Annotated in this window: 47 protein-coding genes and 2 pseudogenes (2 of these 49 cut by a window edge); 24 read left to right on the plus strand and 25 right to left on the minus strand. The window is 64.9% G+C overall.

All coding sequences use genetic code 11. From position 1 onward, the window contains the following. Positions 1-352: the start of a universal stress protein gene (locus LQ144_RS01105; protein ID WP_354962092.1), read on the minus strand. 725 nt of this gene lie to the left of the window's left edge; the window shows 352 of its 1,077 coding nt (coding positions 1-352); the start codon lies at positions 350-352; its stop codon lies beyond the left edge, outside the window. Positions 353-852: 500 nt separating this feature from the next. Between LQ144_RS01105 and LQ144_RS01110 the strand changes: the two genes are divergently transcribed. Next, positions 853-1,596 (plus strand): hypothetical protein, encoded by a 744-nt coding sequence (locus tag LQ144_RS01110; protein ID WP_230116720.1) that lies wholly within the window; start codon positions 853-855, stop codon positions 1,594-1,596. Positions 1,597-1,880: 284 nt separating this feature from the next. On the opposite strand, the gene LQ144_RS01115 is transcribed toward LQ144_RS01110, so the two are convergent. From LQ144_RS01115 to LQ144_RS01125, 3 genes are all read right to left on the minus strand, one after another. Beyond that, on the minus strand, positions 1,881-2,846 hold the full coding sequence (locus tag LQ144_RS01115) for a 1-phosphofructokinase family hexose kinase (protein ID WP_230116721.1): 966 nt from the start codon (positions 2,844-2,846) through the stop codon (positions 1,881-1,883). Positions 2,847-3,049: 203 nt separating this feature from the next. After that, a complete protein-coding gene (locus LQ144_RS01120) occupies positions 3,050-4,435 on the minus strand; it encodes an MBL fold metallo-hydrolase (RefSeq protein WP_230116722.1) in 1,386 nt (461 codons plus the stop codon). 12 nt (positions 4,436-4,447) lie between these two features. Then, positions 4,448-4,930, minus strand: coding sequence for a universal stress protein (locus tag LQ144_RS01125; protein WP_230116723.1), 483 nt, complete (start codon positions 4,928-4,930; stop codon positions 4,448-4,450). Positions 4,931-5,143: 213 nt separating this feature from the next. On the opposite strand from LQ144_RS01125, the gene LQ144_RS01130 reads away from it, so the two are divergent. Further along, positions 5,144-5,830 carry a response regulator transcription factor gene (locus LQ144_RS01130; RefSeq protein ID WP_230116724.1) on the plus strand — a complete coding sequence of 229 codons (687 nt, stop codon included), beginning with the start codon at positions 5,144-5,146 and terminating at the stop codon, positions 5,828-5,830. Between the two features lie 17 nt (positions 5,831-5,847). Here LQ144_RS01130 and LQ144_RS01135 read toward each other — a convergent pair whose 3' ends face one another. After that, entirely contained in the window at positions 5,848-7,506 is a 1,659-nt protein-coding gene (locus tag LQ144_RS01135) for a GAF domain-containing sensor histidine kinase (RefSeq protein WP_230116725.1), read from the minus strand. Between the two features lie 234 nt (positions 7,507-7,740). Between LQ144_RS01135 and LQ144_RS01140 the strand changes: the two genes are divergently transcribed. The 4 genes from LQ144_RS01140 (at position 7,741) to LQ144_RS01155 (ending at position 14,335) form a co-directional block, all read left to right on the plus strand. Next, positions 7,741-8,211 (plus strand): pyridoxamine 5'-phosphate oxidase family protein, encoded by a 471-nt coding sequence (locus LQ144_RS01140; RefSeq protein ID WP_230116726.1) that lies wholly within the window; start codon positions 7,741-7,743, stop codon positions 8,209-8,211. Between the two features lie 201 nt (positions 8,212-8,412). Then, complete coding sequence (locus LQ144_RS01145; protein ID WP_230116786.1) at positions 8,413-10,251, plus strand: heavy metal translocating P-type ATPase; 1,839 nt, start codon at positions 8,413-8,415, stop codon at positions 10,249-10,251. A gap of 455 nt (positions 10,252-10,706) precedes the next feature. After that, positions 10,707-11,723 (plus strand): zinc-dependent alcohol dehydrogenase family protein, encoded by a 1,017-nt coding sequence (locus LQ144_RS01150; protein ID WP_230116727.1) that lies wholly within the window; start codon positions 10,707-10,709, stop codon positions 11,721-11,723. Between the two features lie 2 nt (positions 11,724-11,725). Then, complete coding sequence (locus LQ144_RS01155; RefSeq protein WP_230116728.1) at positions 11,726-14,335, plus strand: cation-transporting P-type ATPase; 2,610 nt, start codon at positions 11,726-11,728, stop codon at positions 14,333-14,335. Here LQ144_RS01155 and LQ144_RS01160 read toward each other — a convergent pair. Next, the gene (locus LQ144_RS01160; protein ID WP_230116729.1) at positions 14,327-17,509 is read right to left on the minus strand and encodes a beta-phosphoglucomutase family hydrolase; all 3,183 of its coding nucleotides are present in this window, start codon (positions 17,507-17,509) and stop codon (positions 14,327-14,329) included. The two genes, LQ144_RS01155 and LQ144_RS01160, sit on opposite strands and share 9 nt — an antisense overlap. 171 nt (positions 17,510-17,680) lie before the next feature. Between LQ144_RS01160 and LQ144_RS01165 the strand changes: the two genes are divergently transcribed. From LQ144_RS01165 to LQ144_RS01190, 6 genes are all read left to right on the plus strand, one after another. After that, the gene (locus LQ144_RS01165) at positions 17,681-18,163 is read left to right on the plus strand and encodes a universal stress protein (protein ID WP_230116730.1); all 483 of its coding nucleotides are present in this window, start codon (positions 17,681-17,683) and stop codon (positions 18,161-18,163) included. Between the two features lie 368 nt (positions 18,164-18,531). Further along, entirely contained in the window at positions 18,532-19,047 is a 516-nt protein-coding gene (locus LQ144_RS01170; protein ID WP_230116731.1) for a universal stress protein, read from the plus strand. Further along, complete coding sequence (locus tag LQ144_RS01175; protein WP_230116732.1) at positions 19,019-19,912, plus strand: universal stress protein; 894 nt, start codon at positions 19,019-19,021, stop codon at positions 19,910-19,912. Before LQ144_RS01170 ends, LQ144_RS01175 begins: the two co-directional genes overlap by 29 nt. A gap of 578 nt (positions 19,913-20,490) precedes the next feature. Continuing rightward, a complete protein-coding gene (locus LQ144_RS01180; RefSeq protein WP_230116733.1) occupies positions 20,491-21,546 on the plus strand; it encodes a zinc-dependent alcohol dehydrogenase family protein in 1,056 nt (351 codons plus the stop codon). 215 nt (positions 21,547-21,761) lie between these two features. After that, on the plus strand, positions 21,762-22,295 hold the full coding sequence (locus LQ144_RS01185; RefSeq protein ID WP_230116734.1) for a flavodoxin domain-containing protein: 534 nt from the start codon (positions 21,762-21,764) through the stop codon (positions 22,293-22,295). Between the two features lie 165 nt (positions 22,296-22,460). Further along, on the plus strand, positions 22,461-24,755 hold the full coding sequence (locus LQ144_RS01190; protein WP_230116735.1) for an HAD-IC family P-type ATPase: 2,295 nt from the start codon (positions 22,461-22,463) through the stop codon (positions 24,753-24,755). Between the two features lie 11 nt (positions 24,756-24,766). Here LQ144_RS01190 and LQ144_RS01195 read toward each other — a convergent pair whose 3' ends face one another. Beyond that, positions 24,767-25,231: a pyridoxamine 5'-phosphate oxidase family protein gene (locus LQ144_RS01195; protein ID WP_230116736.1), complete on the minus strand. Its 465-nt coding sequence runs from the start codon at positions 25,229-25,231 to the stop codon at positions 24,767-24,769. A 157-nt stretch (positions 25,232-25,388) separates the two neighbouring features. On the opposite strand from LQ144_RS01195, the gene LQ144_RS01200 reads away from it, so the two are divergent. Then, the gene (locus LQ144_RS01200) at positions 25,389-25,811 is read left to right on the plus strand and encodes an Hsp20/alpha crystallin family protein (protein WP_230116737.1); all 423 of its coding nucleotides are present in this window, start codon (positions 25,389-25,391) and stop codon (positions 25,809-25,811) included. A 480-nt stretch (positions 25,812-26,291) separates the two neighbouring features. Here LQ144_RS01200 and ppsA read toward each other — a convergent pair whose 3' ends face one another. The 4 genes from ppsA to LQ144_RS01220 form a co-directional block, all read right to left on the minus strand. Beyond that, on the minus strand, positions 26,292-28,694 hold the full coding sequence (gene ppsA / locus LQ144_RS01205) for a phosphoenolpyruvate synthase (RefSeq protein ID WP_230116738.1): 2,403 nt from the start codon (positions 28,692-28,694) through the stop codon (positions 26,292-26,294). Positions 28,695-29,177: 483 nt separating this feature from the next. Beyond that, entirely contained in the window at positions 29,178-30,044 is an 867-nt protein-coding gene (locus LQ144_RS01210; RefSeq protein ID WP_230116739.1) for a hypothetical protein, read from the minus strand. A 121-nt stretch (positions 30,045-30,165) separates the two neighbouring features. Beyond that, positions 30,166-30,663: a hypothetical protein gene (locus LQ144_RS01215; protein ID WP_230116740.1), complete on the minus strand. Its 498-nt coding sequence runs from the start codon at positions 30,661-30,663 to the stop codon at positions 30,166-30,168. Positions 30,664-30,759: 96 nt separating this feature from the next. Then, positions 30,760-31,203, minus strand: coding sequence for a hypothetical protein (locus LQ144_RS01220; protein ID WP_230116741.1), 444 nt, complete (start codon positions 31,201-31,203; stop codon positions 30,760-30,762). Between the two features lie 408 nt (positions 31,204-31,611). Between LQ144_RS01220 and LQ144_RS01225 the strand changes: the two genes are divergently transcribed. From LQ144_RS01225 to LQ144_RS01240, 5 genes and pseudogenes are all read left to right on the plus strand, one after another. After that, positions 31,612-32,073 (plus strand): pyridoxamine 5'-phosphate oxidase family protein, encoded by a 462-nt coding sequence (locus LQ144_RS01225; RefSeq protein ID WP_230116742.1) that lies wholly within the window; start codon positions 31,612-31,614, stop codon positions 32,071-32,073. 74 nt (positions 32,074-32,147) lie between these two features. Next, a pseudogene (locus LQ144_RS01230) lies at positions 32,148-32,598 on the plus strand (pyridoxamine 5'-phosphate oxidase family protein); the annotation flags it as partial. A gap of 266 nt (positions 32,599-32,864) precedes the next feature. Next, positions 32,865-33,176 carry a universal stress protein gene (locus LQ144_RS01235; protein WP_354962101.1) on the plus strand — a complete coding sequence of 104 codons (312 nt, stop codon included), beginning with the start codon at positions 32,865-32,867 and terminating at the stop codon, positions 33,174-33,176. Then, a pseudogene (locus tag LQ144_RS23060) lies at positions 33,176-33,229 on the plus strand (hypothetical protein); the annotation flags it as partial. The gene LQ144_RS01235 and the pseudogene LQ144_RS23060, both read left to right, overlap by 1 nt. A 287-nt stretch (positions 33,230-33,516) precedes the next feature. Then, positions 33,517-33,657 (plus strand): hypothetical protein, encoded by a 141-nt coding sequence (locus tag LQ144_RS01240; protein ID WP_230116790.1) that lies wholly within the window; start codon positions 33,517-33,519, stop codon positions 33,655-33,657. A gap of 728 nt (positions 33,658-34,385) precedes the next feature. On the opposite strand, the gene acnA is transcribed toward LQ144_RS01240, so the two are convergent. The 3 genes from acnA to LQ144_RS01255 form a co-directional block, all read right to left on the minus strand. Further along, a complete protein-coding gene (gene acnA, locus LQ144_RS01245; RefSeq protein WP_230116743.1) occupies positions 34,386-37,196 on the minus strand; it encodes an aconitate hydratase AcnA in 2,811 nt (936 codons plus the stop codon). Between the two features lie 154 nt (positions 37,197-37,350). Further along, positions 37,351-38,718 carry a TRAM domain-containing protein gene (locus LQ144_RS01250; protein ID WP_230116744.1) on the minus strand — a complete coding sequence of 456 codons (1,368 nt, stop codon included), beginning with the start codon at positions 38,716-38,718 and terminating at the stop codon, positions 37,351-37,353. Further along, complete coding sequence (locus tag LQ144_RS01255; protein ID WP_230116787.1) at positions 38,715-40,691, minus strand: APC family permease; 1,977 nt, start codon at positions 40,689-40,691, stop codon at positions 38,715-38,717. Before LQ144_RS01255 ends, LQ144_RS01250 begins: the two co-directional genes overlap by 4 nt. 94 nt (positions 40,692-40,785) lie before the next feature. On the opposite strand from LQ144_RS01255, the gene LQ144_RS01260 reads away from it, so the two are divergent. Both LQ144_RS01260 and LQ144_RS01265 read left to right on the plus strand, forming a co-directional pair. Continuing rightward, a complete protein-coding gene (locus LQ144_RS01260) occupies positions 40,786-41,457 on the plus strand; it encodes a TrkA family potassium uptake protein (protein WP_230116745.1) in 672 nt (223 codons plus the stop codon). Beyond that, complete coding sequence (locus LQ144_RS01265; protein WP_230116746.1) at positions 41,458-42,240, plus strand: TrkA family potassium uptake protein; 783 nt, start codon at positions 41,458-41,460, stop codon at positions 42,238-42,240. It begins immediately after the preceding gene. On the opposite strand, the gene LQ144_RS01270 is transcribed toward LQ144_RS01265, so the two are convergent. The 4 genes from LQ144_RS01270 to dut all read right to left on the minus strand — a co-directional run bounded on the left by LQ144_RS01270 (position 42,207) and on the right by dut (position 44,788). Next, complete coding sequence (locus LQ144_RS01270) at positions 42,207-42,965, minus strand: DUF3159 domain-containing protein (protein WP_230116747.1); 759 nt, start codon at positions 42,963-42,965, stop codon at positions 42,207-42,209. The two genes, LQ144_RS01265 and LQ144_RS01270, sit on opposite strands and share 34 nt — an antisense overlap. Beyond that, the gene (locus tag LQ144_RS01275; RefSeq protein ID WP_230116748.1) at positions 42,962-43,402 is read right to left on the minus strand and encodes a hypothetical protein; all 441 of its coding nucleotides are present in this window, start codon (positions 43,400-43,402) and stop codon (positions 42,962-42,964) included. Before LQ144_RS01275 ends, LQ144_RS01270 begins: the two co-directional genes overlap by 4 nt. Next, positions 43,395-44,114 carry a DUF3710 domain-containing protein gene (locus LQ144_RS01280; RefSeq protein WP_230116749.1) on the minus strand — a complete coding sequence of 240 codons (720 nt, stop codon included), beginning with the start codon at positions 44,112-44,114 and terminating at the stop codon, positions 43,395-43,397. Before LQ144_RS01280 ends, LQ144_RS01275 begins: the two co-directional genes overlap by 8 nt. Positions 44,115-44,260: 146 nt before the next feature. Beyond that, positions 44,261-44,788 (minus strand): dUTP diphosphatase, encoded by a 528-nt coding sequence (gene dut / locus LQ144_RS01285; protein WP_230116788.1) that lies wholly within the window; start codon positions 44,786-44,788, stop codon positions 44,261-44,263. Between the two features lie 142 nt (positions 44,789-44,930). On the opposite strand from dut, the gene LQ144_RS01290 reads away from it, so the two are divergent. After that, complete coding sequence (locus LQ144_RS01290) at positions 44,931-45,419, plus strand: DUF3093 domain-containing protein (protein WP_230116750.1); 489 nt, start codon at positions 44,931-44,933, stop codon at positions 45,417-45,419. An 11-nt stretch (positions 45,420-45,430) separates the two neighbouring features. Here LQ144_RS01290 and LQ144_RS01295 read toward each other — a convergent pair whose 3' ends face one another. Continuing rightward, complete coding sequence (locus LQ144_RS01295; protein ID WP_230116751.1) at positions 45,431-45,730, minus strand: DUF4193 domain-containing protein; 300 nt, start codon at positions 45,728-45,730, stop codon at positions 45,431-45,433. Between the two features lie 280 nt (positions 45,731-46,010). On the opposite strand from LQ144_RS01295, the gene sepH reads away from it, so the two are divergent. Next, positions 46,011-47,399 carry a septation protein SepH gene (gene sepH / locus LQ144_RS01300; RefSeq protein ID WP_230116752.1) on the plus strand — a complete coding sequence of 463 codons (1,389 nt, stop codon included), beginning with the start codon at positions 46,011-46,013 and terminating at the stop codon, positions 47,397-47,399. 7 nt (positions 47,400-47,406) lie between these two features. Here sepH and LQ144_RS01305 read toward each other — a convergent pair whose 3' ends face one another. From LQ144_RS01305 to LQ144_RS01320, 4 genes are read right to left on the minus strand one after another with little or no spacing between them, the layout of a single operon-like run. Next, positions 47,407-48,162 carry a thymidine kinase gene (locus tag LQ144_RS01305; protein ID WP_230116753.1) on the minus strand — a complete coding sequence of 252 codons (756 nt, stop codon included), beginning with the start codon at positions 48,160-48,162 and terminating at the stop codon, positions 47,407-47,409. After that, entirely contained in the window at positions 48,155-49,411 is a 1,257-nt protein-coding gene (locus LQ144_RS01310) for a nucleotide pyrophosphatase/phosphodiesterase family protein (RefSeq protein WP_230116754.1), read from the minus strand. The genes LQ144_RS01305 and LQ144_RS01310 overlap by 8 nt, the downstream gene beginning before the upstream one ends. A gap of 1 nt (position 49,412) precedes the next feature. Next, positions 49,413-50,156, minus strand: a complete 744-nt coding sequence (locus LQ144_RS01315) for a DUF5998 family protein (RefSeq protein WP_230116755.1) — start codon at positions 50,154-50,156, stop codon at positions 49,413-49,415. Between the two features lie 43 nt (positions 50,157-50,199). Then, positions 50,200-52,890, minus strand: coding sequence for a bifunctional GNAT family N-acetyltransferase/acetate--CoA ligase family protein (locus tag LQ144_RS01320; RefSeq protein WP_230116756.1), 2,691 nt, complete (start codon positions 52,888-52,890; stop codon positions 50,200-50,202). 55 nt (positions 52,891-52,945) lie between these two features. On the opposite strand from LQ144_RS01320, the gene LQ144_RS01325 reads away from it, so the two are divergent. Together LQ144_RS01325 and LQ144_RS01330 are read left to right on the plus strand one after the other, a co-directional pair. Beyond that, entirely contained in the window at positions 52,946-55,459 is a 2,514-nt protein-coding gene (locus LQ144_RS01325; RefSeq protein WP_230116757.1) for a DNA topoisomerase IV subunit A, read from the plus strand. A 30-nt stretch (positions 55,460-55,489) separates the two neighbouring features. Next, complete coding sequence (locus LQ144_RS01330) at positions 55,490-56,008, plus strand: DinB family protein (protein WP_230116758.1); 519 nt, start codon at positions 55,490-55,492, stop codon at positions 56,006-56,008. Between the two features lie 47 nt (positions 56,009-56,055). Here the strand turns inward: LQ144_RS01330 and LQ144_RS01335 are convergent, their stop codons facing one another. Then, positions 56,056-57,069 carry an alpha/beta hydrolase gene (locus LQ144_RS01335; RefSeq protein ID WP_230116759.1) on the minus strand — a complete coding sequence of 338 codons (1,014 nt, stop codon included), beginning with the start codon at positions 57,067-57,069 and terminating at the stop codon, positions 56,056-56,058. Positions 57,070-57,076: 7 nt separating this feature from the next. After that, on the minus strand, positions 57,077-57,671 hold the 3' portion of the coding sequence (locus tag LQ144_RS01340) for a GNAT family N-acetyltransferase (RefSeq protein WP_230116760.1). It continues 377 nt past the right edge of the window; the window shows 595 of its 972 coding nt (coding positions 378-972); the start codon falls outside the window, past its right edge — the gene reads right to left on this strand; the stop codon is at positions 57,077-57,079.

The raw sequence follows: 57,671 nt of genomic DNA on the forward strand, positions 1-57,671 counted from the left end.
AAACCCAGGGACCTGGAACAACGCGGACAAGGTTCAGCCGCAGCGCCCGCTCACTGGCGCGCTGCGCGGCCCAGTCCACCGCATTTCGCCCCGCAATTGAGTCATCGACCCCTGCCAGTACCTCCCTGACACGCATCCTTGCGCTCCATCCCCTGCCCGCCCCTAATGTGGTTAAATTTCGCAGGCCCCGGCGCTGGATGCCAGTGCCGTAAGTCCCCGTCAAGCGGACTGCGGCTTGGTACCTGCCGTGCTGAGCTTGCATGAGGCGGGAGCGGCGGACGTGGATGGCTCGCCGGGAAGGGGCGAAATGTCCGGGGCGAACAACCGCACCAGCTGCTTCCGCAAGATTCATTCGTGCGTGCCGCACTTCTCTTGGGGCCGCGGGCGGTGTGCATGGCTGACAGGCTGAGGACAATACGGGACGGCAGTCCCGGAACGCGCGACGGCGGCTTGGCTGGACGCGTGCGGTGTCGGCGTGGGCATCCTTTTGAACAATGTCAGGTACAGGCCCAGGGCTCGGCGATTAGCGCTCCTGTGCCGGCTTCGCCGTCGGCCAGAGTGGGCCGGAACTGACAACGCTGGTGATTTTCTGTTCCGGCAGGCGTCCAGGGGCGCAAGGATGCTGGCCAATGCTGGCCTCCAGTGCGGCGGCTTTTAGCCGAACAGAGCAGCCGCTTCCTGATGGCGCTGTTCGGGCACTGTCTTGAGGCGGCCTAAGGCCAGCTCAAGGTCGACAGGGATAACGGTCCCGCGAAGGGAGACCATGGTTCCCCAGTACTTCGCTGCTGCCGCGTCGACGGGAGACAGCCGAGATGCCGGCCGGTATCGCCGCCCGGGTATTAGACTGCCATGATGCCCATCACAAGCAATGTCGCCTGGGACGGCCGCCTGGAAGCCTTCAAGGGCCGCGACGCCAGCCATTTCGTCACCACGACCGCGGCTACGGCCCGGACCTGCGCTTCCTGCGGGCTGCCCTTGCAGCCCGGCGAAGCGCTCTCACTGAGCGTGGACGTCACTGAAGGCACGGCCCCGGACGGGACCGAGCACGTCACGTTCGATCCCTGGATCTGCCACCGTGACTGTCAGGAACCCGGTCTGACGGTCCGCGAGTCAGCCGGCCCGATCGAGGAGCTCACGCCTCTGGGGGCCCGGCTTACCCTCGACCATCGGGATGAGACCGGGACCAGAACGGTCCCCGCGTTGGCCTTTACCCTGTTCCCGAACATGGCTCTGCGCGGATTCGGCGGAGAACTGATCTCCGCTCTGGTCTCGGTCCTGCTCACCCACGGCTTCCAGCTATCCCTGAGCGCGGACTACGGCGACATCGTCGAGCACACCACTGGTGTGAAGGACAGCTGCAGCTGCACCGTGACCGAGCAGGGTTTTGTGAGTTTTGACATCGACGGGGAGTCGATATTTTCCCGGCAACTTGACCTTACGGATCCCGGCGATGCCTGCTGGATGGCAGCGGCCCGCGAAGGCACCGTCCTGGTCATCAGCGGGGACAACCTGAACTTCACCGAAGACGGGATTGACCTGGACCCGGCCGCCCGCCTCGGCACGCTCGTCTCGGGCAACGTGAACGTCCGGACCTGACCGGGCAACACCACCGGCCGTTTCGCCAGGCTGGCTCCCAGCGGCGCATAAAACCGTCAGGTAAACCCAGGAGAAGGAAACAAAGGGGGCGGGCATGACGGAATATCAGAAGCGAACACTGGTCCGCGGACAGGACGACGAAACTGCGTGACCGCCGGCGCGCTTCCCTTCGATAGCCCTGTCACGGCACTGGGAAAGGAGCGTGCTTAGGCCAGACAAGTCGTCACCAGCATCGAACACTTGGCGTGCAACCCCAGGCTCGGGCGCTTTGACTCTCCAGGCGATTAAAGCAGCGCCGCCGCGAGTTCCGCCTCGAGCCGTTCGACGTCGTCACGGTGGCAGAGTTCGGTCGCAGGCGTCATCGCTGTTGCGCTTCCAGCGGCAACGGCAGCCCGGAAGGCCGTCTCCACAGGGTGACCCTGCGCGAGTCGGAGTACAAACGCGCCGAGAAAACTGTCACCAGCCCCGACGGTGCTGATCACGCGCACCGCTGGCACAGGAATTCTGATAATGCCGGACTTCGAGGCAAGTACCGCGCCCGCTTCACCGAGGGTCAATGCGACGTATTCGGCGGAGCGCTCCGCGACCAGTCTCGAGATCGCCCCGATCTGGCTCGGCTCGGTGTCGAGCGCCGCGCCGCCTAGCTCCTCGCCCAGCTCGCGCAGGCTGGGTTTGATCAGAAAGACGCCTTCGGCAAGCGCTGCGGAGAGGGCCGGGCCGGAGGCATCCACTACGCAGCGGGCACCGCCCTCGCGTGATAGGCGGGCGACCCGGGCATAGAAATCTTCCGGTACTCCCGGCGGCAGACTGCCGCTGGCAACTACGAACCCTCCCGCGGGAATCGAGGCCGCAACAACGGCCAGAAAGGCCCGCCACTCCTCTTCGCTGAGTTCGGGACCTTGGAGCACGAAACGGAACTGCTTTCCGGTATCAGTCTCATCAACAGTGAAGTCCTGGCGGGTACTACCCTGAATCGGTACGGCCAGGGTTGGGATGCGCTCGGCTTCAATGAGCCGCCGATAGGCATCTCCTGTGGGACCGCCTGCGGTGTACACCGCGAGGGTTTGACCCCCGAGTCTCTGAACCACCCTTGCCACGTTCACGCCTCCGCCGCCCGGATCGAGACGGCTCGTGCCGCACCGGAGTTTATGACCGCTGGTGACCCGTTCAGTAGAGGTGCTGACGTCCAGAGCAGGGTTCACCGTGAGAGTAAGAATCGGTTTCGCGCTCGTTGCCGGTGAGGCTTCCATGCGCACCAGCATAGGGAAGCGACCCCTCCGATCCTAGACGGCTCGTCGAAATCCGCGGCATTGGGGCTACGTCGGCAAGGAGCGCCCTTTCCGGCCAGGACGTTCTGGCCCATGGGCAGGCGCGGCACTTCGGGACCATTTGCCCTGGTGACGGATCCGCGCGGCGGAACCGGCAGCGCTCAGGCAGCAGCGTGCTGCGGCAGTTAGGCAGGGTGCTGGAGAGATACGGTTTCGAGGTGTTCCGGGACCCGGGCCCTCCAGCCCAGCTCTCTTTTGATCCTTACCCGCAGAGCGTCCGCGGCGTCAGGCTCTCCGTGGGTGATGTAAGTCATGCGAGGCATCTGAGGGGCGGCTCGCATCCATTCGATGATTTCATTGGAATCAGCGTGAGCTGACAATTCGTCCATCGGCACCACCTCGGCCTTTATGGGGACATCCTCGCCGTAGATCCTCAGGTTTTTGACGCCTTCGGCGAGGGCGGCACCACGGGTTCCTGCCGCCTGATAGCCGCTCAGCACCACGGCGTTCTTGGGATCGGGACCATACGCCTGCAGATGGTGCAGGACCCGACCGCCGGTCAGCATGCCGCTCGCCGAGATGACGATCATTGGTCCTCCCCGGAGGTTGAGCAGCTTTGACTCATCGACGCTCCGCGTCATGGTGGCTACACGGTACATGTCCTGGTAATCCTGAGGCTCCAGGCGGTGCTCATCCGGGTGCCGCTGGTACATGCCTGATGCATCAATGGCCATGGGGCTATTGAGGTAGATGGGGATGTCCGGAATCGCCTTCCGGCGCCGTAGCCGGGAAAGATGAAGCATCAATGTTTCGGCCCGTCCGACAGCGAAGGCGGCGATGAGGACCACGCCTCCTCGCTTCGCTGTACGAGTGATGATCTCACCGAGTTCTGTCTCCGGGTTCGTGGTCGGGTGGGTCCGGTTGCCATACGTTGACTCGGTCACCAGAACGTCCACGGCACCAAGATCACGGGGCGGATACATCAGCGGGTCATTCGGCCGGCCCAGGTCGCCCGTAAACTGCACCCGCGTGCCTTGCACCGTCAGCAGGATCTGGGAGGCGCCCAGGATATGTCCTGCCGGCAGGAAAGTCGCCTCGATTCCTCCCCCGAGGCCGAAAGCAGTGTCGAAGTCCTGCTCCCGGAATCTGTTCAAGGACCTGACGGCGTCAGCGGCTGAATAGAGCGGCACGGGCGGGTGATGCCCGGAGTAACCGCGGCGGTCGGCATAGCGCGCTTCCTCTTCCTGCAGGTGGCCGCTGTCAGGCAGGAGCAGGGTGCTCAGTTCTACGGTGCCGGGGGTGGCGTAAACAGCACCGTTGAAGCCATCCCTGACCAGCGCCGGAATGTAACCGCTGTGGTCCAGGTGTGCATGGGTAAGCAGCACCGCGTCAATGGATCCGGGCGGGACGGGAAACGGCGAGCGATTCCGGTCACGGATACGTTTGAAGCCTTGGAAGAGCCCGCAGTCGATCAGGATGCGTGTTCCCTTGGACTCCACCAGGTGACGTGAGCCTGTTACAGTGTCGGTCGCTCCGCAGAAGCGAAGCGAAGGAATGGTCCTGTCTTTCATGGCCCACTAATTTCAGAGAAGAAGCGGAAACGGAACTGCCCAACGTGCCGAGTCCTCTTTGGCATCGCCCCGGACGACGAGGACAGGGCAATGGGCGTGGGCGACGCAGGCTGAGCTGACCGACCCGAGCAGCAACCCGGCGAACCCGCCGTGCCCTCTCCGTCCGACCACGAGGAGGTTCGCCTCCTTGCTGGCATCGACTAGCACCGAGCGGGCGAGTCCTTCTACGAGCCGGGTATGCACATTCCGCGGCCGTTTGGCGCCAAAGGCCATGGTGACGGCCTCCTGAAGCAGTTCCTCGGCGCGCTCCTTGAACCCTCCGATGCCCACGGCCACGTAGGTGTCGTACATGTTCGGGTACTCCCAGCACGCCACGGCCTCAATCTCCGCCCCCAGCGGCACCGCAAAACGCTGCGCCTGCCGTAACGCTTCGACGGAGGCTTCCGAGCCGTCGACGCCCACCACAATCTTGAACGCATCGTCCACCCTGGCCATCGTGGGTCTCCCGTTTCGTCATCGAGCCGTTGCCACCACCCTCTGCCGGGCACGCCGACAAGAGTAGGGCCATTAGTCACAAGTCCCCGCGGAGAGCCTCACGTTCCCGGGCCGTTGGACCCTTGTGAGCCCACCATGGTTCCTAAAGAATTAGTCACACACAACCCGCCGGTCCCGTCGCAGCCAGGACGCACGGCACGAGAGGAGATGAACATGGACGGACCAGCATCATCGGTCGGGGTCGGTGACGTTTCTTCTCCTACCCGCATCCGGGTGTTCATTCTTGATGACCATGAATTGGTGCGTCGGGGGCTTCAGGACCTGCTGGAGAGCGAAGGTTTCCTTGTCGTGGGCATGTCCGGCTCGGCCGCGGAAGCCACGCGTCGGATTCCCGCTCTGCACCCGGACGTCTCTGTGCTGGACGCCCGACTGCCGGATGGCACCGGCATCGAGGTCTGCCGGGACGTACGGTCCGTGGATGAGACGCTTAAGTGTCTGATCCTGACGAGCTACGACGACGAACAGGCCCTCCGGGGCGCGGTGCTGGCCGGGGCCGCCGGGTATGTGCTCAAGGAGATCGGCGGTTCGGACCTCATCGGCGCCCTGCACAGGGCCGCGCGCGGGGAATCGCTATTTGACGCGGGCCTGAAAGCAAGAATTATTCAGGGACTGGCCGAGCCCAAGCGGGTGGATCCCAGAGTGGCTTCGCTGACGCCGCAGGAACGTCGTGTTCTGGAACTTGTCGGACAAGGCCTGACCAACCGTCAGATCGGAGACCGGATGCTTCTGGCGGAAAAGACGGTCAAGAACTACGTGTCATCCCTGCTTGCAAAGCTGGGCTTTGAACGGAGGACACAGGCAGCCGTGCACATGGCACATGAACCGGCATCCGGCCAGTGATATTCAGCCAGTGACATTCAATAGACGGGGACGCACCAGGTGAGGGCTGTGCCTGATTCCGGGGAGGACGTGACCGCCAGGAAGCCGGCCAGGGCGCGGGCGCGGTGGTCCATGTTTGCAAGCCCGTTTCCCGGAGCCGGCTCGGCGAAGCCTGAACCGTTGTCCTCGATTTGGACGACGGCGCTTCCGTTGTCCACGGAGACGGATACGCTAATGGAATCCGCCCCTGAATGACGGACGGCGTTGCTCAGACCTTCCGAGATGACAGCCAGCATGTTCGAAATCGTTTCTTCATCGTGCACCGCGTCGATAGGCCCGGTGAGTGTCAAAACCGGGGCGAATGGGAGGGACGCTCCCGTGCTCCGGACGGTCTGGATGATGCGGCTGCTAAGGAGCTCCTTCTCACCGGACGTGGCACGCAGCGAGTAGATTGTGTTGCGAAGATCCCGAATGATCTCGTCAAGTTCAGCGGTCACACTCTGGATTGTCTGGGCGGCGGAACTGTCGGTAATGAGTCTGCGAACGCTCTGAATGCTCAGCCCGGCTGCGAAGAGCCGCTGGATGACGACGTCATGAAGATCACGGGCGATCCTGTCCCTGTCGCTGAACACCGCTATTTGTTCCCGCAACCGGTGTGCCCGGGCTAGTTCGAGGCCAAGGGCCACGTGGGAGCCGAACACGGTACCCATCTCGACATCCGTCCGGCTGAACACCCCGTTTCCGCGCCCTCGCACGAGCATCAGGAGCCCGTGGTGGCCACTTGGGGAATTGAGGGCTACCACCAGCACACAGCCCGGTCCTGGATCCTCGCCGCCCCTAAGGACGAGCGGGGCGCCATCGAGGACGGCGGCGTTCCCTGTAGTGACGATGGCACCGATTTTGGTCGACTCCAGGGCCAGGACCCGGCCCACCCACGCCGCTGCGCTGTCTCCTGCCGCTCCGGCGACCCTGAACGGCCCGGAGGGATTCTCCGGAACGAGGATAAGTGCCAGCTCGGAATCAGCCTCCCTCAGCGCACGGGCGGCGATCATGTCCAATCCCCCGCTTTGCCCTTCCGGGGTGCTCTCATCCCCCATCATTTTTCCGGTCACGTCCATGCACGCCTGAAGCCAGCTGGCTCTGCGGCGCGCATCGTTATAGAGCCGGGCGTTTTCAATCGCAACCCCCGCAGCCGCCGCGAGAGCGACGGCCAGGTCCTCGTCTTCAGCGGTGAAGTCCCCGCCCCCCTCTTTCTGTGTCAGATAGAGGTTGCCGAACACCACGTCCCGGACCCGGATTGGTACACCCAGAAAAGACTTCATCGGCGGGTGGTTCTCAGGGAATCCATAAGCTTCGGCGTGCTGCTGCAGGTCACGGAGCCTCAACGGTTTTGGGTCACGTATCAGCAGCCCGAGAACCCCGTGCCCTGTAGGCAGAGGTCCGATCCGCCGGGCCAGTTCATCGTCGATGCCCACCGTGATGAAATGGCTCAAAGCCTTGTCATCCCCGAGGACCCCCAAGGCCCCGTACTCAGCCTGCAGGAGACGGCGGGCTGAACTGACGACGCGGTGCAGGACGGATTCCAGGCTCAGGTCCTCCGCTACTCCTACAACAGCCTCCAGGAGTCCCCGCATGCGTTGCTGGGCATGCAGAAGTTCCCCGGCCCTGTCGACAAAGTCGGTTAAGAGCTCCTCCATCCGAGCCCCGGCAACCGGCTGGAGGGTTACCTGATCGGATGGCTGAAGAGGTTCATTCAAGGACACCGCCTCCCGACGGAAGGTTATGCATGCGGACGGCTTGCCGCTCCCCCGTCCAGTAGCCGGTGCAGTCAGACTACCCCTCCAAGGGGCGAAACATCCATGCCGGGGGCTTTCGCTTCGAGGGTCTTTGGGCCCTGTTTAAGGGCGGTACGACGGCGTACGCTCGGCCCCATGATGAACGAAGCATCAGTACCGGAGGCGGAAGTCCTCGCAACCCACGAGTGCTGGCGGCTGTTGCGCAGCGTTTCGGTGGGTCGCCTTGCTGTCTGGGTGAATGACCACCCGGATATTTTCCCCATCAACTACAAGGTTGATCACGGAACACTGGTCTTCCGTACCGGTGCGGGAACCAAACTCTCGGCAGCACTGGCGGAGATGCCGGTTGCGCTGGAAGCCGACGGCGTCGATGCGGATGCGGGCGTCGCATGGAGCGTCGTCGTCAAGGGCCAAGCCGCGGCCGTCGAACGGACGCAAGGGCTTCTGGACACCGTCGGACTGCTCCTGTTTCCGTGGGAGACCGGACGCAAAGACCACTTCATACGGATCGTCCCGGACACCCTGAGCGGGAGACGCTTCACGATCGCCCCGCCGCTGACCTGGTGGAGCCCGCTGGACGACGCCACACGTGCCGGGCTGGAATGAGGCCACGGTCGGTCGGGAAGCGGACGCACGACCGCGCCAGGAGGTAAGGCAGCCTTCGGGTGCCGGCTGCTGTCCCCTTCGCCATGACGACCGATGCCGAAGTTCGCCCACGATGCCCGTGCGCGCTCGGACGCGCCTCGGCCCGGCAGGTACGAAACCGTGAAGCCCGTTCGCCGTTTCGCGCTGCTTACAACGGCCGTTCTGGCAGGCGCCGGCGCAGCAGCGCTCCTTGCCTTTGGACAGGAGGGTGCAGCGCAGTGGTTGGCGAGTCTCTACGCTTTGGCCGCCGCGGCGTACCGTTCGGTCCTGATGGTGAAGGAAATCCTTCACGGGCGATGGGGCATTGATCTGCTCGCGGTGACAGCCATCATCAGCACGGTCGCGGTCGGCGAATACGTCGCTTCGCTGATCATCGTGCTGATGCTGGCCGGCGGCAACGCGCTGGAGACCTATGCCGAGGGCAGGGCCGTCCGGGAGCTGCGTTCGCTGCTCGAACGGGCGCCTCGAAGCGCCCGCCGCGAGGGAAGGGATGCAATCCTGGAAGACATACCCGTCGAACAGGTTCGTGTTGGCGACGTGCTGGTCATCAGGCCTTCCGAAGTAGTCCCCGTTGATGGGCGGCTGATCTCCACAGCGGGCGTGTTTGATGAGTCTGCCCTCACCGGTGAAAGTCTTCCGGTGGAACACCGCAGCGGCGATACTCTGCTCAGCGGCTCAGTGAACGGCGATGCTGCGGTGCGGATGCAGGCGGTCACGACTGCTGAGGACTCCCAGTACAGCCTCATCGTGGCGCTCGTGCAGGAGGCGTCGGCCAGCCGCGCACCGGTGGTCCGGCTGGCTGACAGGTACGCGGTGCCGTTCACCGCCTTGGCGTTCCTGCTTGCCGGGACCGCCTGGTACCTGAGCCAGGACTCCGGTCGGTTCGCGCAGGTCCTCGTTGTGGCAACACCGTGCCCGCTGCTCTTGGCCGCCCCGGTAGCTTTCCTCGGCGGCATGAGCCGTGCGGCACACGCCGGAATCATCGTCAAGAACGGCGGAACGCTCGAACGGCTCGCCCGGGTCAGGACCGCGGTCTTTGATAAAACCGGTACCCTCACCCAAGGCCGTCCGGTACTCAGGGAAATCCTGGTCTCCAAGAATGCAACGATGACTCCCGGGCGGCTGCTGCAGCTCGCAGCTTCCGCCGAGCAATACTCATCCCATGTGCTGGCCGCCTCGGTCATGGACGCCGCACGGGCGCGGGGCCTCGCGCTGCCGGCAGGGCACCTGGCGCAGGAGCATGCCACCCAGGGCGTGACCGCAGTCTGTGATGGCCACGCGGTGGCCGTGGGCAAACCGTCGTTCATCAGCTCCAGCACGTCGGGATTTGAAGAGGCGGACCTGGCCGGCGGCCAGCTCGGCGTCTATGTCGGTGTTGACGGTCGGTTCGCCGGAACCCTGATCATGAGCGATCCGCTGCGGGACAATGCCATACGCACCTTGGAGGAACTGCACCGGCTCGGCGTCCGGGAGACCATGCTCCTGACCGGCGACTCCCGGTCAACGGCGATGCATATCGCCGCTGAAGCCGGAATCACGAGCGTTCGTGCCGAGTGCCTGCCCGCGGACAAGGTCGCAGAGGTCGCGGCGCTGGGCAGCCGGCCGGTAATGATGGTGGGCGACGGTGTCAATGACGCCCCCGTCCTGGCGGCCGCCGATGTTGGAGTCGCAATGGGCGCCAAAGGTTCAACCGCCGCCAGCGAATCGGCCGACGTCGTCATCATGGTTGATGACCTCTCAAAGACTGCACTGGCAGTGGATATTGGCCGGCACACCACGCTCATGGCCCTGGAAAGCATCTGGATAGGGATCGGGCTGAGCATCGGACTGATGTTCGCCGCAGCCTTCGGCTTCATCCCCGCCGTCGCCGGCGCCCTTCTGCAGGAGGTCGTGGACCTCGCCACGATCCTGAACGCACTCCGGGCACTCAAACCGGGCAGATCGACGAGCGGCGCTCCTGCCGACCGTGCTGCCGACATGCGCCAGAGTCAGCTCTTTTAGGACGGCTCAGCACCCCGCTGTCGCACTCGCTGGCCCTGTGAGGTGAGCACCCTCCGAAGTCGCTGTGACCGGACTCTACGAACCGAAGCGTACTTTCCTTGTTCATGGTGACCCCGTTAGCAGCTGTTCTCGTTGGCGGCCCCGTCCCTCAGAGCGGGGTTCATGGGTGCTTGGCGACCGGCCTGAGCCGGATCCACCAACCAAGAGTCCCATCGCCCGTCGGTAGGTCTGGACATTGGACTCTCTGCCTGACGGCAACTGCACGGCTGCGAAGGAGCATCCCCATTTCATGTCCAACATTCGAAGCACAGTTCAGATCCGGTTTCCTCCCATTGAGTGCCGGGGCTTTCGGCCCTGTCATTTGCGCGCGGCTCATCCAATGCTGGATGGAGGAACTGCTGGCCGGAAAGGGACTTACGGCAGTCCTTTTCTTGCACGAGGATACGGAGACGGTCATGCGCGCATGGTGGGTTGAAACTCCTGGACCTATCGCATCGGGACCACTGCGGCGGGGTGAGCGGCCCGATCCTTCACCCGGGACAGGGGAAATCCTGATTTCAGTGCATGCATGCGGTGTGTGCCGCACCGATCTGCACCTTGCCGAAGGAGACCTCCCACCCCGGGCCGTTGGGAGGATCCCGGGGCACGAGGCTGTCGGCGAAGTCATAGGGACGGGACCGCAATGCAGCAGGTTCCGGGTGGGTGAGCGTGCAGGTGCGGCTTGGCTGGCCCGCACGTGCGGTTCATGCCGGTTCTGCCGGCGCGCGGCCGAAAACCTGTGCCTCTCACCCGCCTTCAACGGCTGGGACAAGGACGGCGGTTATGCCGAACTGATGACCGTTCACGAGGACTACGCGTACCGGATACCTGAAGGCTTCAGGGACGAGCAGGCTGCCCCCTTGCTCTGCTCGGGCATTATCGGCTATCGGGCCCTTCGGCGGGCCAACCTTCCGCCGGGGGGCAGGCTCGGCATCTACGGCTTTGGCGGCTCGGCACACCTGGCGGCGCAGATGGCCTTATATGAGGGCGCGAGCCTGTACGTGATGACACGGTCCGTGGCAGCGCAGCGGCTCGCTCTCGAGTTGGGGGCAACGTTTGCCGGGGGAACTGAGGACCGGCCCCCGGTACCCTTGGACGCCGCAATTCTCTTCGCACCTGCAGGGGAGGTGGTGCCGCAGGCTCTGCGCGCGCTGGATCGCGGCGGCACACTGGCCATCGCCGGGATCCATCTGAGCGACATCCCGGCCCTGAACTATGAAACCGACCTTTTCCAGGAACGTCAGCTCCGCAGCGTGACGGCCAATACCAGGGCCGATGGTGAGGAGGTTTTCGATCTGGCCGCCCGGATGCCCTTACACGTGACCACCGTGCCCTACCCGTTTGAGGAGGCCGACCGGGCACTTCTGGACCTATCCACGGACAGCTTCACCGGAGCAGCGGTATTGCTCAGGGATGCCGCCCGGCGGGACTGAGCATGGCCGAGCGCGCTGTGGCCGCTTCTGGGCTGACCACCGGGCAGGCCCTGTCCCGGCTCGCTGAGAACGGACCCAACCGGATCCCCGAAGCTGCTGCCGTTCCGCTCTGGCGCAGGTTCCTGGCCGAATTCACGCATTTCTTTGCCGCGCTGCTCTGGGGTGCCGCCGCGCTGGCATTCGTCGCCGGCATGCCGCAGCTCGGCGTGGCGGTGGTGGCAGTGGTCGTCATTAACGGCCTGTTCTCCTATGTGCAGGCAGAACGGGCCGAACACGCTGCGACGCAGCTCCGGGCGTTGCTGCCAACGCAGGTCCTGGTCCGCCGGGATGGTCGCGCGTCCCGCGTGGACGCAGCAGACCTGGTGCCCGGAGACCTGGTCATCCTCGCAGCGGGGGACCGCGTCCCGGCGGACGTGAGGTTCGGCACAACAAGCAGTTGCACCGTTGACGAGTCAATGCTGACCGGTGAAAGCGACCCGGTGCCGAAGCAATCCGCGGATGCCGGGATCGGAGGTACCTTCCTGGTCAACGGCGAAGCCGAGGGCATCGTCATTGCCACCGGACAGCGGACCCGGCTCGCGGAAATTGCGGCGCTGACCACGACTGTGAAACCGCCCCCGAGCCCGCTGACGATGGAACTGCGCCGGATCGTCCGGACCATCGCCGCTGTGGCCCTGGGCGTGGGACTGTTGTTCTTCTTGTTGTCGGCATTGATCGGCATCTCCTGGCAGGATGCGTTTCTTTTCGCCATCGGGGTCTCTGTAGCCCTGATCCCGGAAGGACTTCTGCCCACAGTCACGCTGTCGTTGGCAATGGGCGCCCAGCGCATGGCGCGCCGGAAGGCCCTGGTCAGGCACCTGCAGGCAGTCGAGACCCTTGGTTCGACAACGTTCATCTGTACCGACAAGACCGGGACGCTGACTCAGAACAGGATGAGCGCGGTCGAGGTGTGGACGCCGGAAGGCGCCGTGACGGTGGCCGGTGAAGGCTACGAACCTGCAGGCTCCGTCTCCGGTAGCCGGGAGGCGGTCGCGCAGGCAGGCAGGGTCAGTGTTGCGGCCGCCCTGGCATCCCGGGGAAGGATCGTGATGCGTGACGGGGCCTGGCAGCCGGAGGGGGACCCCATGGAGGCGGCCTTGGATACATTGCTGCGCCGGCTCGGCGGCGCAGCAGAACGGCCTGAAGCGCCTTCGGTGCTCCGGTTCAGTTTCAGCCCGGGGCGGCGGCGCGAATCGGTGATCGTGGGGACCACGGTCTCGATGAAGGGGGCGCCGGAGGCCGTCCTTCCGCTATGTTCGCCGACGGCGTCCAGGAACGCCGGCGACTCTGGCGTCCGGCAGGAGATACAACGGATGGCCGGTCAGGGCTTGCGTCTGCTGGCTGTCGCCGGGCGAACCCTATCGGCGGGGGAGCTCAGCGCCGCGGCTGCGGGTTCCCTCGGGGCGGACCAGGCTGAGTCCGGCCTCACCCTTTTGGGCCTTATCGGTCTCCATGACCCGCCGCGCCCTTCCGTGGCGCCGGCTCTGCGTACGGCCCGGGAAGCCGGCGTGAAAGTCGCCATGGTCACCGGGGACCATCCGTCGACAGCGGCGGCAATCGCCCGCGAGGTGGGCCTAATACTGGAGGAGGAGCGGGTGGTCGAGGGCACTGACCTGCCCGACGACGAAGGGGCCCTCGGCGCGCTGCTGGACCACGACGGCGTGGTCATCAGCAGGGTTTCCCCCGAACAGAAGCTTCGCGTCGCCCGAGCCCTGCAGTCACGCGGACACGTGGTAGCCATGACCGGTGATGGCGTGAATGACGGCCCTGCCCTGCAGGAGGCGGACGTGGGCGTTGCCATGGGTCTCAGTGGCACCGATGTCGCGCGAGAGGCCGCGGATCTTGTCCTGCTCGATGACGACTTCGCCACCATCGTGAAAGCAATCGAGCAGGGCCGGGCGACGTATGCCAATATCCGCCGTTTCCTCACCTACCATCTGACCGACAACGTGGCGGAGCTCACTCCGTTCATGATCTGGGCGCTCTCGGGAGGTTCCTTTCCGCTCGCCCTTGGCGTGCTGCAGATCCTGTTTCTCGACATCGGGACGGACCTGCTGCCGGCACTCGCCTTGGGAGGTGAGCAGCCGGGCAAGGGCGTCATGCGGCGCCCGCCTGAGCGCCGGCACCTGATGGACGGTGCCCTGATGGTCCGGGTCTTCGCCGTGCTGGGCCCCGTGGAGGCCTTCATCGAGATGTCAGCCTTTGTCGCCGTGCTGGCCGCAGCCGGCTGGCACCCCGGGGATTCGCCCCCTGCCTCGGCCGTGTTGCTTCCGGCCTCCGGGGCGGCCTTCGCCGCCGTCGTTCTGGGGCAGCTGGCCAACGCCTACGCCTGCCGCAGTTCCACCAGGCCCCCCTGGCGGCTGGGCTGGTTCCGCAACCGCCTGCTTCTGTGGTCGGTCCTGATTGAACTCCTCGCAATGGTAGTGTTTCTCGGCGCGGGACCGGTCGCGGCGCTGCTGGGGCACGCCCTGCCGCCACCGCTGGGGTGGGGCATCGCGCTCCTGGCGATACCGGCGGTGCTGACCGCGGACTTCGTGTACAAGACCTTGCGGCACGGGCGGCTTTCACGGTGAACGGCGGACGAGGAAGCCGTGCGACTGCCCCGCATGCAACATCACAGTGTCGAGCCCCAGACGCACCCGGACAGGAGCCGCGACGCCCGGGGCAGCTGTTACCGTCAACCGTTCATGGTCAAGAGCCACCTCCAGCAGCTGGCCCCGGTAATTCACGGTGAACCTGACCCGGTGCAGGCCTGTGGGCAGGCGGGGGGCGAAGATCAGCTCGTCCTGGGCCATCCGCAGGCCCGCGAAGGTCCTCTGAACGGTGTCGATACTGCCAGCCATGGCGCCAAGATGGATACCGGCACGGGTTGTGCCGCCCTGGGTGTCGTCCAGGTCGGCATCGAGGGCCTCCCGGAATGTGCTCCAGGCCCGTTCCGGGTCCATGGCGGCCAACACGGATGCATGGGCCATGCGGCTGAGAGTCGACCCGTGGGCGGTCCGCGACAGGTAAAAATCAACCGTCCGGGAAAGCGCCGCTGAATCCACGGCGTAGCCGAGAGTTCCCAGAAATTTGGTCAGCTGTTCCTCTCCCAGCAAATAGAACAGCATCAGGACGTCGGCTTGCTTGGCCAGCATGTACCGATTGGGCGTATCGTGTTCTGCTTCCAGAATCAGATCGAGGCGTTCGATGTTCCCGTAGGTTTGGCGGTAGTGCTCCCAGTCAAGTTCCATGAGTTGGCCGTACCCCTCGAACTGGCTGATGATGCCGTCCCCGTGGAACGGTACGTACATCCGGTGGCTGACCTGCTCCCATTTGTCCAGCTCCTCCGGCCGGATCCCCAATCGGTTCGACAGCTCCTGCTGCTCTGGCCCCTGCAGCACGGATCTCACCAAATGCAGAGCGGTGGCGCAGAGCCATCCTGCCATCACGTTGGTATAGGCATTGTCATCGAGACCGTGCCCCGGCCCGTCGGGGTATCCCGTGTGGTATTCATCGGGCCCCATCACGCCGTGGATATGGAATCTGTCCGTTTCGGCGTCATGCACGGCCATGGACGTGAACAGCCGTGCGACCTCGACAAGGATTTCGGCTCCCCGCCGGATCAGCCAGGCACGGTCGCCGGTGGCCTCAAAGTACTGCCAGGTGTTGAACGCAACAGCAAGTCCGGAGTGACGCTGAAGACTGGAATAATCTGGTGCCCAGTCCCCGATGCGGGGATTGAAAGTCCAGTGTGGCGTTTCTTCCCGCCCGTCACTTCCGCTCTGCCAGGGAAACATCGCCCCGAGCAGCCCGGCTTTTCTGGCGGCGTCCCGGGCCGCGTCCAACCTGCGCCAGCGGTAGTCAAGGACCGATCTCGCAACCACCGGCAGGCGGGAGGTGAGAACGGGCAGGACGAAGAGCTCATCCCAGAACACGTGTCCGCGGTATCCCTCTCCGTGCAGCCCCCGGGCCGGCACGCCTGCATCCACCTCTGACGTGTGCGGCGTTAGGGTCTGCAGCAGATGAAATATGTGCAGGTTGAGGATCAGCTGGGTCTGCCGGTCGGTGTCCAGTTCCAGCGCAAAGGCGTCCAGCAACCCCTGCCAGGCGGCCTCATGGGCGGCCAGGATCTGGTCGAATTCGGCCGGTGCCCGTTCCTGGACAGCCAGGGCCGCTGCCAGCGGTGATGATATGGCCGTGTCCCGCGAGGACACCATAGAAACGACCTTGCACATGATGGCCGGAATGCTGTCCTGCAGGTCAAGCACGACGTCGCGGAAGACGCGGCTGTCCTGCCGGGTGGCGGGACCTCCGTTCACGCCTCCTTCATGGCCAGGGATACGGGCAGCCGTGGCAATCCGGATGCGGCTGCTGCTGGTCTCGACCTCTACCGAGTCAACGCCGTCGGCTGTCGTCCCGAAGGAGACGATGCGCAGATGCCTGTGTGCAAGAAGCGCCTCAGCGGGAATATTGGAGTTGGTGATGCCTGCGTCCAAACCGATGCGCACCACCGCCTGCCCGCTCCAGCCCCGTGCGGTAAGTGTCGTCTCCAGCGCCGCCAAGTGGGCTTGCGCCGCGGAGACCACACGGCGCTGCACAACGTCCAGCTGGCGACCGTCATCGGCCGCCAGCACGACATGCCGGGACAGAACTGCACGCCTCATGTCCAATTCGCGGTGTTCGCTGCATAACCGAAGCCCGCCGCTTGACCACCAGCGGCCCTCTTCCACGGCAATGTCCACTGGCAACCAATTGGGCACATTCACCATGTGCTCGTCCTCGCTCTGCTGGCCGTGGACTTTGCTCGTGAGCCGGTTATAGATTCCGGCCATGTAGGTTCCCGGGTAGTGAAGACCATCGGACGCGCTTTCAGGCGCGGCTCCCCTGACAGCCATGTACCCGTTACCGAGAGTGGTCAGGGCCTCGCGATGGCCCTCGTGAGCAGGATCCATCCCTTCGTAGACGAGAAGCCACGGATGGGTGAGAACGAGCCCGATGTCGAACTCGCTCACATCATGCAGGACGATGTCCGCGCCCGCAGTTTCCAGGTCCGCCCGGCGGTCGGCCCGGTCTATACCCACAACCAGCCCGAATCCACCGGCCCGGGCGGCCTGCACACCGGCAACGGCATCTTCAATGACGGCCACACGGGCAGCCGACACACCCATGGCACGGGCGGCTTCGAGGAACAGGGCAGGGTCAGGTTTCCCCGGCAGCCGCAAGGCTGCCGCGGTCTCTCCGTCCACAATGAGGTCGAACACATCCAGCAGCTGCGCCGCCTGAAGAACGGCCCTGGCATTGCGGCTCGACGTTGCGAGTATTGCCGGGACGCCTCCCGAGCGAAGCCTTTTAACCAGGTCAACAGTTCCGGGAAACACGTGGATGTGGCCGTTCTTGAGCCGACGGTTGAAGATCTCGTTCTTTCGGGCACCGAGCCCGGAGACGGACCACGTACCCGGAGGATCGGAAGGATGGCCGTCAGGGGCGGTGATCCCGCGCGACTGGAGGAAGACCCGGACCCCTTCTTCCCGGGGACGCCCATCAACGAAGCGGCGGTAATCGCTGTCCGTGAAGGGGACCTGGCTGGCCGTGCTGTGCGCCCGGGGATCCTTAAGGACCGCATCGAAAAGCTCCTTCCAAGCCAAGGCATGGATGTCGGCCGTGTCGGTGACGACGCCGTCGAGGTCAAATATGACGGCATCAAACGGGGACAGGGCTGATGCCGCCGTCGGGGATGAACTCCAGTTGTGCTGCGCGGGCGCCATGCATCATTCCTTTCTGAGCGGACCTTGCGGTGTTGCCGGGCCCAAGCGGGCTATTTCAGTGCTACGCCGCTGCGACCGGTAAGGACAGGGGCCTTGGACCCGGCCCGGTCCCGGTGCGGGGGTGACCTTCGGCCCTAGACCCGCCCCGTGGTCCGGGGCAGGGTGAATTGCATGAATGATAGCCAACGCATTGTTGTCGGTATTGACGGTTCCGAATACTCCCCGGCGGCGCTGCAGCTTGCCGGGCGGATCGCATCGGCGCTGAAAGCCCCGATTGAGGTCATCTCTTGCCTCGGATGGTCCGACTTCTATCTTCCTTCCCACCTACCGCCGGGGAACCTGGAAGTCACGGCACAGTTGGAAGCGATCGCCAAGCGTCTCATGGAAGAGGCGCTTGAAAGGGCATATGGACAGAACCGTCCACGCAACCTGTCAACTGTCGTGAAGACCGGATCACCGGCGAAGGTCCTCGTCGAAGAGAGCCGGGACGCCCAACTTCTCGTCGTCGGCCGCCGCGGACATGGCGGTCTCCTTGGTCAGGTCATGGGTTCGGTAAGTGCAGCCTGCGCCGCGCACGCTCACTGCCCCGTGCTGGTCGTCGGCCAGGACTCCGAGGCCCTGCCGGAATCACACCCCAAGGAGCCCAGGATCTGATCGTGTTCCCCGCCTTGGTGGGGCGACGGGCGTAGGTCAGCCATCGTCACTCCCACGCCGCAGCCGCCTGCGCCGGGACAAGTGCACCTGCGTCCCGCGCTTTCCGTTACGGCGGTCCTTCCCGATCCTCCCCCAAGTCAGCTGGGCCCAGGGAGCCCTCTTCCGGGCGCCCGCTCCTCGCCCGGGACTTGGTCCGGCCCGAGACGGCGACGACCGCAGCCGGGGGACCTATGACCCTAGGCCGGCGGTCCGGGATTCCGTAGTCTTCACCCAGATGCCGGCTCATCCTTCCGAGCATCCCGCCGGGGACCGTCGGCAGAACACCCAGCCAGCCGCCTGTGGCCGGCGCAATCTGGAGGCTGACAATCATGCATCAGAGCCCCCAAGCTCCGGCCGTGATCGTTGGCGTCGACGGAAGCGCTCCTTCGATACTGGCCCTGCGCTGGGCCGGCTCGCTGGCGCCGCTGTTCCAAACCCCCATCAAGGCCGTGACCGCATGGCAGTTCCAGATCGCCGCGGGCACCTTTACCCCCGTTGTGTGGAACCCCGAGGAGGAGGCTCGGATCCGCTGCGCGGAGGCAGTGGCAAGGGCCTTTGGCGGGGCATCTCCGGAGGGCCTGGAAATGATGCTCCGGCTCGGACCGGCCGCGAAGATCCTGATCGAAGAGAGCCAACACGCACGGCTCCTCAATGTGGGTAGCCGCGGCCATGGCGGCTTCGAAGGGCTGCTGCTGGGGGCGGTCAGCGCCGCGGTCGCCGCGCACGCAAGATGCTCGGTCCTGATTGCACACGGCACCGAGCTGCCGCCCGAGCTGTCCCTGGCTTTCGGGCCTTCCCGTAGCAGGACCAAGGCCAATGACGGAGGACCTGGTGCAGAAGCCTGACGGCATCGTAGTCGGCTACGATGGATCCGCTGAAGCGGGTGCGGCGATCCGCTGGGCGGCATGGCAGGCCGGGCTCCGGGAGTGCGAACTGCATCTGGTGCACTGTTCGTTGTGGCCGCTGCTGACCCACGATCTCGGACCCGTCGAGGGAGTCGCTGACAGCGGGCTGCAGCACTACGCTGAGACTATCCGTGACGAAGGCGCAGCCCAAGCAGCAAACGAGGTCCCTGGGCTGAGAATCCGAACCAGTCTCTTGTATGGATGGCCTGCCGATAATCTCCGCAGGGTCTCCGCCGGGTCGAGGATGCTTGTCTTGGGAAGCCGCGGTATCGGCGGATTCATGGGTCTGCTGGTGGGGTCTGTAAGTTTGGAGCTTGCAGCAACCGCGGACTGCCCGGTTGCGGTGATCCGTTCCGATGAGAACCGTGTCGGCCCTGTCGTTGTCGGAGTGGATTCGTCCGGGTCTGCGGCAGCTCTGGGCCAGGCATGCGAGATGGCAATGGCAACGGGGGCGGCTCTGAAGATTATTCATGTCCTCAGAATTCATTTCGGCGTCGGGAAACCGGGGCTAGCCTCCAGCGGAACCCGGGGAGCCGCGGAACGGGTACTGGAAACGGCGGCAGGCAATGCCCGCGCCATCGCCCCCACAGCGGCTGTAGAGACAGAGCTGGCGCAGGACACCTCCGTTCCACGGGCCCTGCTGAACGCCGCCCGGTCCGCCGCCGTGATCGTCGTCGGGAGCGAGGGCAGAGGCCTCATCAGAGGAACGGTGGGCTCGACAGCCCACGCTGTGCTGCACCACGCCAGGTGCCCTGTCGTGGTTGCACGTCATGCCGCGGAGGAACCCGCCGGGCCCGTTTCCTGAAGGCTCGCCTACCTTTACGCGGGTCCGGTCCCTTCGGGCCCGGCGGGCCCCACCAGCTTCCTTCGTGCGTGCGCAATAGCGGCCTCATTCGCGAAAGGCCCATATAGCTGAGGGCCGGCGGTCACAATGCCGAGGTGGATACCTCTTGTGTAGAGGAAGAGCCCACCGGTTACCTTCCTGAGCGTCCCGTGTGCGCGGCGCACACGGGACGCTGGTGTACACGGAAGCCCCTCTTTTCATCCCTGGCACGCATATCCTGTCCTCCCGGTTCTCAGCGGATGAGCCGCATACCGTACATCTTTGACTTCCCTCGAACTCCAGTGCAGGGGCCTCAGCCCCGGTTATGGGCCAGCCGGGGCGGGTTTCCCCGCGGACCGTACCCGGCCCCGGCCCTGCAGGATCCGGCGTGGTGCACCGGGACTAAGGACCCTTTCCGCCGGCACGGCCATCGCTCATTGTGGAGGTTGAAGCTGCAGCGGGAGCGCTTGGCACTCCCCGGGTCCGCGAGCTTGGGCCCGAGGTCCAGGACCTCTCCGTGTGTCAGACCCGATGATCATCACCGACAGCAAGGAAAAGCAATGAAAGCCATTGTCTACGGCGGCCCAGGAAAGAAGTCCTGGACCGATGTGCCGGACCCGGCAATCCGCAATCCCAGCGACGCCATCGTCAAGGTCGATACCACCACCATCTGCGGGACGGATCTACACATCCTCAGGGGTGATGTACCGGCAGTGACGGAAGGAAGAATCCTGGGCCACGAAGGCGTGGGCTCCATCACTGAGGTCGGTACATCCGTGACCAGCCTGAAACCCGGCGACCGGGTGATTATTTCCTGCATCAAGTCCTGCGGCCACTGCGCCAACTGTAAGACCGGGCTCTACTCCCATTGCATGGGTGACGAGGGCGCTCCAGGGATCGGCTGGGTCTTCGGCCACCTGATCGACGGCACGCAGGCCGAATACGTCCGGGTCCCCTATGCCGAAAACTCCCTGCACCTGCTGCCCGACGGAGTCAGCGACGAGCAGGCCGTCATGCTGTCCGACATCCTCCCTACGGGCTTCGAAATTGGTGTCCAGTACGGCCGGGTCAAGCCCGGAGACACGGTAGCGGTGGTCGGGGCGGGTCCGGTTGGGCTGGCGGCAATCGCCACCGCCGGACTCTATGGCGCCGCCACCATCATTGCCATCGACCTTGACCGGAACCGTCTGGAGAAGTCCCGCGAGTTCGGCGCGACCGACATCGTCCTCTCAGGCGAACCTGACTGGAAGAACCATGTGCTGGCCCTGACCGACGGCCAAGGAGTGGATGTGGCCATCGAGGCAGTGGGCATTCCCGCCACTTTTAGCATGTGCACGGAGATTGTCCGTCCGGGCGGCAACGTAGCCAACGTCGGCGTACACGGCAAATCCGTCGAACTCCATGTGGAGAACCTCTGGATCCAGAACATCAACATCAGCATGGGACTCGTGAACGCCAACACCACTCCCATGCTGCTGAAACTCGTCGCCCAGAAGAAGCTCCCGGCAGAAAAGTTCGCCACGCACCACTTCCGTTTCGACCAGTTCATGGACGCCTATGACACTTTCGCCCGGGCCGGGGAAACAAACGCCCTGAAAGTAGTGATCACCGCATGAAAGGCCACGTCATTTACGACTCCGCGTATGGGAACTCAAGAGCCATTGCAGAGGCGATCGCAACCGGCCCCGAAGCTCTCCACACTGCCGCTGTTTCAGTGGCGGACTCCGAACCCGGGAACCTGTCAGCTGAGGACCTTCCGCAGCGGGCAACTGGAAAATGCAGCCAGTTAGGCCAAGAGCCTGGCCTCGGCACTTGAGCGGAAGGCAACACCATGAAAGCAGCCATTGTTTACGAGTCCCTCTACGGCAACACACACGCGATCGCCAACGCCATAGCGCAAGGGCTGGAGGGCATTGCCGAACCCCACGTAATGTCCGTCGAAGAGGCAGGCCAGGCCCAGCCGACGGCCACGGATCTCCTGGTCGTGGGAGGGCCGACCCATATACACGGCATGAGCAGGAAGCCGATGTGGGAACTGGCAGTCAAAGACGCCCTTGAACACCCGGAGAAGGGACTGGTCCCCGCCGCCACCGCGGGAGGACCGGGCTTGCGGGCATGGTTCGAGTCCCTGGACAAGACAACCGGGAAAGCGGCCGCCTTCGATACCCGTCTGGAGGGCAATGAGTTACTGACCGGTCACGCCTCCAAAGGCATCGCGAAACGACTCAGGCAACATGGGCTTGAGCTCATAGCCGAGCCTGCAAGCTTCCTCGTCGATGCCACCAACCAGCTTTTGCCCGGCGAACTCGACCGGGCACGGGAATGGGGAAAGACGCTCGGCACAGCCATCTCTGCGACAACCTGAGGGCGCCGCGTGAGCATGGCAGCGGCGGCGTATCCTCCGGGGGCTGATGCTCCCGCAGGATCAGGTCTCTCCGCCGAGGATGTGAGGAAACGAACGCTGGCGGGCCTGGCCAACGGAGTTCCAGACAATTCGAGCAGAAGCCTGTGGCAAATTGTTCGCGCGAATGTGCTGACACTGCTTAACGGAATTGTTGGCGGCTGCTTCCTGCTGTTGCTGTTGCTAGGGCAGTGGAAGGACGCGCTCTTCGGCTTCGCGGCGGTCAGCAACGCCATCATCGGGGTGGTCCAGGAGTACCGCGCCAAGAGGTTACTGGACCGGCTGGCTGTCCTTGATGCCCCTCGGGCCAGGGTGCTCCGGGAAGGCCAGGTCCAGGAAGTTGCAGTTTCCGACGTCGTCCTGGACGACGTCACGATACTGCAGGCCGGCGACCAAGTAGTGGCAGACGCCCTCATCATCAGCGGAGATGGCCTGGAAATTGACGAGTCCCTCCTTACCGGCGAATCGGATCCCGTGGCCAAAGGCAGGGGCTCGATCCTGTGGTCGGGTTCCACTATAACGGCGGGGCAGGGTGAGGCGCGGGTGGTTGGTGTGGGGACCGGCTCCTATGCCAGCCAGCTCACCGCCGAAGCCAAACGGTTTTCACTGATCAATTCGGAGATACGTAACGGGATCGACCGCGTCCTTCGCTCGATCAGCTGGGCCCTCTTCCCCGTCGTGGTGATCGTCACCAACGGCCAGATGCAGGCGAAGGGCGGCTGGGATCTGGCTTTCACCACCGGGGCGTGGGTCGAGGCGCTCGTTGGAGCAGTGGCGGGGGCCATAGCCATGATTCCCTTGGGCCTCGTGCTCATGACCAGCGTTGCGTTCGCGGTCGGTGGTGTGCGGCTGGCCCGCCAGAACGTGCTGGTTCAGGAGCTCGCCGCTGTGGAGGTTCTGGCCCGTGTGGACGTTCTATGCACTGACAAGACCGGCACCCTGACGGAGGGCAAAGTGGTTTTCGACGGCGTCCACCCTGCCGGCCGGCCCTCTCCCCCAGGCTGGAAGGAGGCGCTGGGGTGGTTCGGGGCCGACCCTCACGCCAACGCCACCGCCCGCTGCCTGGCGGGCGCCTTCGCTTATGATGGCAACCGGTGCCCGGCCTGCGTCGTTCCTTTCTCTTCCACCAGGAAGTGGAGCGCAGCAAGTTTCCATACGCCTCATGCTGCCGCGGGAACCTGGGTTCTTGGTGCACCCGAGATGGTGTTGCAGGGAAACAGCGCATCCACTGGAGAAGACTTGATGCAGGCCCGCCGCTTTGCGTCGGCCGGTCTGCGCACCCTGGTACTGGCATTCACGCCGGACGTCATGCGCGAAAGGGACCCGGACGATGTGCTCCTGCCCACCGGGCTTGCGGCCGCCACACTGTTGACGTTCCGGGAAAAGGTCCGCCCGGATGCAGCGCAGACTCTGTCCTACTTCCGTCAACAGGGCGTTGCCGTGAAAATCCTCTCAGGTGATGACCACCGGACGGTCACGGCGGTGGCACGAGAGGTGGGGCTCGACGTCGGCGACGGCTACGACGCACGGCACCTGCCCTCAGACCCACATCAGATGGAAGAAGATCTGGACAACTTTTCCGTGTTCGGCCGCGTCACGCCCGCCCAGAAAAAAGACATGGTCCTGGCGCTGCAAAGAATGGGCCACACAGTCGCCATGACTGGCGATGGCGTCAATGACGCCCTGGCACTGAAGGAGGCTGACATCGGCATCGCCATGGACACCGCGGCACCAGCCACCAAAGCGGTGGCCCGCCTGGTGCTGTTGGACGGGCGCTTCGACCGGCTTCCGGCCGTCCTTGCGGAAGGCCGCCAAGTCATCGCCAACATTGAGCGGGTCTCGGTCTTGTTCCTTAGCAAAACAATGTACGCCGTAGCCCTGTCCGTGGCGTTCGGAGCATTCATGTGGAGCTTTCCGTTCCTGCCCCGGCAACTCTCCGCTACTGACGGCCTCACCATCGGCATCCCCGCGTTCTTCCTGGCCCTTATGAGCAACAGCCGCCGCTACAACCCGGGGTTCCTGAAGCGATCACTGGCCATGGCAGTCCCGGCCGGGATCATCATCGCCACGGCGGTCCTGGCCGTGCAGGTGTATGCCCTGGCCGCCGGGGGCTTTACCGCCGCAGCCAACCGCACAGCCTCTGTGGTGACGCTGTCCTTGGTTGCGCTCAGCGTTTTGGCGGCGGCCAGCCGTCCGGTCAGCCTCCTGCGTCTGGCCATCATTGCTGCCATGTGCGCGGGGCTTGTCCTGTTGATGACCGTCCCCATGCTGCAGGATTTCTTTATGCTCGAATGGCCTCCGCCTGAACTCTCAGCTGCCTCCCTCGCCGCCGCAGTCGTTGCCATACTTGCGGTGCTCGCACTAAGCCGGGTCCACGCGCGGCGGTACCCGGTCGACCGACCGGCAACAGTGACGCGGAGCTAAGTGGCGCGGCCCTAGATCCAGTCGGCCGAAAGATCCTGCGGCGGCCACCATCGCGTACGCGGCGATACCGCAAACCTCCGCCCGGAGACCTCCGTGGGGTCGATCTGCACCAGATGCTCCTTGAGCCCGGCCTGCCAGGGTTCGCGGTCAGGACCGGCTTCCTGGAGGACCGCCGGATCCCCGTCAAACGCTCCCGGCACTCCCTTGACCACAACGCTCCACACTTCGGTGGAGTAGGCGTTCATCCCGTCTGCCTCAAACGCAACGGCGGCACCGGTGAGCAGGGCGCGGAGTTTTGTACCCGGTGCGGTGCGGAACACCAGGGTTCTTCCGACCGTCATGAAGTTCACGGGAAAGATTTCGGGGGCGGCGCCGCTGATCACCGCCAACCTCCCGATGTAAGAGGACCGAAGATACTTCCAGCAGTCAGCCGGCGCGAGGACTTCCGTTTGAGACTCTGAAGGGGAGCTGCTCATGCAACTGATCCTAGCCCTCCGGTCCCAGCGCTCATGCAACCTCCTATTTCCCAGGCGGTCAGGACCAAAGCCTCTGGGTCCTCCCGGCCCTTTGCCCGACCCTTAAGGAGTCGGGCACATCCCATGGCCCGATGGTCAGTTGAGCAAGGAGGAAGACATGGCTGATTTGATGAAATGGTTTGACACCCGGCGCACCCCCGTCGAGATGATTGAAAGACTCTTCGAAGGTGACACCGTGGCCTCGGGGATCCGTGTTGAAGAATCGGTGGAAGGTAGCACGCTGGTAGTCCGTGCCGAACTGCCAGGGATCGATCCGGAAAAGGACGTCAGCGTATCCATCGTTGACGGCGCTCTGCAGATCAAGGCAGAGCGCCGGGAAAAGTCCGAGCAGAAGGACAAGAACAGCTACCGGTCGGAGTTCCGCTACGGTTCTTTCGTGCGTAGGCTCGCTCTGCCCGACGGCGTTCAACCGGACGACATCACCGCCTCCTATAAGGACGGGGTGCTGGAGGTCCGGACCCCGGTACCGGAGATAGCCCAGCAACCCCCGACGAGGAAGATCGAGATAACCCGCGGCTGAAAGAACGGCCCCTCTCGGGATCAGCCGAACAGGGACCGCTGCCTCCCGGTAACGGTCCTCAGCACGGTCTTGAGCCAGCCCAGCGCAGCCTCGACGCCGACGTTCACGATGCCGGTGCCGCGCAGCGAGACCATGGGTTCCCCAACGGCCGCTTGCAGCGGAATCAAAGGCAGTGGCCTCTGCCCCGGTGGCAACGAGGCAGTCGACGCCCAGACGGCGGTGACTCGCACCAACCGCTTCGACTCCGTCCTTCCTTGAGCGGGGCCGGTCCGCGCGGCAGCAAGGATGGTCCTGCCAAGACGGGCAAGTCCGCGCACGGCCTGCCGAGGCAACGCACCACGTCCCCATCAAGCCCTCCTCGCCCCCGTCCCGGCAACCGGCAAAGTCATACCGTGGGAAATGACGCCATACAGCACTGCGCGGGGGATCACCGCATTCAGTCCGCTAAGTCTCCTCCACTGGTCGGGACGCCAAGCTTTCTCATCGTTCATGGTTCTCGGCCGCGGCGATCACCGGAACCGTCTTGAGGTAAGTGTCCGGGTTGAGCGAAATGGAATCGATGCCCTCCCTGACCAAGAATTCCGCGAAATCCGGATGATTGCTCGGGCCTTGGCCGCATATGCCGATCTTGATTCCGGCTGAGTGTGCCTTGTCGATGACTTGCGCGATCATCGAGGTGACCGCCTCGTCCCTCTCGTCGAAAAGCCCGGCCAGTTGTTCGGAGTCGCGGTCAACCCCCAGGACGAGCTGTGTCAGGTCATTGGACCCTATGGAGAACCCGTCGAAGCGCTGGGCGAACTCGGCCGCGAGGATGACGTTGGAAGGGATCTCGCACATCATGTAGATCTGCAGACTCTCCTCGCCGCGGACTAGCCCGTTTTCTGCCATCACCTTGATCACCAGGTCTGCTTCGTGGAGGGTGCGGCAGAACGGAATCATGACTATGACGTTGGCGAATCCGAGCCGCTCGCGCACCCGTTTCAGCGCCCGGCACTCCAAGGCGAAACCTTCCCGGTAACGCTCGTTGTAGTAACGCGAAGCCCCGCGGAAGCCCAGCATGGGATTCTCTTCGGCAACTTCGAAGGAGCCGCCTCCGATCAGGTGGGCGTACTCATTGCTCTTGAAGTCGCTGAGCCTGACGATCACGGGGTGCGGGTGGTAGGGCGCCGCGATCTTCCCGATGCCCGTGGCGAGAACGTCAACGAAGTATTCCTGCAGGTCGCTGTAGCCGTAGGTGAGTTCCCTGATGCGTTCAGCCTCGCCGGAGTCCCTGACGCGTTCCGGGTGGACCAGCGCCATCGGATGGATCCGGATGAGGTTGCTGATGATGAATTCCATCCTTGCCAACCCCACTCCGGCCGCAGGGAGGCGCCACCACTGGAAGGCGGCCGAAGGGCTCGCGATGTTGACCATGACGGCCGTCCGGGTTTCAGGCAGCGCCCCGAGGTCAACCTCTTCGACATCGAAAGCAAGAGTGCCCTCGTAAACCTCCCCATCCTCACCGCCGGCGCAGGAAAGCGTGATGGACGTTCCCACCTCAAGGACAGAAGTGGCGTTGCCGGTGCCCACCACGGCGGGCACGCCCAGTTCCCTGCTCACAATCGCGGCATGGCTTGTCGGGCCACCGTGGTCGGTGACGATGCCGGCGGCGCGTTGCATGATGGGAACCCAGTCAGGATCGGTCATCCGGGTTACCAGGATGGCGCCATCCCGGAAGTTGTCGATGTCCCGGGTGTCCCGCACCACACACGCAACGCCGTGGGCGATCGATTCACCGACTGCGGCACCGGAGGCAAGCCGCCGGCCCGATTCGCGGAGGTGATAGACGCTGAACACGGACCCGCTGCGCCGTGCCTGGACAGTCTCCGGCCGGGCCTGGACCATGAAGAGCTCCCCGGTGGACCCGTCCCTGGCCCACTCCATGTCCATCGGACACCCGTAGTGGTCCTCCACGGCCACAGCCCAGCGCGCGAGGGTCAAAATCTCGGAATCGTTGAGTACAAAGGAGCGCCTCTCCTGTTCTGTCGTGTCGACTGTCCGCGTGCGTGCGTGCCCGCCGCGGCTGTAGATCATCTTCCGCTCCTTCGACCCGACCGTTTTCTCGATGATGGGTGCAAATTCAGTGGTGGACAGCAGCGGCTTGAATACTTGGTACTTGTCAGGGTTGATTGTGCCCTGGACCACCGTTTCGCCCAGTCCCCACGCGGCGCTGATCAGGACGCTGCGCGGAAAACCTGACTCTGTGTCGATGGAAAACATCACCCCGGATGCCCCAAGGTCTGAACGCACCATCTTCTGCACGCCGATAGACAGGGCAACGTCCAGATGATCGAACCCCTTGATTTCCCGGTAGCTGATGGCCCGGTCGGTAAACAGGGAGGCATAACAACGCCTACAGGCCTCCATCAGCTCCCGCTCGCCGGCGACGTTAAGGAAGGTTTCCTGCTGACCGGCGAAACTCGCGTCCGGAAGGTCCTCTGCCGTTGCGCTGCTGCGCACAGCCACCGAGGCCCGGGCCTGCCCTGTCCGTATGGACAATGCTCTGTAATGTTCCCTGATGTCCGCGGCGATGTCCGGCGGAAACTCCCCTTCCAGGATGAGTTCCCGGACGGCTTCGCCGGCTTCCCGCAGGGTTGTCCGGCCCGCGCGGTAATCACCGATTGCGGCGCGTATCCCCGGTTCGATGCCGTTGGCAGCGACGAACCCACGGTACGCGGAGGCGGTGGTGGCAAAGCCCTCCGGTACACGGATGCCTGAACTTATCAGGGCGCGGATCAACTCACCCAGTGATGCGTTCTTGCCGCCGACGGCCGACACGTCACCCATGCCCACGTCTTCCAGCCACACCACGTGAACGTCAGTCACCGTCGTCCTTGCATTCATGGCTCGATCCTCCCGGGCATGCGGCAGCAGCAGCAGAGGCTTTGGTCCTGCGAATTCCCGGGACGGGAGGCCGGCCATCCGGTCTTTCCGGGCCACCTTAGCTTCTTGTAAGCCCAGTCGGCTGCCAACACCGCAGGAACAGCCAAGGCCGATCTTCGCTGAGGACGCAGACTGCGTTGCCACCGAAATCGCAGTTTGGACAGCCATCCCTACGTCGAAGGCCCGGACGGGTAGTTTGGCCGGCTCCGGCGCGTGGCGGGTCACGAACAGCCGTGCCGGGGGTAACCACGCCCCTCCGGCCATAGCTACTTCAGTCTTCTGCGACTGTTAGCCAAGGATGGCGGTTCATGTCGCATCGGGCATCGCCGGGTCACGACTCGGGGCTCAGCCGCTCATACGCGAGCGACCACGGGTCCTTACCCTGAGAAATCTGCCCCCAGCCGTCCTCGGCCAGATCCCGCTGCAGTTCTTCCAACGCCGCCGTCATTCCCGGGGCCCATTGCTCCTGTGGGGACGTCGGGCTGACCGCCCGTGCAACGGGAAAGGTGGGGCGCCGTCCTGGTTCTCGCCAAGTCGCAGTTTAGTCAGATGCAGTGTTCCAAGGACAAGGAACAGCATGGACAGTGCGAGTGCCGGCCAGAAGGCCGCCGGGCTCAAGGCGGAAGCAAAAAGTGGTTTGACCAGTTCGCCCACCGCCAGGGAGAAGATGAGAGTGAAGCCCAGAACGTAGATGGATGGCAGCAGAAGCATTCCGGTCCCATGAGACCTGTACGTGAGGACGGAAAGGATCAGAAACGCGGGCATGACGAAGCAGAGGTCCAGGATGAAGATCGAGTACAGGGAGTCGATCTGCTCACCGGTGCGCATCAGTGGCAGGAGCATTCCAATCCAGAGCGGGTAAAAAATGAGGGGCTGAAGCATGGCGCCGGACGCCGAGACCAGTCGGATCGTTTTTGGGAGGGTCGGTGTGCGCAGGTCGCGGCGAAGGTGGGCTCCGGCAAGGACCATTGCCCAGAGGGCCAGGGAGAAAATTGCCATGTAGACGAGGTATAGGCCGTTGTAGGCGCGCTCGATGACGTAAATGCCATAGGCGTAGAACAGGTATCCAAGAAGGCCCAGAGCTATGATCTGGCGTTTCAGCCGCTCGCTGTGGGCTGTGAGGGCCAGGTACAGGAGGCAGAGCGCAGCGGCCACGGAGAGCAGGTCCTGAGAATATGCCCCGGGGAGGAGCTCCTCGCTGACAATCCGGGCGTAGATCGCTGGTCGCCACAGCCCTATCGCTGCAACTGTGAGCGTCAGGAGTCCGATCAAAGCCCATAAGGCCCGGTGAAAGTTCGTATGAGTCAGCATGGTGACCTTTCCGGTAGGGGCTGAATGAGCCCTCTCACGCAGGGTTGCTCGATGGATGCGGCCTGTGCATCGAGGGGGACCGGCGGAGACCCGTTCGGCGGTAGAACCATGCTGTGCCGGTTCACGCGGTGCCCTCTGGTACGTCCGCCTTCGCAGGTTGGCGCCTCGCACGCAGCATTTGGGCCAGGCTTCGAGGGAAGTTCTTGGTCATCAGCCAGGCCGCGGCAGCTGCCATCACAGGATTGGGTAAGGTCCAGGTCCCCACAGGTGTGATGAGCACCAGGAACGCGATTGCCAAGGCGAGGCCGGTCTTGACTCTCCGTCCGTGGCTAAGAATGAGCAGGCCCACGGCAAGCTCCCCTGCCGCTGCCAGCGCACCGACAGCTTGCGGGGCAAGGGCCACGACATTTTGGAACGCCCACACGTAGAAGGGCACCAGCGGATCATCCGTGCCGAGCGACAGGAACCGCTCCGGTGCCACAAAGCTCAGCACAAGGTTTACAGCCACGGCCATGAGGATAAAGAAGAGTCCTAGGAAGATCCGGGCAGCCCCTGGCCTCCACAGGCTCAGGGCAAGGAATGCCGTGCAGAATACAAGCCAGGGAATCAGCTGTTCCATTTTTCCTCCGGGTACCAAGGCGGCAACTTGAATTAGTGCGCCGTTCCAGTTACCCCTGCCGGACGGCAGGGGTGTTGGTTCATTCGGTGGCTGGCTTCATGGGGCCGGCAACCTTTCTGGGCTGCCCTGCGCGGGAGAAACGACTCCGGGGGCAATCCCAAGGAGAGCAAGAACGAGTATCAGTTCCAACATGCCCAGCCCGAAATAGACGCTCTGCAGCCAGGAGTATCCGAGGACTGCAAGTTCAGTGAAGATCCAGATGAGCATTGCGAAGCCGGCAACCGCGGCCGCCAGCAGCCCCCAATGTCGCTTCAGTAGCGCAAAGGCGGCGACCAACTGCGTTCCGCCGACGATGATGCCGAGGATGAGCCCCAGGACCAGGACGGACGAGAACCAGGTACCTGCCAGCTGGTCCAGCGGCACTCCCGCTCCGTTGAAGACGATGGCCAAAACGGCCCCGCCGAAGGATGACACCGCCCCAAAAAACAGGAGGGAGACGAGTACGCGCGAAACCATTCTGCGGGGAAGCAGGAGACTCATGATTAGGACCTTCCCGGAGCCGATCTGATACGTGAACCCTGTTGAGACCGGCCGCCGTTGCGTTTCTGCCCTGCACGCCTGTGCACGCTTACCCGACGAAGGCTGCGGTGCCAGGGCTGATGGATTTGCGTACTGGAGGGGCCATGCTGCCTTATGTATGACCAAGGCATTTCCGTAGAGGACTGTGACAAGGAATCCTAAGATCCTCATGAGTTGACGGTAGACCCGGGCACAAGTGATTCATAGGTCTGTGTGCGTTCGATGAAGTGGAAGACCCCGCACAGCCAGCCTGATTATGGGCTGGCGGAACATAACGCCAGGGCGGACGCTCGAAGTCGTGGCATGACGAACGCATGTTTCATGACAAGTCGTGGAGAGAGGCGTCCACGGGCAGTAGCATTTGTGTTCATGAACGGTGCACCGAAGGACCGCAAACTCACTTTCGACGAGTGCTGGGAGCTGTTGGCATCTTCCATTGTGGGAAGACTCGCTCTTATCGTGGACGGCCACCCCGAGATCTTTCCGGTGAACTTCGTGCTGGAACGCCGGAGCATCGTCTTCCGCACAGCCGCAGGGACAAAGCTGTGGGAATCCATGAGGGAGGAGCCCGCTGCCTTCGAGATCGACGGCTACGAGCCCACGACCGAGGAAGCATGGAGCGTCGTGGCAAGGGGCGGCACGGCCTTGATCGAGAACCCGGAGGAACAATCCGCCGCGGACGCCCTCGGCCTGGAACCATGGGAACCAGGAACAAAATCCCACTACGTGCGGCTGTCGCCGGACGCCCTGACAGGCCGGCGGTTCAAGGTTAATGCTCCGGATGTGTGGAACAGCCGTCTCAACGATCAGCGCCGCGCGTCCTTCGAGTAGCTCCTGCCCATTACGACGGGCGCACCCCAGCAGCGCTCTGGCGCGGGTGAGGGTGCGGGCGCAGGCTCTGGTCCATGACGAACGAGGCCGCTGCTTCCGGTTCCCCGGCACAGGTGGAACACCTTGAGTCCCGGCAGTGTTGGGAGCTCTTGCGGCAGGTATCCGTCGGCAGGCTGGCCGTCTGAAATGATGACCACCCGGATATTTTCCCGCGCAATTACACGCTGGACCACGGCATCGTGGTGTTCCCGACAGACGAGGGGACCAAACTTGGCGCGCCCTGGGGGAAACTCCCGTGGCCCTGGAGGCCGACGGCGTAGACGCGGTTTCTGGAATGGCCTGGACCGTGGTGGTCAAGGGCAAAGCCGCGGCCGTCACCGGGACAGAGGAAATCCTCGATTCAGCCGCCCTCTACCTCTTCCCGTGGCAGGCGGGCAGAGGTACCACTTTATCCGGATTACCCCGGACACGATCACCGGCAGGCGCTTTCAGGCAACGCCGCCGCTCACGTGGTGGACGCAGTTGAGCGGCGCAGTCCTCCTCCGACTAGGCATGGCCGCACGGAGCCACACCTCTGGCAGCCACGGGGCCTTCATGCCAGCCGGAGTGATTTCCGCGCACCCGCTTGGCGTCCGAGGTCCGGGGGTCGGCCTACGCGAGACAACTGACCGTCTCCCTTCGCCGAACCCGGACATTCCGGTCCGGACCCGCACCGTGACACGGCCTTATAAGTGCGCTGGTTCCGGTCCAGGCTGGCAGGAGAAGCGACCCGAGGCCTCCAGGACGAAGTCATGGAGGCGGATGAGGGCATGGACGCAGGTACGAGCATCAGCAGGATAATCGTCGGGGTCGACGGATCGGAAGCATCCATCGAAGCCCTGCGCCTTGCCCAGCGTCTCGCGGAGCCCCTGCGCGTGAAAGTACTGGCCTCGGCATTCTGGGAGGAACCCCGGATCGCCGAGGGCTATGCCGCGATGGGTATCGGTGATTTTGAGGAACGCGCCGAAGAAACCCCCCAAGCAGCGCTGCAGGAGGCTTTGGGGCGGTGCTGCCTGAAAATGTCCACGCCCGGCTCATCCGTGGCCATCCGCGGGAATCGCTGATTAAGGCCGGCCATGACGCGGACATGATCGTCGTAGGACGGCGTGGCCGGGGAGGATTTGGAGGCCTGCTGCTCGGCTCCGTGAGTTCGGCCCTTGTCGCGCACGCCCGTTGCGCCCCGTTCGAGGCCTTCAGCCTGCCGCCGGCGTCCCGGGACGAGGTCCGCGCCAACATCGCGACCCCAGGCAACCTGCGCAGCACTGTCGACGAATATGTCCAAGCGGACACTTCGATGGAGGAAGCTGCGTCATTGCGTGACTTCACCGACAGGCCCCTGATCGTCATGACAGCCGGCATCGGCAGCGACAGCAAACACCTGGCATCACAAAACGAGCTGCCAACTTGTCAACAAACAGCGTGCACCGCACCATCGACGGAGCCTCCCATGGATCGCTCATTGCTGAGGAAGACGACGCCTCCACGACGGCGCAAGCGATCCTCGACGTCGTCTCATCCGTCCGGAACGCAGGACCGCACAAATGATGTCGAGCGCTGCGGGCGGGCGAGGTGACAAGGAGGGCAGCGGACTGGCCCCAGGGCCCGTATTCCATCATCCCGAGACTCTGAAATGGAAGATCCTCCATTCGATGTCCGAAACGCCCACCGGTACTGTCGGATCTTGAAAGCCCGCCGGTCCCCCATCGGTGGGCTTTCTTGCGCCCTGGGGAAGAAGAGGCTGGAATGCTACGTTCAAGATTCGGCAGCGGGTTCAGGCACGAGTGCCGTTGGAGAGGGCGATATTGAAGCTGAGCTTGCCTGCGTGTTCGGGCTGAAAATTGCCGTCCTGATTTCGATGACGACGCGGCGGCTTCACCGCACCAAAGGTAGCGTGCAGCGGCGCTCCCCCAAAGAGAAACCTCTCTGACCTTCAAGGGCGTTTTTGGTGGGGGCCGACTCGCGGTGCGGCCAGACGTACGTCGGCTTTGGGTGGCAGTTAACACCCGGGTTCGCCCCCTAAGACGCGCCGACCCGCATTTATGGGAAACGTCCTGGAAGTTGAGGAACCGCCCGGTGCTCACACTCCCCCAAGGTGGAAATTGCGTGATGTGGTCGGCACTTTCGCCCGTAGCAGAGGGGACGCCAACAGGAGCTCACCAACAGCAAGTGCCCCGCCAGGCCGAAGCCTGACGGGGCACTTATGCGGGACCCTAGTGTGACCGCCGGTGACAGCGAGTCAGCGACCAGATGCTCTGGTATCCGAGCCGATCAGCTCAAGAACCGCTAATTTGCCGAAGCACGTACTGCAGGATGCCGCCGTTGCGGTAGTAGTCGGCCTCGCCCGGGGTATCGATGCGGAGAACCGCATCGAAGGACTTGGCGGTGCCGTCTTCAGCCGTGGCGGTCACCTTGAGCGTCTTCGGCGTGGTGCCTTCGTTCAGGGCTGTCACGCCCTCAACCGCGAAGGTCTCCGTACCGGTCAGTCCGAGCGTGGCAGCGGACTCGCCTGCCGGGAACTGCAGCGGAAGGACGCCCATGCCGATCAGGTTGGAGCGGTGGATGCGCTCGTAGCTCTCGGCGACGACGGCCTTGACGCCCAGCAGGGCGGTGCCCTTGGCGGCCCAGTCACGGGATGAGCCGGAGCCGTACTCCTTGCCCGCCAGGACCACCAGCGGGGTGCCGGCTGCCTGGTAGTTCTGGGCTGCGTCGTAAACGTACGCCTGCGGACCGTCTGCCTGGCTGAAGTCGCGGGTGAAGCCACCCTCGACGCCGTCAAGCAGCTGGTTCTTGATGCGGATGTTGGCGAACGTGCCGCGGATCATGACCTCGTGGTTGCCACGGCGCGAGCCGTAGGAGTTGAAGTCCTTGCGCTCCACACCGTTGGCCAGCAGGTACTGGCCGGCAGGGGTGTCCGACTTGAACGAACCAGCCGGGGAGATGTGGTCGGTGGTGACCGAATCGCCGAGCTTGAGCAGCACGCGGGCGCCGGAGATGTCAGTGACGGGCTCCGGCTGTGCCTTCATGCCCTCGAAGTACGGGGGCTTCCGGACGTACGTGGATTTCTCGTCCCAGGCGAAAGTGTCGCCGGCCGGGGTGTCGAGTGCTTTCCAGCGGTCGTCGCCGTCGAAGACGCCCTCGTAGCCGCGGGCAAACATTTCCTTGTCAATCGAGGAATCGATGACCTGCTGGACCTCGACCGGGTTCGGCCAGATGTCCTTCAGGAAGACGTCGTTGCCGGCCTCGTCCTGGCCCAGGGCGTCGGTGTCGAAGTCGAAGTCCATGGAACCGGCCAAGGCGTAGGCGATGACCAGCGGCGGGGACGCCAAGTAGTTCATCTTCACGTCCGGGTTGATGCGGCCTTCGAAGTTGCGGTTGCCCGAGAGCACAGCGGTGACGGAAAGGTCGTTGGCCTGGATGGCCTCGGAGATTTCCGCGTCCAGCGGGCCGGAGTTACCGATGCAGGTGGCGCAGCCGTAGCCCACGATGTAGAAGCCGAGCTTCTCCAAGTAGGGGGTCAGGCCGGACTTCTCGTAGTAGTCGGTGACAACCTTAGAGCCAGGGGCTACGGAGGTCTTGACCCACGGCTTGGAGGCCAGGCCCTTGTCGACGGCGTTGCGTGCCAACAGTGCGGCCGCAAGCATCACGGACGGGTTGGACGTGTTGGTGCAGGACGTGATCGAGGCGATCGACACGGCACCGTGGTCCAGCTCGAACTCGCGGCCATCTTCGGTGACCACGTGGACGGGGCTGGACGGACGGCCTTCGGCGCCGTTGGCGGCCGACTCAACGCGTGCAGTTTCCGTGGTGTGGGAATCAGCGTGGGTGAAGGAGGGCGGATCGGAGGCCGGGAAGGACTCTTCCAGGGACTCGTCCACGCTGCCGTCTTCGATGCTGACGTAGTTGTGGATGTCCTTGCGGAACTGCTCCTTCGCGTCCGTGAGCTCGATGCGGTCCTGGGGACGCTTCGGGCCGGAGATGGAGGGAACAACCGTGGACAGGTCCAGCTCGAGGTACTCGGAGAACTTGATCTCGCGGGAAGGATCGTGCCAGAGGCCCTGTTCCTTCGCGTAGGACTCAACCAGGGCGACGTTCTCGTCCGAGCGGCCGGTGAGGCGCAGGTAGTCCAACGTGACGTCGTCGATCGGGAACATTGCGGCCGTGGAGCCGAACTCCGGGCTCATGTTGCCGATCGTGGCGCGGTTGGCCAGCGGCACTGCCGCCACACCTTCGCCGTAGAACTCCACGAACTTGCCCACCACACCGTGCTTGCGCAGCTGTTCCGTGATGGTCAGCACGACGTCCGTGGCGGTGGCGCCGGCCGGGATGGAGCCGGTCAGCTTGAAACCGACGACGCGCGGGATGAGCATCGACACGGGCTGGCCCAGCATGGCCGCCTCGGCTTCAATGCCGCCGACGCCCCAGCCGAGCACACCGAGGCCGTTGACCATGGTGGTGTGCGAGTCGGTGCCGACGCAGGTGTCGGGGTAGGCGCGCAGTGCGCCATCAACCTCGCGGGTCATGACGGTGCGGGCCAGGTACTCGATGTTGACCTGGTGCACGATGCCGGTTCCCGGCGGGACAACCTTGAAGTCGTCAAACGCGGTCTGGCCCCAGCGCAGGAACTGGTAGCGCTCACCATTACGCTGGTATTCGATCTCCATGTTGCGCTCCAGTGCGCCGGAGTTACCGAAGACGTCGATCTGCACTGAGTGGTCAATCACCATCTCGGCAGGTGCCAGCGGGTTCACCCTCTTCGGATCGCCGCCAAGCTCCTTGACCGCCTCACGCATGGTGGCCAGGTCCACTACGCAGGGCACGCCAGTGAAGTCCTGCATGATCACGCGCGCCGGCGTGAACTGGATTTCAGTGTCGGGCTCGGCGCTGGGATCCCAGCCGGCCAGTGCTCGGACGTGATCGGCCGTGATGTTCGCGCCGTCCTCGGTCCTCAACAGGTTTTCAAGCAATACCTTGAGGCTGAACGGAAGGTTTTCTGCACCTTCAACGGAGTTCAACCGGAAAATTTCGTATTCGGTACCGGCTACATTAAGTTTGCCTTTTGAACCGAAGCTGTCCACAATGCTCATCGCAGGACTCCTCTCGCAACAGTTTCATCTTTGTCGCGCGGTAGACCGCTTGCTAGTTAGGTCATCCTAATTAGTACAAGGTCTTACAAAAGAGCATGGGGTCAGCCGAGAATACGGCGCGCGACGTGGGACTACTAGGCCCATCCTAGTCACATCAGCCGCGGGGAGTCAGCAGAGCCACGGTCTCCAGATGGTGCGTGTGCGGGTACAGGTCGAACGCCCGAAGCGCCGAGAGGGACCAGCCGCCCTGCTGGAAGTACCCGATGTCTCGGGCAAACGATGCAGGGTCGCAGGACACGTAGGCGATGGCACGCGGGTTTGCGGCCATCAGCTGGCTGACGACTGCCTTGCCTGCACCGGCACGCGGCGGATCCAGCAGGAGGGCGTCAAAGCTGCGGGGGTTCTGGCGCAGCACGCGCTCCACGCGGCCCTGCACAATTTCCACCTGTGGGGCACTGTGCAGGTTTTTCCGCGCGTCCCGGCTCGTTCCGGGTGCACCTTCCACCGACAGCACCGAACCCGTCTCACCAACGGCGTCGGCAAGCGGTGCCGTGAACAGCCCGGCCCCGGCATAGAGGTCGGCGACCGCCGCACCCGGCTCCAGGAACCCGCCGTCGTGCAGGAAGCCGGTCACGGCCCCCACCAGCGTTTCAGGGGCGTCGCGGTGGATCTGCCAGAAGCCGGCACCCGTGACCCTGTAGTCGTGTCCCGCCGCTGACTCCTGCACCCAGGTCCGGCCTCGCAGCTGCAGCGTCTCGTCATTAGTGGGGTCGTAGCTGGCTACTGAGACCTCCGCCGGAAGCTGTGCCAGGATGGTGCTGAGCCGTTTGGCGCGGGTGCCGGGCGCTGGAGCGAGGAGCACGAGCGGCCGCGAACCGTTGGCCGGTGCAGCCACTTCAACGCGCTCGATGCCCTGCAGGTCGATGTCCCACAGACGCAGGTCGTTCACGGCCGCGACCGCCAGCGGCATCTCCCTGACCGGAATAACCTGCTCCGAACGGTGGGCGTGCATGCCCAGCTTGCCGCCGGCGGTGACCGCAAAACCTGCCCGGGTCCGCCACGCGAGGCCCGCACCGCCGTCGTTCGTATCACCGCTGTCCGCGGCCGCGGCGCCCACAGCTTCCACCTCGGGAGAAAGTTCGACGCCGGCCAGCCGCTTGAGCTGTTCGGCCAGCACGTCGGACTTGAGGCGCCTCTGGCGCTCGAGGGAGATGTGTCCCAGTTCGGCGCCGCCGACCGGCGGCCGCCCGTGCTCCCACGACGTGAGTGAATCCGCCACCCGCCAGAAGTGCGGCACACGGTCCGGTGACGGCTCCAGGACCTCCACGACGTCGCCGCGCCAGAACTTGGCCGACTCCCCCGCGTCCGTCAGCCGGATTCGTGCTTTCTCGCCGGGGACGCCGTGGCGGACGAAAACAACGCGCCCCTCGTGCCGCGCGACGCAATGGCCGCCGTGGGCCACGGGGCCGATGTCCACCACCAGTTCCACGCCGGCTGAGGAGGTCATGGTGTCGGGGTTCATTGGATGTCCTGCAGTTTCTTTGCTTCTTCGGAGGATTTGAGCTGCCACGGGACACTGGCCACCATGACGCCGGGTTCAAAGTGGAGCCTGGTCTTGATCCGCAGGGCAGTCTGGTTGTGGACCAGCTGCTCCCACCATTTGCCCACCACATACTCGGGGATGTACACGACGATGAGGTCGCGGGGCGAGTCCCTTCGCATGCTCTTGATGTAGTCCATGATGGGCGTGATGGTCTCGCGATAGGGGCTCGCGAGCACGGTCAGCGGCACCGGGATTTCGAGCTTTTCCCAGTCGGCAAGCGTGTGCGCGGTTTCCTCGGCGTTGATGTCCACCGTGATCGCATCCAGCCGGGACGGACGCGAGGCACGGGCATAGGCCAGGGCCCGCAGAACGGGCTTGCGGACGTGGGACACGAGCAGCACGGCGTGGACCCGCGTGGGCAGTGCTCGCGGTGAGGAGTCCTCGTCCACGGCCAGTTCCTTCGCCACGTTGTCGTAATGGGCGCGGATGCTCCACATGATGAGGAACAGGACAAACATGGCCAGCAGGGCAATCCATGCGCCCTGTTCGAACTTGGTGATGAGCACGATCACCAGCACGAGGGCCGTCATGCCGAAGCCGATCATGTTGATGGTGCGGGACTTGATCATGCGGCGCCGCAGTGCCTTGTCCTTGGCCAGTTTCAACTCGCGGCCCCAGTGCCGGACCATGCCGATCTGGCTGGCTGTGAAGGATATGAAGACGCCGACGATGTAGAGCTGGATGAGCTTGGTGACGTCCGCGTTGAAGGCGAGGATCAGCACGAGCGCGCCGGCGGCCAGCGCGAGGACGCCGTTGCTGAACGCCAGCCTGTCGCCGCGGGTGCGGAGCTGGCGGGGAAGGTAGCCGTCCTGGGCCAGGATGGATCCCAGGACCGGAAAGCCGTTGAAGGCCGTGTTGGAGGCAAAGACGAGGATGACGCCGGTGGCGGCCACCACGATGTAGAACGGGATCGAGCCGGCCCCGAAAATGGTCTGCGCAATCTGGCTGATGGCCGGGTTCTGGATGTAGTCCTCCGGCAGCGGCTTGCCGTTCAGCAGGAATTCCTTGGCCGGGTCCAGAACAATGTGGACCTTCGTGGCGTTGGCAAGATAGATGATGCCCGCCAGCATGGCCGAACCGATGACTCCGAGCAGCAGCAGCGTGGTGGCCGCGTTCTTGCTCTTGGGCTTTTGGAAGTTCGGCACGCCGTTACTGATGGCTTCCACGCCGGTCAGGGCTGCAGCTCCGGAGGAAAATGCACGCAGCAGCAGGAAGGCCCCGGCCAGGCCGACGAGGCCCTGGTCGAAACCGGGGTCCGGAACAATCGTGAACGCCGCCGACGGCGCCTGGCGCAGCTGCCCTGTGACAGCCTGGAAGACCCCGACGATGGTCATGCCCAGGATTGATGCCATGAAGATATAGGTGGGGACTGCAAAAACGCTGCCCGCTTCCTTGATGCCGCGCAGGTTCACGAGCGCCAGCACCACCACACCGATGGTCGCGATCATGGCCTGCTGGCCGTGGAGCGAGGGTATCGCCGTGGTGAGGTACGCGGCCGCTGACGACATTGACACGGCCACGGTCAGCACGTAGTCAACGAGCAGGGCAGAGGCAACGGTCAGCCCGGCATACTTTCCCAGGTTCACGTTGGCGATCTCGTAGTCGCCGCCGCCGGAGGGGTAGGCGTGCACGTTCTGCCGGTAGGACGCCACGACCGTCAGGAGCACCACCATGACGGCCAGGCCAACCAGCGGGGACAGCGCCACCGCGCTTACGCCCGCCAGGGCCAGGGTGAGCAGGATTTCGTCCGGCGCATAGGCAACCGACGATAACGCGTCCGAGGCGAAGATGGGGAGCGCGATCCGCTTCGGCAGGAGCGTGTGGGCCAGCCGGTCGTTCCGGAAGGGCCTCCCCACCAGCACCCGCTTCACGGCATTCAGAATTGTCAGCACCACACAAAGTTAGTCTGATTCGCACGCGATGTCATGGCGGGATTCCGGCGGTAGAGTCTTACGGAGCAGTCGGCGAGAAGTTGAGGAGACACGGGTGGCGCACTTCGTGATCATGGGTTGTGGGCGCGTGGGGGCTACCTTGGCGCACACGCTGGAGGACGCAGGCCATTCAGTGGCCATTATCGACCAGGATGACAGGGCCTTCCGCCGGCTCCGTTCGGGCTTCACCGGCAGGAAAGTCACCGGCGTCGGATTCGACCGGGACACGCTGAAGCAGGCCGGAGTTGCCGAGGCGTACGCTTTCGCAGCGGTCTCCAGCGGTGACAACTCCAACATCCTTGCCACCCGCGTGGCACGCGAGACCTTCCATGTGCCTCATGTGGTTGCCAGGATCTATGACCCGGGCCGGGCCGAAATCTACCAGCGGCTTGGCATCCCCACGGTGGCCGCCGTGCGCTGGAGCGCGGACCAGGTCCTGCGCCGGATCCTGCCGGAACAGCACCTCGCCGGCGACTTCCGCGAACCGTCCGGCAGGCTCGTCCTGGCCGAAATCGACCTCGATCCTGGCTGGATCGGCCATGCCGTGTCCGCCATCGAAAAGGCCGCCGATATGCGCATCGCGTACCTGACGCGGTTCGGCGAAGGGATGCTTCCCTCTCCGGGCACCTCGTACCAGGACGGCGATACGGTCCACGCCATGCTGCGCCTGGACCGCAGCGCCGAAGTAGCCCATATTCTGGCCAAAGCACCCGCCAAGGAGTCTTAAGTGAAAGTCGTCATCGTCGGAGCCGGAAGCGTCGGTTCCTCGATCGCCCGTGAGCTGCTGGCCCACAAGCACGAGATTCTGCTGATCGATCTCAAGCCGGAAGTCATTGGCCGGAGCGGGCTGCGGGGAGCGCATTGGCTGGTCGGCGACGCCTGCGAACTGAGCACCCTGCAGGACGCGAAGCTCGACGACGCTGACGTGGTGGTCTCGGCCACCGGTGATGACAAGGTCAACCTCGTCGTGTCGCTGCTGGCCAAGACCGAATTCGGCGTCGGCCGCACGGTCGGGCGGGTCAACAACCCGAAGAATGACTGGATGTTCAATGATTCCTGGGGCGTCGACGTCGCGGTTAACACGCCGCAGCTCATGACGGCGCTGGTCGAGGAAGCGGTGGAGATCGGTGACCTCGTCCGCCTGCTCACGCTGCAGACCGGCGTTTCGTCCCTCGTGGAGTTCACGGTGCCGCACGACTCGCACGCCATCGGGCTCACCGTGGGTGACATTGACTGGCCGGAGGACTCAACGCTCGTGGCCATCCTCCGCGACCAGGCACCTATTACGCCCAGCCGGGACGACGTCATTGACGGCGGCGACGAGCTGTTCTTCGTCACCACGATTGCCGCGGAAGACCAGTTGCGTGAACTGCTCTCGCCTGGATCACGCGACGAGCCGAACCATGCCGACGAGCCGGAAACGGCAGAGTCAGCCGACGTTCCCGCCGGGGCGGCCGTCCAGCGGACGGGGCTGGATCAGTCGGTAGAGGACGACGGCTTCGACGGCTGAGTCCCGGGCACGGTGGCCGGCCTGGTGATCAGCCAGGCCAGCCACACGCCCAGGATGTACAGCGGCGCCCCCATGATGAGCCTCGTGGTAGCCAGCGCCGCGAGACCGTCCTGGCCCATGAGGTACAGCGGCACCTGCACCAGAAGGCGAAGCGCCAGCACCCCGACGATGATCCACGTGCCCAGCCGGTAGGCGCGTACCCGTGCCGGGCTTTGACGCCAGTCAAGGCCTTCGTTTCTGATGAAGCCGAAGAGCAGCCCGGCAATGGGCCACCTGACGGCGATCGAGATGACCATCGCGAGGATGTACGCCGCGTTGGTCAGGAATCCGGGAAGGTAGAAATCCTCCGCCTTGCCGGTGCTGTTGGCAAGCCAGGCGGATATGCCGACGCCGACGACTCCGGCCAGGGCCTGGGTCAGCGGGCGGCGTTGGACGAGCCGCACCACGGTAAACACAGTGGCAGCAGCGAGGGCTGCAATGAGCGAGGGCGTCAAAGCAGCCGTGAGCGTGAAGCTGATAAGGAACACCAGGCCAGGAAGAATGCTCTCTGCGATCCCCTGGTAGCCGCCGGCGCTCTTCAGGACGTCAATGCGGCCATCATCCGTGCGGTGCAAACCTGCCTTGGATGCGTAGCCCTCGGCAAGTCCCGCAAGGCCCGGAGCGTCCGGCACGGACTTGGGTTCCGGCCGTTCGGTTCCCGGTTCAGGGTTTTCAGGCGATGTCATTGGTTCTCCTGGCGGGACAATATCTCGTAGCGGGGATTGAACATGGTTGGCACACCGTCCCGCACGGTCAGCATGCCCTCCAGCCGGACTTCCGTCCCGGCGTCGATGCCGGGAACCCGGCGGCGCCCCAGCCAAATGACCCGCAGCCGGCCGCGCTGGGTCATTGACAGCCGGTTCCTGCCCGTGCCCGCCGACGGCGCCGCAGAGGATTCCGCCGGCAGTGCCGGGACCGCCGTTGCCGTGGACGGTGAAATTCGCGCCCGCGTCGCCCCGGCAGGAATGTCGTGGTCTGTCACCATGACGGTGAATGCCGCCACCTGGGTGGCGGGCACATAGGTCACCGATTCGATGAATCCGTGACACAGCACGTGGCCCCGCTCCGGCAGCCCCCTGATGGGCACCGGCTCGACCTGCGGGTGGCTGCCGGCATCAACCAATCTGGGTGATCTCCGGACCGCGCTCAGGCTGCTGGAACTCCGGGGCCCCGGGAGGCACGGATCCCGTGGCGTCCTTGGGCAGACGCAGCTGCAGGAGATCCCGTGGGGGCATGGGGTTGTCGCCGCGGATCACCACAATCTTGCGGAAAAGCTCCTCGAGACCGGCCGCGGCGTCGCGGTTCAGTGCCGCTTCGCCGCCGAACACGCCGCGGAGGAACCAGCGCGGACCGTCAACGCCGATAAAGCGGGCAACGCGGTATCCCTGGCTGCCGTCGCTGATGCCAGAGGGGAGCTTGGCCACGAGCTCCGTGCCGAAGCCGCCCTGGATCTCTTCCACCTGGCCGCCCTGGCCGCCCACCGACTGGCCGATCTGCTCGCGGATCTCGTCCCACAGGCCTTCGGAACGCGGTGCGGCGAAGGCCTGCAACTGCAGGCTCGACCCCTCCAGGTCCATGGTTACTGCCACCACCCGCTGGGTGGCCTCCTCGACCTCAAGCCGCAGCTGTAGCCCGTCCCGGGGTGCAATGAGCAGGGCACCCAGATCCACATAGCCGTCCCTGTTGCTGATCTCTGAGACATCGAAGGGGCCGGTGGCGCTGCGTCCGGATGTTTCCGTGGCGTCGTCAGCGGCATCGGCGGCGTTGCCCTCGCGGACTTCCGCCGGCTCTGTGGCCTCTTCCTTCTTGGCTTTCCTGCCACGCCCAAAAACCATGGGGTTGTCTCCTTAGTTGTGATCTTGTCGCGCCGGCCGCGCGGGCGCCGCATCTTGTCTTCGCTGACCGCCGGGCGCGCTGTCCGGGAGGCTTCGCCCGCCGGAAACGCTCAGGGTTTCCGGCGTGGGCCGTTTCCGCTGCGGAACTAGGCGCCAGGAACGGCGAAGCCGCCCGTGGAGCCGAAGCCTCCGGCACCGCGGACAGAGTCGCTCAACTCCCCCACGGCAACGAACTGCGCGTACTCCACACGCTGGATGACCATCTGTGCAATTCTATCGCCGCGCCGGAGTTCTATGGCCTTGTCCTTGTCCGTGTTCAGCAGCGTCACCGCGATTTCACCGCGGTAGCCCGCATCGACAGTTCCCGGCGCGTTGACCACCGTCAGCCCGTGTTTCGTGGCAAGGCCAGAGCGCGGGTGGATCAGTGCCACAAAGCCGTCCGGCAGGGCGATCGACACCCCGGTGGGCACCAGGCGCCGCTCCCCCGGTTCCAGGACCACATCCTCGCGGGCGCGCAGGTCTGCCCCGGCGTCACCGGGGTGGGCGTAGGACGGCGCCGCCAGGCCGGCGTCGAGCATTTTCAGTTGAACCTGCACAGTTGGGGCTCCATATTCTGCTGCGGGCGGCGCTTCCGCTGTTGCGGGTGACGCAGCTCCAGGTGCCGCATGCCGCAGCGGAGGCGTAATGGCTGTTATTTCGTCAGTCACAGTTCCTCACTCTATCGCCCGGGGGCGCCATAGTCCTACCGGCCCGGCGCCCTGGCGGGACCGAACCGGCCGGGATGAAATGGCACGGCAAAGATGGAAAGCTGGGTGCATGCCCGAATCAAGCGCAGCCGTGCCTGCACACCACCAGCCTTCACAGGATGACACCGTACTTTTCACCGAAAAGCTGTGGCCGGGAGCCTGGATCTGGCTGGTCGCTGCGGGCTTGGCCAGCGCCGGCATTCTGGTGTTCGCCCCCATCAGCATGACCGCGGGAATCACGGCGGCCGTAGTCCTGTTCGCCGTCGAGACGGCCCTGCTGGTACTATCCACGCCTGCGCTGACAGTGACGGCCCGGACGCTTCAGGTGGGCCGGGCCAGCATTGAACGCGGGCTCACCGGACCTGCGGAGGCGTTCCGCGGCAAGGAAGCCACTGCCGAACGCGGCACGCGCCTCAACGGCCTCGCTTACCTGTGCATCCGCGGCTGGATAGATCCGGTGGTCCGGATTGAAATCAACGACACCTCGGATCCCACCCCGTACTGGCTGACCTCCACCCGCCGCCCGGATGAACTGGTGGCAGCACTCAACGCAAGGTAGTTCGCCGGGCCTCAGCCTTCGCAGTCGCGGCAGTACAGGTGGCCGTCCTTTTCACGGGCGATCTGCGAACGGTGCCGGACCAGGAAGCATGAGGAACATGTGAATTCGTCGGCCTGGGCGGGCATGACGCGGACCAGCAGTTCCTCACCGGACAGGTCTGCCCCGGGCAGCTCATACCCCTCAGCGAGGTCGGTTTCGTCTTCTTCAACCACTGCCGTCGGTTTGTCGGCACGGCGGGTCTTCAGCTCCTCAATCGAGTCCTCGTTGAGGTCCTCTTCCGACTTCCTCGGCGCGTCATAGTCTGTCGCCATGGCCTGCTGCTCACACTCCGTTGACTCGGGTGGGTAATTCAACGTGCACAACGCCGGACGCCGCCAGTTTGTGCCCGGTCCGGGGCACATTTTTCCCTAAGCTGCAGGGAAAAGCCATACCTGCGCCCAAGCAGTCTTCAGCGGCTTCCCACCGCCGGCGGCAATGCGTCCCTGTGGCCGAAAGTCCCGGAATTTCGCGGCGCGCCCTTCGTCCTAACAGGAAAAGACAGGCTTGGGTGGCAGAGTTTCGATTGATAGTAATGCCAGGGTGGAGGATTGTATGCAGGATCTACGGCTTGTAGGCGTCCACGACGACGGGGAGCATCTCCTGTTGTGCGGCACCGGCGGCGAGATGTTCCAGCTGCCGATCAATGAAGCTTTACGGCTGGCGGCAAGCCGGCCTGCCGTGCGGGCATCGGCCGCGCCGGTTGTGGCCATGTCCCCGCGCGATATCCAGGCCAGGATCCGGAGCGGCTCAACGGCCGCCGAGGTTGCGGCTGCGTCCGGAATGCCGCTGGAAAAGGTTGAACGGTACGAGGGACCGGTCTTGGCCGAACGCGAGTACGTAGCCCAGCAGGCCCGCAAAGTGGAGGTCGCGACTCCCGCTCCCGGCCACGACATCTACCGGGCGGCCTTCGGCGATCATCCGGCCACTTTGGCGGACATGGTGGCCCACCGCCTGACCGCCCACGGCATTGAGTCCTCCACGCTGGAATGGGATTCCTGGCGGCGCCCGGACGGAACCTGGACGGTCGTGGCGAGGTTCGATGCCCAGCCGGGCGGCCATTCCAGCATCGGCGAAGAGCCTCCGGCCATGTGGACGTTCAATCCCTCCCGCAAGTCGCTGCAGAATGCCAACCGTTGGGCGCAGCAGCTCAGTGAGCTTGAACCCCTGGACGGTCCGGTTCCCGCACGCCGCCTGTCAGCGGTTTCAGACCGCCCCTTCGATTTTGAAACGGACGCCGAAACTGCCGCCCGGAACGGAGCAGAGCAGCAGAAGGAGGCCGACGGCCTGCTGGACATGCTGCGCTCCCGGAGGGGGCAGCGGCTTGGCTTGGATGAGAACAGCGACGACGCCCTGGCGCTCCTGCTGACCAACGGGGTCCCGGCGGCCCACCCGAGGCTGCCGGAAATTCCTCACGGATCCGGCGCGGATGCGGAAGAACCAGAACCGGAGGCCGCGGAAGCGGAATCATCCGATTCGCCGGCAGCCCAGTTTGGTCCGCTGACCCGACGGCGTGACGGCCGGCCCTCCATGCTGTCCCGCCTCAGCCTCGCACCCCAGCACCAGGATTCAGCCGACGATTCCCTCAAGCTTCACGACGGCGTCAGCACTGATACGCGGGAAATCACCATCGTCCCGTCCCCTCTTCGCCCGGCCGGCACTGCGGGCAAGGAAGGTCCGGCCGCCCCGGCGGCCACGGACAAGCCAATGAACCCGCCGGCGGACAGTCCGGACCGACCTGCCGGCGGTAACGTCGGTCTTGACGAGCTGCTCGGCGGGGGAACCCCCCGGCGCCGGCTGGACGCCGGCAGGTCCGCAACGGACCAGGGTTCATCCGCGCGTCCGGAACCGGACCGGGACGAACCTGAGCGCCAGCCGTCAAGGCCGAAGCGCTCCAGCGTGCCGAGCTGGGACGAAATAGTCTTCGGCACCAGGGGCGACTAGGTCGCGTTCAGCCGTCGGCAGCCGTCCTGCCGGCACGGCTGCCGGCTCCCTGCCACAAGCAGGCGTCGACGTCGAACGGAAGCAGCTGGTCCTGCTGGGCCATGATGTTGGCGCCGTGGGCGGTGACGCGGCGCATGAAGTGGCGACGGCAGAGCGTCTCGTAGCCAACGACCGGCACCTGACTCGAACTTGTGGAATCGGTCTCCGCACCGGAAACCGCCATATCGCCGCCCATCTCGACGTCGCCCACCACCACCTGGGCACCCTTCATGACCATGACGCCGTCTACCGTCCGGGCATTGTGCGTGGCACGCCGCCCGCACCAGCAGAGGGCCTCCACCTGGAGGACCTGCACGCGGTCCGCCAGTTCAATAAGCCGCTGTGAACCGGGGAACAGCCGGGTCCGGAAGTCCGCGGTGATTCCAAAGGCGAAGACGTCAACATCGATCTCGTCCACGACACGTGCCAACTGCTCCACCTGCCCAGGCGAGTAGAACTGTGCTTCGTCGCAGATGAGGTAGTCGACGCGGATCCCCTGGGTCCGGCGGAGTACCACTTCGTCCCAGAAGTCCGTGGTGTCCACGACCTCCACGGCGTCCGTTTCGAGCCCCAGACGGCTTGAGATCCGGGAGCCGCCGGCGCGGTCATTGCAGCTGAAGCGGACCCCGCCGCGTCCGCGGGCACGGTGGTTGTAGTCCATCTGAAGGGCAAGGGTGGACTTTCCGCAGTCCATGGTTCCCGAGAAGAAGACGAGCTCAGCCACGGGCTCCCCTGCGGCCGGGGGCCTTGCCCGCAGCCTGGAAGCATAGCAGCGGCACTTCGCGTTCCGCCTTGGTCAGGGAGCCGTGCTGCCCCACCACTTCCATGGCCGTGGGGCGCACGCGGCGTGTGTCGTAGAAAGCCAGCGCATCGCGGGCGGCGATCATGACGTCTCCGACCCGCCGTTCCACGGCCGGCCTGACCTGCCCGAACAGGCCGGCGGCAATCGCCTCTTCCCGGGTAAAGGCCCAGATCCGGTCACCGAACCGGCCGCGCCAGGCGTCAAGCAAGCGCTGCCGGGTGGTACCGCCGTCGCCGTTCCAGGCATCGTCCTCAAGGTACAGGTGGAGCATTCGCGGCTCCCCTGCAGTGTGCCTGACACCGGCCACGAGCGCCGGGTCGGCGGAGTAGTCGATCCGCTGGGCTTCGGCCACATCGAGCATGCCGTGGTCGGCCGTGACCAGCACAGTGGTTCCGGCCGGAAGAGTCGCGTGGAGGCGCTTGACCGTGGCGTCCAGCTCCTCGAGCTGGTGCTCCCACTGCGGCGATTGGGACCCGTAGCGATGGCCGGCCTTGTCGAGGTCGTTCACGTAGAAGTACATGAGGGAAGCGTCGGAGCCCGCCATCACCTCGGCCGCGGCAGCGGTCCGGGCGTGCGAGGTGGTCGCCGAAACGAACGTGCCGCCCCGGAGGGCAGCCCTTGTCATGGGCGAGTCGCCGAATTGGGGAAGGCTGACGGTGGTGACGTCGACCTGCTCCGCGGCGCGTTCAAAAACTGTGGGGAAAGGCTGCCAGTCATGGGGGTCCACGTCGGCGTCCCAGTTTCCCAGCATGTTGACCACCTTGTCCTGGGACGGATCAAGGACGTCGTATCCCACGAGTCCGTGCTGGCCGGGAGCCAGGCCCGTGCCAAGGCTCGCGAGGGAGGCCGCCGTGGTGGACGGGAACGCGGAGTCCAGCCACACCGGCACCGCCCCCTGGCCCTGCTGCATGACGTCGCGAAGGAAGGGTGTGTGGGCGGACTTTTGTTTCAGGAGGCTGCGGCCCAGCCCGTCGGCGAGGACAACGCAGATTCGCTTGGCCGGTGGCAGGCCGAGCCTGTTTTCGAAGCCGTCGACCCCGAGGCTCGCCGCGGCGCTGCCCAGCACCTCGGCAACGGAACGCCGGCCGTAGGCGGGTGCGGGCGGAAGCGACGGTGCTGCGGAAAGTGTCAACGGGGCGGCGGGGGTGGGGAGGTCGTGGTCGGGCCCCATTTCAGCGCTGGTGTCCGCGGCTTAGGCGGTTCGAGAAGACGCCCATCCGGGGGCGCGGCTGCGATGCAGGGAGCCCGTGCGGAACGGGGGCAGCGGACGCCGTGTTGACGGCCCGCAATGCCCGGGCAAAAAGCTTGGCGTCCTGGACCGCCTGGAGTCCGTCGGCCTCGGCGCTGATGCGCAGGACGATGTCCTCCTGGGCAATGGTTCCGCTGTAGCCGTGGTCTGCCTCGCACTGAGGGTCGCCGCAGCTTGCCGGGCCCATCTCGAGCCTCTGGCCGCCGGACCAGGCGATGGCCAGCGTGACTTCACGCACGGGGTCCGAGGGCTTGTAGTTCTGCGGCTGCGCGTACATGTAGCTCAGCACCACGGAACGGATCTGCGTCACGGGTACGGACTCCGTGGAAATCTGCGCCACGATCTGTTCGCCCGCGTCATCGAGCTGCTGGTCGTCCACATGCGTGATCACCAGCATGTCGTCGGTAAGCACCAGCACGGTGATGTGCCGCCGGACTTCGGCGCGGTCGAAATGCGTTTCGAGGTGCACAAGGTGCGCCACGCAGTCCCGTCCGTCAAGTGCGTCATCCACGACGTCGGCCACCAGTCGCGGGTAGAAGCCGGCCTGCTGAAGGGCCCCGTCCAGGCTCTGGCCCTGGGCCGTGTGGTTGTGTGAGCTGTGGTGAACGGAAGCCTGGGGGCTGTGGTCGGGCGCTTGAGGCTTCGAGGTGGGAGGCTGGGAGCTCATTTCCCCATTTTCACAGATCGGCTTGGCACATGCTAACCCGGGGTCAGCTGCTCATGGCACGGCGGGCACTGTCCGTGCGCTGGGCAGCGTTGCCGATCCGGACGTCCGCGCCCAGTATGAAGGCGCCCCGCGGTGTGGCCAGGACCGGGTTGAACTCCACAAGGGCAATTTCCGGATGGGTGTCCTTGAGCCGGGAAAGACGCGCGGCGAGGTCTTCAAGCGCGGCAACGTCGACGGCCGGAAGCCCCTGGTAGCCGAAGAGCTTGCGGGACGCCCTGGGGCTCCGGATGAAGTCCCGGAGATCCGCACCGTACAGCGGCGGCACCCGGTGTGCCCAGTCGTCCAGCAGGTTGACGGCATCGCCCGCGAGCCCGAACGAGACAACCGGCCCCAGCAGCGGGTCCTCGATGGCGCGGAATGTGCAGGCCTGGCCCACCGGCGCCATTGTCTGCACCTCCAGCGACGAGGAACCGTAAGGCTCGAGTGCGCGCCGCATCTGCTGAATGTTCAGCCGGAGGGACTCTGGGTCCTGGATGTCCAGCCTCACGCCGCCAAGGTCGAGCCGGTGCCGCAGCATCGGATCGGTGGTCTTCAGCGCCACCGGCCAGCCCAGCCGGTCCGCGGCTTCTACGGCTTCCTCTGCCGTTTCGAATCCGGCGGAGGGCAACACCTCGACGCCGTAGTGCCCCAGCAGGCGCGCAGCGTCCGCCGGGGCAAGCTCCTTCAGCTGTTCGCCTTTGACATCCGTGAGCATCAGTTCCAGGTCGGCGTGGGCGGCTTCGGGGTCACAGCCCTCCGGGTCTGCGAAGAGCCCCTGGTCACGGTTCGCCCACTCGGCGTACCGCACCACCGCGGAGAGCGCGGCGACGGCCGCCCCCGGGTTTGAGTAGCACGGGACCGGTTCCGCCCGGGCATCCTCCCCCACCATGCCCTCCACATAGACAGAGGGGTCCAGAATGCCGGTGAACGCTGCCACCACGGGTTTACCGGCCTCGGCCGAACAGGCGGCGAGCGCGGCCGCGATCTTCTCCACTGTCAGGCCCCTTGCCGGCAGGAAAGCCACCACAGCCGCGTGCACGGCGTCCTGCGACAGGATCTCGCGCAGGCGGCCCTGCAGGGCAGGCAGCGCACGCGACATGCCGGTGTCAAGATCCAGGTCGGCCGCGATCTCTTCCACGCCGAGGCCGTGGGCCGCCGCACTGTCCGCCACCACCTTTCCCAGCGCCTTGGAGTTGCTGAAGACCGCGACGCCGGCACCCTTGGGGAGCGGCTGGGCGGAGACAATCTGCGCAACATCCATGAGCTGTTCGATGGTCTCCACGCGGATGACGCCGGCCTGGCGCATCATGGCGTCCACGGCGCCGGCGGGCGCCTGCGTGGTGCGCACCGCATGCCCGGGAGGCAGCTGCAGGCCCATGGAGCTGGACTTGGCAACGATGACGGGCTTGATGCGGGCCAGACGGCGGGCCAGCCGCGAGAACTTGCGCGGGTTGCCGATCGACTCCAGGTACAGACCCACGGCGGTGGTATCGGCGTCGTCCTCCCAGTACTGCATCATGTCGTTGCCGGAGACATCTGCCCGGTTGCCGGCCGAGAGGAACGTGGAAATGCCGACGCGGCGGCGGCTGGACGCGGCATAGACGGCGACCCCGATCGCGGCGGACTGGCTGAAGAGGCCAAGGCCGCCGCGCCTGGCCAGGCTGGGGGCCATCGAGGCGTTCAACGACACCGCGGGATGCGTGTTCACCATGCCCAGCGATGCGGGGCCGATCACGCGCATGCCGTTGGCCCGGGCTTGCCGTACCAAAGCCTGCTGGCGCACCAGGCCGCGGTCGCCGTCCTCGGCAAACCCCGCCGACGCCACGACGATCCCCTTGACGCCGGCGGCCGCACACTCGTCCACCACTTTGGGGACTTCCTCGTAGGGCACGGCCACAATGGCGAGCTGCACGGGCCCGGGTACCTCCGAGAGGCTGCCGAAGGACAGCATCCCAGCGAGCTCCAGCGCTTCGGGGTTGATGGCATAGACCGGGCCGGTGAAGCCTGCCTCAATGATGTGTTCCAGCAGTTGGTACCCCACGGTGCCCCACTTGCGGCTGGCCCCGATGACCGCAACCGACGACGGCGCCAGCAGGTCCTGCACGCTCCTCGCCTCCGCACGGTGTTCCCGGGCTTCCATCACCGCCCGCGACTTGTCGGTGGGATCGATGTTGAACTCCAGGCTGACGACTCCGTCGTCAAAATGGCGTTTGACGTCATAGCCTGCGTCGGAAAAGACCATCAGCATTTTTCGGTTCTCCGGCAGAACCTCCGCGGCGAACCTCCGGATTCCGTTTTCGCGGGCGGCGGCTGCCAGGTGCTCGAGCAGGATGGAGCCGATGCCGCGGCCCTGGTGGGCATCGGCGATGTTGAAGGCCACCTCGGCTTCGGCCGGATCGTCGAGCCGGTCGTAGCGGCCGATCCCGATGATTTCCCCGCCGATGGTGATCACGAATGCCACCCGGTTGCGGTAGTCGACCTCCGTGAACCGCTTGAGCTCCTTGCTCGAGAGCCGGGCCTTGAACGCGAAGAACCGCATGTAGATTGAGTTCTGCGACTGTCCGGCATGAAAGGCTTGAACGGCGTCAGCATCCGAGGGATGAATGGGCCGCAAGTGTGCCGTCCCGCCGTCCCGCAGGACGACATCGGCTTCCCAATATTCCGGATATACGCCGTCCCCGGGCTGATCCACCATAGGCTTAGCCTAGCTAAGACTCCCGAAGTGCACCCCAAAAGGATTTACCAGCCCCATGGCCCGCCGCCAGACTTCAGCCCCGTCAGGGGAAACCGCCCAGGACTACACCGAAAACATCGTAGACATTGACGTCACTTCCGAGATGGAAGGCTCCTTCCTGGAGTATGCCTACTCAGTCATCTACTCCCGGGCACTGCCCGATGCCCGCGACGGCCTCAAACCGGTCCAGCGGCGCATTCTGTACATGATGAGCGACATGGGCCTGCGGCCGGACCGCGGCCACGTCAAGAGCGCCCGTGTGGTGGGCGAGGTCATGGGCAAGCTCCACCCGCACGGCGACACCGCCATCTACGATGCGATGGTCCGGATGGCCCAGGATTTCTCGCTGCGGCTTCCGCTCATCGACGGACACGGCAACTTCGGGTCGCTCGACGACGGCCCTGCGGCGCCGCGCTACACGGAGGCCCGCCTCGCGGCGGCGGCCCTGACGCTGACCGACCACCTCGATGAAGACGTGGTGGACTTTGTCCCGAACTATGACAACCAGCTCACCCAGCCGGATGTCCTGCCGGCCGCGTTCCCCAACCTGCTGGTCAACGGCGCCACGGGCATTGCTGTGGGCATGGCCACCAACATGGCGCCGCACAACCTCGTGGAGGTCATCTCCGCTGCCCGGCACCTGATCGCCAACCCGGACGCCACCCTGGAAGACATCATGAGGTTCATCCCGGGTCCCGATCTCCCCACGGGCGGCCGGATCGTGGGCCTGGACGGCATCCGGGACGCGTACGCCACCGGCCGCGGATCCTTCAAGACCCGCGCCAAGGTGGAGGTGGAGCAGCTGTCTGCCCGGCGGACGGGCATCGTCGTGACCGAACTCCCCTACATGGTGGGCCCGGAGAAGGTGATCGAGAAGATCAAGGACGCCGTCAACGGCAAGAAGCTTGCCGGAATCAGCGACATCATTGACCTCACCGACCGCAAGCACGGCCTGCGCCTGGTGATCGAGCTGAAAAATGGTTTCAACCCAAACGCGGTGCTCCAGCAGCTCTACCGGTACTCGCCCATGGAAGATTCCTTCGGCATCAACAACGTCACTTTGGTGGACGGGCAGCCGCAGACCCTGGGCCTGCTGAAACTGCTGACGGTCTATGTCGACCACCGCCTCAACGTGGTCCGCCGCCGGACCGCGTTCCGGCTGGGCAAGAAGAAGGACCGCCTGCACCTGGTGGAGGGCCTCCTGATTGCCATCGTGGACATCGATGAAGTCATCCAGATCATCCGGTCCTCGGATGAGGCGTCAGCGGCGAGGGAGCGCCTGATGTCCATCTACGACCTCTCCGAGGTCCAGGCCAACTACATCCTGGAACTCCGGCTGCGCCAGCTGACCAAGTACTCCCGGATCGAACTCGAGAAGGAGCAGGACCAGCTCCGCCGCGAGATCGAGGAGCTCGAAGCCATTCTTGGTTCCGACGCGCTGCTGCGTGAACTGGTTTCCGGGGAACTCGCGGAAATTGCGGAGAAATACGGCACTCCCCGGCGCACGGTATTGCTGGAATCCGAGGCCGTCTCCCCCACCGTCGCTGCGGCGGCCGCCCCCGGCGTCAAGGGCAAGGCCGCGCCGCTGGCCTTGGAGATAGCGGATGATCCCTGCTGGGCCATCCTTACGGCATCGGGCCAGATAGCCAGGACGTCCAACCAGGACAGCCTCGCGGAAGCCGGGCCGCGCTCCAAGCATGATGTGTTCCGCTCCGTCATCAAGACCTCGGCCCGGGGTGAGATCGCCGCAGTCACGTCGCAGGGGCGCATGCTGCGCATCCAGGTCATGGACATGCCCGTCCTCCCGCCGATGTCCGGCCTGCCGAACCTCGCCGGCGGCGTGCCGGCCAAGGACTTCATCACGCTGCTGAAGGGCGAAACACTCGTCGCTTTTGCGCCGCTGGATGAGGTCCTGGCCATCGGGACCGCGCAGGGGGTCATCAAGCGCGTGCAGCCTGACTACCCGCTGAACCGGGAAGACTGGGAGGTCATCGCGCTCAAGGACAAGGACGCAGTGGTGGGTGTGGCGCCCGCGGGTTCCGACGACGCCGACCTCGTGTTCCTGACGCGCCAGGCCCAGCTTTTGCGGTTCAACGCGGCAAGTGTCCGCCCCCAGGGGCGGACCGCCGGTGGCATGGCCGGCATCAAGCTTGCGTCCGGCGACCAGGTGATTTTCTTTGGTTCCGCCGCCCCCGGCGACGAGGCCGCCGTCGTCGTCACGATTTCCGGGACCGACGGCGCCCTGCCGGGCACGGCGCCGGGCGCCGCGAAGGTCACGGCGTTGTCCGAGTACCCGGCCAAGGGCAGGGCCACCGCCGGGGTCCGGGCACACCGGTTCCTGAAGGGCGAGGACACGCTGCTGCTGGCCTGGGCCGGCCACGGCCCGGCAAAGGCCTCGTCCTTGGCCGGGGTGGCCCGTTCCCTTCCCCAGGAACACGGGCGCCGGGACGGTTCCGGCATTCCGCTCTCGCAGGCTGTGGAGGCGATCGGGCCCAGCATGACGTGGCCTGAGGCGGAGCAGCCGGGCTGACCGCGCTGCCGGCGGGCCTAGACTACTGCCATGCCTATCATCCCGGATGAAAAAGACTGGACCTGGGTCCTCTCCCGCCCGTGCAGCGAATGCGGCTTCGACGCCTCGACGGTCACGCCGTCCACGGTGCCTGGCAGCGTGGAAAACATGCTCCCCCGGTGGCGCGCTGTTCTGCGCCGTCCGGGCGCTGCTGAGCGCCCCGATGACAGCACCTGGTCGACCCTCGAATATGCCTGCCACGTACGCGATGTTTTCAGTCTCTTCGACCGGCGCCTGAACCTGATGCTCACCGATGACAACGCCCGCTTTGAAAACTGGGACCAGGACCGGACGGCCGTGGAGAGCGATTACGCCGGGTCAGATCCCGCCGCGGTCAGTGCCGAGCTGACGGCCGAGGGCGAACAGGTGGCCGCCTCCTTTGCCCGGGTCAGGGAATCCCAATGGGGCAGGACCGGGCTCCGCAGCAACGGTTCGGAATTCACGGTGCTGACGCTCGCGCAGTATTTCCTGCACGACGTTACCCACCACCTGTCGGATGTGGAGGGCTAGCCTGAATTAGGCCGGGCCTCCCGCTGGCCCTGCGCTTCGGGTATTGGTCAGTGATCTTTGGCGAGGAACGTGGTGATCAGTTCCGCCATGCGCTTGGACTGGGTCCAATGCAGGTAGTGTCCACCGTCGAGCGTCACGATCTCGTGGCCCCTCACGTTGTTCAGCAGCTTTTCCGCAGCGCGCTGTTTGGTTTGGGTTTCGGGTGTCTTTTCGTCTGAGATGAAGGCAAGTACGGGCAGCCCATCGGGATACTTGACGCCCCTGAGGGCGGCAGCGTTGTTTCCGATTCGGGCCGTTTCGTCGACCACAGCTTGGTTCCCGAAGTTCCAGCTCTGCATCAGGCGCATCCGCTCCAGTTCGTCTGCCGTGTAGGCGTCGCCGTCGGGGTTGACAAGGCCGGGGGCCACTGAACCCACGATGCGGACCAGCCCCGTGACAGAGGGGATCCGTTCCCAACTGGCATCCTGCAGCGGCAGCTCGACGGGTCCGCTCTCCGCTTTCGGTATGGTGGCATCGATTCCGATCACCGCCGACACTTCCTTCGGGTAGCGGTTCGCGTAATCCAGCGTGTAGAAGCCGGCGATCGAGTGTCCTGCCAGGACATAGGGCCGCTTGATGTTGAGTTTGGTGAGCACCTCGTGGAGCTCCTTGCTGATGTTCTCGGTGCTGCGCTCCCGGGCGCTCATGTCGCTGTAGCCGTAGCCGAATCCCTCCACCACGGTGACGTCGAAGTTGCCAAGTTCCCGGATCAGGGGTGCGAAGTCGAGGGCGGGTGCCGCCGTCCCGAGGCCGCTGAGGAGAACGAGCGGTTGGCCGGTGTGTCCGTTCCGGTACACGTTGAGGGCGCCGCTGCTGATCTGGATTCTTTCGCCATACGCCGCGATGCTGGATTTCTCTGCCCGCTCAAAAAGCAGGTTGGCTGCCGTCGAGGCGAGTCCCAACACCACGGCGATGAGTGCCACGATGCCGGTGACCCGCAACCAGCGCCTCGGCCTCTTGTAGCCGGCACCGGGCGCGGTAACTGCCGGCGGCCTGGCAGTTCTGTGAGGAAATATGCGCATGACGGGCCTAGAGAACCTTGTCCCACGCCAGGCTTCTGTTGACCGGCTGGTAGCCCATCTTGAGGTACAGTGCCAGCGCTCCCGTGGGATTTTCGGAGTCGACATCCAGTGACGCCACGTCGAGCCCAGCCGCAGCGAACCGCCGCATCGCATCCGCCAGCAGCGCGCGTGCAATGCCGCGGCCGCGGAATTTCCGGCGCACGCCGAGCAGATCGGTGTAACCCTCGCTGAACCCGCGCGTCACGGCACTTTCCTGGTCATGGGCGGCCAGCTGGTAGCCCGCCACCTTGCCGGTGCTGCGTTCCAGCACCACGGCGCTGAGGTCGGGGCGGGCCTGCGGGTCGTTGACGACATATCCCCAGGATTCTTCGTCCTTGGGTTCGCTGCCCCAATGGTCGCGGAAAGCGTCGTTGTGCGCGAGCCGTACGGCTTCGCTGAGTTCGGGATCCATGGTCACGAGCTCAAGGTCCGGGCCGAGGACCGCCTCCGGCAATGGCGGGGTCAGCGGCCGGTGCATCTCGTTGAAGTAGCGGACCACCTCGTAACCGCGCGCGGTGAAGAGCGCCGCCTGGTGCTCGTGCTGCTGCTCGTTGTGGATCCGC

Source organism: Arthrobacter sp. Bi83, assembly GCF_918698095.1.
Taxonomy (GTDB): domain Bacteria; phylum Actinomycetota; class Actinomycetes; order Actinomycetales; family Micrococcaceae; genus Arthrobacter.

What these genes read in the sequence shown, in the direction of transcription:
- LQ144_RS01180 (WP_230116733.1), top strand. Translation starts at nt 20,491, where the DNA reads ATGAAAGCCATTGTCTACGGCGGCCCAGGAAAGAAGTCCTGGACCGAT.
- LQ144_RS01165 (WP_230116730.1), top strand. Translation starts at nt 17,681, where the DNA reads ATGAATGATAGCCAACGCATTGTTGTCGGTATTGACGGTTCCGAATAC.
- LQ144_RS01280 (WP_230116749.1), bottom strand. Translation starts at nt 44,114, where the DNA reads ATGGTTTTTGGGCGTGGCAGGAAAGCCAAGAAGGAAGAGGCCACAGAG.
- LQ144_RS01125 (WP_230116723.1), bottom strand. Translation starts at nt 4,930, where the DNA reads ATGGCCAGGGTGGACGATGCGTTCAAGATTGTGGTGGGCGTCGACGGC.
- LQ144_RS01115 (WP_230116721.1), bottom strand. Translation starts at nt 2,846, where the DNA reads ATGGAAGCCTCACCGGCAACGAGCGCGAAACCGATTCTTACTCTCACG.
- LQ144_RS01325 (WP_230116757.1), top strand. Translation starts at nt 52,946, where the DNA reads ATGGCCCGCCGCCAGACTTCAGCCCCGTCAGGGGAAACCGCCCAGGAC.
- LQ144_RS01335 (WP_230116759.1), bottom strand. Translation starts at nt 57,069, where the DNA reads ATGCGCATATTTCCTCACAGAACTGCCAGGCCGCCGGCAGTTACCGCG.
- LQ144_RS01210 (WP_230116739.1), bottom strand. Translation starts at nt 30,044, where the DNA reads ATGCTGACTCATACGAACTTTCACCGGGCCTTATGGGCTTTGATCGGA.
- LQ144_RS01150 (WP_230116727.1), top strand. Translation starts at nt 10,707, where the DNA reads ATGCGCGCATGGTGGGTTGAAACTCCTGGACCTATCGCATCGGGACCA.
- LQ144_RS01290 (WP_230116750.1), top strand. Translation starts at nt 44,931, where the DNA reads ATGCCCGAATCAAGCGCAGCCGTGCCTGCACACCACCAGCCTTCACAG.
- LQ144_RS01120 (WP_230116722.1), bottom strand. Translation starts at nt 4,435, where the DNA reads ATGAAAGACAGGACCATTCCTTCGCTTCGCTTCTGCGGAGCGACCGAC.
- LQ144_RS01160 (WP_230116729.1), bottom strand. Translation starts at nt 17,509, where the DNA reads ATGGCGCCCGCGCAGCACAACTGGAGTTCATCCCCGACGGCGGCATCA.
- LQ144_RS01195 (WP_230116736.1), bottom strand. Translation starts at nt 25,231, where the DNA reads ATGAGCAGCTCCCCTTCAGAGTCTCAAACGGAAGTCCTCGCGCCGGCT.
- LQ144_RS01140 (WP_230116726.1), top strand. Translation starts at nt 7,741, where the DNA reads ATGATGAACGAAGCATCAGTACCGGAGGCGGAAGTCCTCGCAACCCAC.
- LQ144_RS01320 (WP_230116756.1), bottom strand. Translation starts at nt 52,890, where the DNA reads ATGGTGGATCAGCCCGGGGACGGCGTATATCCGGAATATTGGGAAGCC.
- LQ144_RS01330 (WP_230116758.1), top strand. Translation starts at nt 55,490, where the DNA reads ATGCCTATCATCCCGGATGAAAAAGACTGGACCTGGGTCCTCTCCCGC.
- LQ144_RS01130 (WP_230116724.1), top strand. Translation starts at nt 5,144, where the DNA reads ATGGACGGACCAGCATCATCGGTCGGGGTCGGTGACGTTTCTTCTCCT.
- LQ144_RS01295 (WP_230116751.1), bottom strand. Translation starts at nt 45,730, where the DNA reads ATGGCGACAGACTATGACGCGCCGAGGAAGTCGGAAGAGGACCTCAAC.
- ppsA (WP_230116738.1), bottom strand. Translation starts at nt 28,694, where the DNA reads ATGAATGCAAGGACGACGGTGACTGACGTTCACGTGGTGTGGCTGGAA.
- LQ144_RS01170 (WP_230116731.1), top strand. Translation starts at nt 18,532, where the DNA reads ATGCATCAGAGCCCCCAAGCTCCGGCCGTGATCGTTGGCGTCGACGGA.
- LQ144_RS01135 (WP_230116725.1), bottom strand. Translation starts at nt 7,506, where the DNA reads ATGGAGGAGCTCTTAACCGACTTTGTCGACAGGGCCGGGGAACTTCTG.
- LQ144_RS01310 (WP_230116754.1), bottom strand. Translation starts at nt 49,411, where the DNA reads ATGGGGCCCGACCACGACCTCCCCACCCCCGCCGCCCCGTTGACACTT.
- LQ144_RS01110 (WP_230116720.1), top strand. Translation starts at nt 853, where the DNA reads ATGCCCATCACAAGCAATGTCGCCTGGGACGGCCGCCTGGAAGCCTTC.
- LQ144_RS01220 (WP_230116741.1), bottom strand. Translation starts at nt 31,203, where the DNA reads ATGAGTCTCCTGCTTCCCCGCAGAATGGTTTCGCGCGTACTCGTCTCC.
- LQ144_RS01315 (WP_230116755.1), bottom strand. Translation starts at nt 50,156, where the DNA reads ATGAGCTCCCAGCCTCCCACCTCGAAGCCTCAAGCGCCCGACCACAGC.
- LQ144_RS01235 (WP_354962101.1), top strand. Translation starts at nt 32,865, where the DNA reads ATGGAGGCGGATGAGGGCATGGACGCAGGTACGAGCATCAGCAGGATA.
- LQ144_RS01155 (WP_230116728.1), top strand. Translation starts at nt 11,726, where the DNA reads ATGGCCGAGCGCGCTGTGGCCGCTTCTGGGCTGACCACCGGGCAGGCC.
- LQ144_RS01175 (WP_230116732.1), top strand. Translation starts at nt 19,019, where the DNA reads ATGACGGAGGACCTGGTGCAGAAGCCTGACGGCATCGTAGTCGGCTAC.
- LQ144_RS01200 (WP_230116737.1), top strand. Translation starts at nt 25,389, where the DNA reads ATGGCTGATTTGATGAAATGGTTTGACACCCGGCGCACCCCCGTCGAG.
- sepH (WP_230116752.1), top strand. Translation starts at nt 46,011, where the DNA reads ATGCAGGATCTACGGCTTGTAGGCGTCCACGACGACGGGGAGCATCTC.
- LQ144_RS01270 (WP_230116747.1), bottom strand. Translation starts at nt 42,965, where the DNA reads ATGACATCGCCTGAAAACCCTGAACCGGGAACCGAACGGCCGGAACCC.
- LQ144_RS01185 (WP_230116734.1), top strand. Translation starts at nt 21,762, where the DNA reads ATGAAAGCAGCCATTGTTTACGAGTCCCTCTACGGCAACACACACGCG.
- acnA (WP_230116743.1), bottom strand. Translation starts at nt 37,196, where the DNA reads ATGAGCATTGTGGACAGCTTCGGTTCAAAAGGCAAACTTAATGTAGCC.
- LQ144_RS01250 (WP_230116744.1), bottom strand. Translation starts at nt 38,718, where the DNA reads ATGAACCCCGACACCATGACCTCCTCAGCCGGCGTGGAACTGGTGGTG.
- LQ144_RS01215 (WP_230116740.1), bottom strand. Translation starts at nt 30,663, where the DNA reads ATGGAACAGCTGATTCCCTGGCTTGTATTCTGCACGGCATTCCTTGCC.
- LQ144_RS01225 (WP_230116742.1), top strand. Translation starts at nt 31,612, where the DNA reads ATGAACGGTGCACCGAAGGACCGCAAACTCACTTTCGACGAGTGCTGG.